49 protein-coding genes and 1 pseudogene (1 of these 50 running past the window's edge) are annotated in these 57,671 nt (G+C 52.8%); 40 read left to right on the top strand and 10 right to left on the bottom strand.

Translation table 11 applies throughout. From position 1 onward, the window contains the following. The 16 genes and pseudogenes from OEZ10_14075 to OEZ10_14000 all read left to right on the top strand — a co-directional run. Positions 1 to 493 carry the 3' end of an ATP-binding cassette domain-containing protein gene (locus tag OEZ10_14075; GenBank protein ID MDH5634096.1) on the top strand. The gene continues 1,388 nt to the left of window position 1, outside the view, so only the last 493 of its 1,881 coding nucleotides appear in the window; its start codon lies beyond the left edge, outside the window; its stop codon occupies positions 491 to 493. Next, the gene (locus OEZ10_14070; GenBank protein MDH5634095.1) at positions 468 to 1,865 is read left to right on the top strand and encodes an ATP-binding protein; all 1,398 of its coding nucleotides are present in this window, start codon (positions 468 to 470) and stop codon (positions 1,863 to 1,865) included. Before OEZ10_14075 ends, OEZ10_14070 begins: the two co-directional genes overlap by 26 nt. Continuing rightward, positions 1,843 to 3,051: a hypothetical protein gene (locus OEZ10_14065; protein ID MDH5634094.1), complete on the top strand. Its 1,209-nt coding sequence runs from the start codon at positions 1,843 to 1,845 to the stop codon at positions 3,049 to 3,051. Before OEZ10_14070 ends, OEZ10_14065 begins: the two co-directional genes overlap by 23 nt. Positions 3,052 to 3,053: 2 nt before the next feature. Continuing rightward, entirely contained in the window at positions 3,054 to 4,007 is a 954-nt protein-coding gene (locus OEZ10_14060; protein ID MDH5634093.1) for a hypothetical protein, read from the top strand. Further along, positions 3,977 to 5,170, top strand: a complete 1,194-nt coding sequence (locus OEZ10_14055) for a hypothetical protein (GenBank protein ID MDH5634092.1) — start codon at positions 3,977 to 3,979, stop codon at positions 5,168 to 5,170. Before OEZ10_14060 ends, OEZ10_14055 begins: the two co-directional genes overlap by 31 nt. Before the next feature lie 100 nt (positions 5,171 to 5,270). Then, positions 5,271 to 6,101 carry a DUF429 domain-containing protein gene (locus tag OEZ10_14050; GenBank protein ID MDH5634091.1) on the top strand — a complete coding sequence of 277 codons (831 nt, stop codon included), beginning with the start codon at positions 5,271 to 5,273 and terminating at the stop codon, positions 6,099 to 6,101. A 71-nt stretch (positions 6,102 to 6,172) separates the two neighbouring features. Beyond that, complete coding sequence (locus OEZ10_14045) at positions 6,173 to 7,228, top strand: hypothetical protein (protein MDH5634090.1); 1,056 nt, start codon at positions 6,173 to 6,175, stop codon at positions 7,226 to 7,228. A gap of 108 nt (positions 7,229 to 7,336) precedes the next feature. Next, complete coding sequence (locus OEZ10_14040) at positions 7,337 to 9,310, top strand: DUF2075 domain-containing protein (protein ID MDH5634089.1); 1,974 nt, start codon at positions 7,337 to 7,339, stop codon at positions 9,308 to 9,310. 72 nt (positions 9,311 to 9,382) lie between these two features. Then, positions 9,383 to 10,405 (top strand): ankyrin repeat domain-containing protein, encoded by a 1,023-nt coding sequence (locus OEZ10_14035; protein MDH5634088.1) that lies wholly within the window; start codon positions 9,383 to 9,385, stop codon positions 10,403 to 10,405. 87 nt (positions 10,406 to 10,492) lie between these two features. Next, positions 10,493 to 10,726, top strand: coding sequence for a CopG family transcriptional regulator (locus tag OEZ10_14030; GenBank protein MDH5634087.1), 234 nt, complete (start codon positions 10,493 to 10,495; stop codon positions 10,724 to 10,726). Next, entirely contained in the window at positions 10,713 to 10,970 is a 258-nt protein-coding gene (locus OEZ10_14025) for a type II toxin-antitoxin system RelE/ParE family toxin (GenBank protein MDH5634086.1), read from the top strand. The genes OEZ10_14030 and OEZ10_14025 overlap by 14 nt, the downstream gene beginning before the upstream one ends. A 132-nt stretch (positions 10,971 to 11,102) precedes the next feature. After that, positions 11,103 to 11,723: a transcriptional regulator gene (locus tag OEZ10_14020; GenBank protein MDH5634085.1), complete on the top strand. Its 621-nt coding sequence runs from the start codon at positions 11,103 to 11,105 to the stop codon at positions 11,721 to 11,723. Continuing rightward, positions 11,680 to 12,072: pseudogene (locus OEZ10_14015) on the top strand (hypothetical protein). The gene OEZ10_14020 and the pseudogene OEZ10_14015 overlap by 44 nt, the downstream one beginning before the upstream one ends. 277 nt (positions 12,073 to 12,349) lie before the next feature. Then, positions 12,350 to 12,991, top strand: a complete 642-nt coding sequence (locus OEZ10_14010) for a hypothetical protein (GenBank protein ID MDH5634084.1) — start codon at positions 12,350 to 12,352, stop codon at positions 12,989 to 12,991. Between the two features lie 238 nt (positions 12,992 to 13,229). Next, the gene (locus OEZ10_14005; GenBank protein ID MDH5634083.1) at positions 13,230 to 13,442 is read left to right on the top strand and encodes a hypothetical protein; all 213 of its coding nucleotides are present in this window, start codon (positions 13,230 to 13,232) and stop codon (positions 13,440 to 13,442) included. Beyond that, positions 13,432 to 13,941, top strand: a complete 510-nt coding sequence (locus tag OEZ10_14000) for a hypothetical protein (protein MDH5634082.1) — start codon at positions 13,432 to 13,434, stop codon at positions 13,939 to 13,941. The genes OEZ10_14005 and OEZ10_14000 overlap by 11 nt, the downstream gene beginning before the upstream one ends. Positions 13,942 to 14,191: 250 nt before the next feature. Here OEZ10_14000 and OEZ10_13995 read toward each other — a convergent pair whose 3' ends face one another. Further along, a complete protein-coding gene (locus OEZ10_13995) occupies positions 14,192 to 15,121 on the bottom strand; it encodes a putative lipase (protein MDH5634081.1) in 930 nt (309 codons plus the stop codon). 332 nt (positions 15,122 to 15,453) lie between these two features. On the opposite strand from OEZ10_13995, the gene OEZ10_13990 reads away from it, so the two are divergent. Continuing rightward, entirely contained in the window at positions 15,454 to 17,052 is a 1,599-nt protein-coding gene (locus OEZ10_13990; GenBank protein MDH5634080.1) for a rhomboid family intramembrane serine protease, read from the top strand. Between the two features lie 2 nt (positions 17,053 to 17,054). Here the strand turns inward: OEZ10_13990 and OEZ10_13985 are convergent, their stop codons facing one another. Then, on the bottom strand, positions 17,055 to 19,571 hold the full coding sequence (locus OEZ10_13985; GenBank protein ID MDH5634079.1) for a PAS domain S-box protein: 2,517 nt from the start codon (positions 19,569 to 19,571) through the stop codon (positions 17,055 to 17,057). Between the two features lie 339 nt (positions 19,572 to 19,910). Here OEZ10_13985 and OEZ10_13980 point away from each other — a divergent pair, with 339 nt between their 5' ends. The 5 genes from OEZ10_13980 to OEZ10_13960 all read left to right on the top strand — a co-directional run bounded on the left by OEZ10_13980 (position 19,911) and on the right by OEZ10_13960 (position 25,732). Continuing rightward, positions 19,911 to 20,828: an amidohydrolase family protein gene (locus tag OEZ10_13980; protein ID MDH5634078.1), complete on the top strand. Its 918-nt coding sequence runs from the start codon at positions 19,911 to 19,913 to the stop codon at positions 20,826 to 20,828. 148 nt (positions 20,829 to 20,976) lie between these two features. After that, positions 20,977 to 21,762 carry a DNA/RNA non-specific endonuclease gene (locus OEZ10_13975; protein ID MDH5634077.1) on the top strand — a complete coding sequence of 262 codons (786 nt, stop codon included), beginning with the start codon at positions 20,977 to 20,979 and terminating at the stop codon, positions 21,760 to 21,762. Between the two features lie 161 nt (positions 21,763 to 21,923). Beyond that, positions 21,924 to 23,417: a phospholipase D family protein gene (locus OEZ10_13970; GenBank protein MDH5634076.1), complete on the top strand. Its 1,494-nt coding sequence runs from the start codon at positions 21,924 to 21,926 to the stop codon at positions 23,415 to 23,417. Positions 23,418 to 23,534: 117 nt separating this feature from the next. Next, positions 23,535 to 25,028 (top strand): YdiU family protein, encoded by a 1,494-nt coding sequence (locus OEZ10_13965; protein MDH5634075.1) that lies wholly within the window; start codon positions 23,535 to 23,537, stop codon positions 25,026 to 25,028. Between the two features lie 191 nt (positions 25,029 to 25,219). Continuing rightward, positions 25,220 to 25,732, top strand: coding sequence for a heme-binding protein (locus OEZ10_13960; protein ID MDH5634074.1), 513 nt, complete (start codon positions 25,220 to 25,222; stop codon positions 25,730 to 25,732). A 59-nt stretch (positions 25,733 to 25,791) separates the two neighbouring features. Here the strand turns inward: OEZ10_13960 and OEZ10_13955 are convergent, their stop codons facing one another. After that, positions 25,792 to 26,199, bottom strand: coding sequence for a hypothetical protein (locus tag OEZ10_13955; protein MDH5634073.1), 408 nt, complete (start codon positions 26,197 to 26,199; stop codon positions 25,792 to 25,794). A gap of 210 nt (positions 26,200 to 26,409) precedes the next feature. Between OEZ10_13955 and OEZ10_13950 the strand changes: the two genes are divergently transcribed. From OEZ10_13950 to OEZ10_13935, 4 genes are all read left to right on the top strand, one after another. Next, positions 26,410 to 27,276 carry a tetratricopeptide repeat protein gene (locus tag OEZ10_13950; GenBank protein ID MDH5634072.1) on the top strand — a complete coding sequence of 289 codons (867 nt, stop codon included), beginning with the start codon at positions 26,410 to 26,412 and terminating at the stop codon, positions 27,274 to 27,276. A gap of 409 nt (positions 27,277 to 27,685) precedes the next feature. Further along, on the top strand, positions 27,686 to 29,251 hold the full coding sequence (locus tag OEZ10_13945) for an ATP-binding protein (GenBank protein MDH5634071.1): 1,566 nt from the start codon (positions 27,686 to 27,688) through the stop codon (positions 29,249 to 29,251). Between the two features lie 118 nt (positions 29,252 to 29,369). Continuing rightward, positions 29,370 to 31,604: an NADP-dependent isocitrate dehydrogenase gene (locus OEZ10_13940; protein ID MDH5634070.1), complete on the top strand. Its 2,235-nt coding sequence runs from the start codon at positions 29,370 to 29,372 to the stop codon at positions 31,602 to 31,604. Between the two features lie 80 nt (positions 31,605 to 31,684). Then, a complete protein-coding gene (locus OEZ10_13935; protein ID MDH5634069.1) occupies positions 31,685 to 32,758 on the top strand; it encodes a putative zinc-binding peptidase in 1,074 nt (357 codons plus the stop codon). Here the strand turns inward: OEZ10_13935 and OEZ10_13930 are convergent. After that, positions 32,755 to 33,504: a peptidase gene (locus OEZ10_13930; GenBank protein ID MDH5634068.1), complete on the bottom strand. Its 750-nt coding sequence runs from the start codon at positions 33,502 to 33,504 to the stop codon at positions 32,755 to 32,757. The two genes, OEZ10_13935 and OEZ10_13930, sit on opposite strands and share 4 nt — an antisense overlap. A 145-nt stretch (positions 33,505 to 33,649) precedes the next feature. On the opposite strand from OEZ10_13930, the gene OEZ10_13925 reads away from it, so the two are divergent. The 7 genes from OEZ10_13925 (at position 33,650) to OEZ10_13895 (ending at position 42,204) form a co-directional block, all read left to right on the top strand. Next, positions 33,650 to 35,095, top strand: a complete 1,446-nt coding sequence (locus OEZ10_13925; GenBank protein ID MDH5634067.1) for a circularly permuted type 2 ATP-grasp protein — start codon at positions 33,650 to 33,652, stop codon at positions 35,093 to 35,095. A gap of 1 nt (position 35,096) precedes the next feature. Beyond that, positions 35,097 to 36,026, top strand: a complete 930-nt coding sequence (locus OEZ10_13920; GenBank protein ID MDH5634066.1) for an alpha-E domain-containing protein — start codon at positions 35,097 to 35,099, stop codon at positions 36,024 to 36,026. A gap of 212 nt (positions 36,027 to 36,238) precedes the next feature. Beyond that, a complete protein-coding gene (locus OEZ10_13915; GenBank protein ID MDH5634065.1) occupies positions 36,239 to 37,201 on the top strand; it encodes an ABC transporter substrate-binding protein in 963 nt (320 codons plus the stop codon). A gap of 77 nt (positions 37,202 to 37,278) precedes the next feature. After that, complete coding sequence (locus tag OEZ10_13910) at positions 37,279 to 38,946, top strand: diguanylate cyclase (protein MDH5634064.1); 1,668 nt, start codon at positions 37,279 to 37,281, stop codon at positions 38,944 to 38,946. A gap of 217 nt (positions 38,947 to 39,163) precedes the next feature. Next, a complete protein-coding gene (locus OEZ10_13905) occupies positions 39,164 to 40,546 on the top strand; it encodes a DUF418 domain-containing protein (protein MDH5634063.1) in 1,383 nt (460 codons plus the stop codon). 60 nt (positions 40,547 to 40,606) lie between these two features. After that, positions 40,607 to 41,596, top strand: a complete 990-nt coding sequence (locus tag OEZ10_13900; GenBank protein MDH5634062.1) for an MBL fold metallo-hydrolase — start codon at positions 40,607 to 40,609, stop codon at positions 41,594 to 41,596. Further along, the gene (locus OEZ10_13895; protein MDH5634061.1) at positions 41,593 to 42,204 is read left to right on the top strand and encodes a flavin reductase family protein; all 612 of its coding nucleotides are present in this window, start codon (positions 41,593 to 41,595) and stop codon (positions 42,202 to 42,204) included. Before OEZ10_13900 ends, OEZ10_13895 begins: the two co-directional genes overlap by 4 nt. Here OEZ10_13895 and OEZ10_13890 read toward each other — a convergent pair. The 4 genes from OEZ10_13890 to OEZ10_13875 all read right to left on the bottom strand — a co-directional run bounded on the left by OEZ10_13890 (position 42,201) and on the right by OEZ10_13875 (position 48,634). Beyond that, positions 42,201 to 43,175, bottom strand: coding sequence for a quinone oxidoreductase (locus OEZ10_13890; protein ID MDH5634060.1), 975 nt, complete (start codon positions 43,173 to 43,175; stop codon positions 42,201 to 42,203). The two genes, OEZ10_13895 and OEZ10_13890, sit on opposite strands and share 4 nt — an antisense overlap. Before the next feature lie 102 nt (positions 43,176 to 43,277). Continuing rightward, complete coding sequence (locus tag OEZ10_13885) at positions 43,278 to 44,684, bottom strand: TolC family protein (protein MDH5634059.1); 1,407 nt, start codon at positions 44,682 to 44,684, stop codon at positions 43,278 to 43,280. 4 nt (positions 44,685 to 44,688) lie between these two features. Next, a complete protein-coding gene (locus tag OEZ10_13880; GenBank protein ID MDH5634058.1) occupies positions 44,689 to 47,814 on the bottom strand; it encodes an efflux RND transporter permease subunit in 3,126 nt (1,041 codons plus the stop codon). Positions 47,815 to 47,983: 169 nt separating this feature from the next. Further along, positions 47,984 to 48,634 (bottom strand): porin family protein, encoded by a 651-nt coding sequence (locus tag OEZ10_13875; protein ID MDH5634057.1) that lies wholly within the window; start codon positions 48,632 to 48,634, stop codon positions 47,984 to 47,986. 157 nt (positions 48,635 to 48,791) lie between these two features. Between OEZ10_13875 and OEZ10_13870 the strand changes: the two genes are divergently transcribed. After that, positions 48,792 to 49,541, top strand: coding sequence for a hypothetical protein (locus tag OEZ10_13870; protein MDH5634056.1), 750 nt, complete (start codon positions 48,792 to 48,794; stop codon positions 49,539 to 49,541). Positions 49,542 to 49,684: 143 nt separating this feature from the next. Here the strand turns inward: OEZ10_13870 and OEZ10_13865 are convergent, their stop codons facing one another. Beyond that, on the bottom strand, positions 49,685 to 50,665 hold the full coding sequence (locus OEZ10_13865; GenBank protein MDH5634055.1) for a hypothetical protein: 981 nt from the start codon (positions 50,663 to 50,665) through the stop codon (positions 49,685 to 49,687). Positions 50,666 to 50,845: 180 nt separating this feature from the next. On the opposite strand from OEZ10_13865, the gene OEZ10_13860 reads away from it, so the two are divergent. The 4 genes from OEZ10_13860 to OEZ10_13845 all read left to right on the top strand — a co-directional run bounded on the left by OEZ10_13860 (position 50,846) and on the right by OEZ10_13845 (position 55,049). After that, the gene (locus OEZ10_13860) at positions 50,846 to 51,166 is read left to right on the top strand and encodes a cupin domain-containing protein (GenBank protein MDH5634054.1); all 321 of its coding nucleotides are present in this window, start codon (positions 50,846 to 50,848) and stop codon (positions 51,164 to 51,166) included. 277 nt (positions 51,167 to 51,443) lie between these two features. After that, the gene (locus OEZ10_13855) at positions 51,444 to 51,626 is read left to right on the top strand and encodes a hypothetical protein (protein MDH5634053.1); all 183 of its coding nucleotides are present in this window, start codon (positions 51,444 to 51,446) and stop codon (positions 51,624 to 51,626) included. Positions 51,627 to 51,892: 266 nt separating this feature from the next. Further along, complete coding sequence (locus OEZ10_13850) at positions 51,893 to 54,025, top strand: hypothetical protein (protein MDH5634052.1); 2,133 nt, start codon at positions 51,893 to 51,895, stop codon at positions 54,023 to 54,025. 325 nt (positions 54,026 to 54,350) lie between these two features. Continuing rightward, positions 54,351 to 55,049 (top strand): DUF4292 domain-containing protein, encoded by a 699-nt coding sequence (locus OEZ10_13845; GenBank protein MDH5634051.1) that lies wholly within the window; start codon positions 54,351 to 54,353, stop codon positions 55,047 to 55,049. A gap of 74 nt (positions 55,050 to 55,123) precedes the next feature. Here the strand turns inward: OEZ10_13845 and OEZ10_13840 are convergent, their stop codons facing one another. After that, the gene (locus OEZ10_13840) at positions 55,124 to 56,653 is read right to left on the bottom strand and encodes a SulP family inorganic anion transporter (GenBank protein ID MDH5634050.1); all 1,530 of its coding nucleotides are present in this window, start codon (positions 56,651 to 56,653) and stop codon (positions 55,124 to 55,126) included. Positions 56,654 to 57,058: 405 nt separating this feature from the next. Here OEZ10_13840 and OEZ10_13835 point away from each other — a divergent pair, with 405 nt between their 5' ends. Further along, a complete protein-coding gene (locus tag OEZ10_13835) occupies positions 57,059 to 57,316 on the top strand; it encodes a hypothetical protein (protein ID MDH5634049.1) in 258 nt (85 codons plus the stop codon). A gap of 18 nt (positions 57,317 to 57,334) precedes the next feature. After that, the coding region (locus OEZ10_13830; GenBank protein MDH5634048.1) for a hypothetical protein at positions 57,335 to 57,671 on the top strand (337 nt) is incomplete at its 3' end.

Here is a 57,671-nt window from a genome sequence, read left to right as displayed (position 1 = left end):
GACGTTAGACGGCAATCTCATGGTTAAGCGAACAGGTAATCTGAAATACTCGGCAGGTTGGCTTCGCTCGTTGCGGTCCGAGGCCCCAATATTTGAGGTCTTGGCAGAGAAATTTTCACCTGAGCGCGCGTTTATTGCGCTTAGTCGTGTAGGTCTTTCAGAAGCCTTGGTCTTCATAAAGCCTTTTTGGATGCTTAGTCGCGGGCAACAGTATAGAGCGATGATAGCCGATTTGCTGCTACGGGATGAGGAGGTCTGGCTGCTCGATGAGTTTTGTAGCGACCTTGATCCGATTACAGCAAAGATTGTGGCCCATAACCTGCGTAAGCAGGTTATCGCAAGTGGTCGAATAGCTTTCATCGCTGCGGCTAACCATGGCCACTTTCTTGATGCATTGCGACCTACAAAAGTCCTGATGCTGCGCCCAAGTGATCAACCGGTATGGTTGTCTTATAAGGAATATCAGAATGAGTTTCTCGATCAAGTCGGCTGAGCGCTTTAGCACTGTTATTGAGAAAAGTCCTTATGTGGTCGAAGACCCGCTAGTAAAGACTCAATATGTCTCGAAAGGTCAGAATATTGTTTTTGGACGTACACTGAAAGGGGAAGACTACAGCAATCTTCTCTATATTGGTAAAATTTTAGAGAGCACAAAGGGCAAGAGCTATCTAGGGGCAGATGCTTGGCTGGACACGACGTTTCCCCATGTAATCTACATTACAGGTACGCGCGGGAGCGGCAAAAGCTTCGATCTCGGAGTGCTTGTAGAGGGCATTTCCAAGCTTGGGAAATCGTCACCGATTCAAAATGATGTAAAGCCTATCACGTCTATTATTATTGATACACAAAGCCAGTTCTGGACACTCGGTTATGAGCCGCGCGAAGGAATTCCTGCCAACAAGGCGCAACTTGACGAGCTGAAACGATGGAATTTGGAGCCGAACAATCTAGCATCGGCTAAGATTTACACGCCTCCTAGGTCGACCAAATTTTTGGGTACCGAACAAACCTTGCAGATCAGACCAAAGGATGTGCGGGCAGAGGAGTGGTGTGCCCTGCTAGGCCAAGAAGTGTATAGTTCGCAAGGGCACATAATCACGGCGACTCTCGAAAATCTTGGAGATTCGAATTTTGAGATCGCAGATATGATTACCTATATCGCCAATGATAGAAATTGGCCAGCGGTTGCGGAAAGTTCGCGCAATGCTATCTGTTACAAGCTAGATGATTATCGAAGAACCAACCTGTTTTCGGCCAATGGCCTTCGAATCAAAGATTTCCTAGAGGAGGGAACCTGCAATATTCTAGCTCTGCGAGAGTTGCGAAATGAAGATAAGTCACTTATCACCGCTGTTATTGCGCGTAACTTGTTTGACATTCTTGGCAATCATCACAATAAGAAGAAGACAGCCAACTTTTTCCAAAAACCATTCGACGGGGATGGAACTCCTGATAGGATTTGGCTGGTGATTGATGAGGCGCATGTGGTAGCGCCAAGCGATCGGATTTCACCTGCGCGCAGTGCTCTTGTGGAGTATGTCAAGCGTGGAAGGGATGCAGGCCTTTCACTGGTTTTAGCAACTCAACAGCCCTCGGCTCTAGATGATCAGATTCTAAGCCAAGTTAATATCACCTTCAGTCATCGTTTGAGTTTTCAGAGTGACATTAATGCAGTTGTTAATCGGATTCCGACCAAGGCTGTTCGCAATATGAAATATTCCGGGACTAGTCTGTCAGACTTTGGGGATATGGTACGGGTTCTCGATGTTGGGCAGTGTTTTTTGGGTGACCAGGCTAGTAGCCGAACGGTTCTACTACAAATACGACCTAGAGTGAGCGCACATGGCGGCTACAGCCCATTCTGATCCCTATGCGATCTTCATGCGCAAGATCGGTTACTCGGTCGGCCTAGATTTAACCGCTGCACGCGTGGAAGACTTAGTTACACGTTACCTGCAAGACCGCGATCTAACTATGACTAGTTGGCGTGAACTGGTCACCGGCAGCAAAAATGAAGGGAGCTGGGGTCTAAACGAAAGTGCAGTAAAGAATATTGGTGACTTCTTTTGTTCACTACGACTGATTCTAAGAGCTTCCGGTGATATTCTTATACTTGAAAACCTCGATGCAATGGCTATTTGCATAGAACTTCTAGATGAGGAAGAACGAAAAGAGGCACAGGATTTTCTCTTGCTATGGGCCATTCTCGTGAACGATGGCGAAATATTTGTCAATCTACTTCTTGCAAACTTCGAAGATAAGCAAGCTAAAGAAACGCTGAGGGCGATGATGCTTCAGAAGCGCGCTGACCTTTCTGGGTATTTACTAGGCAAAGCATCTGCTAGACAAATTAATAGGGTTATTATGATCGAGCGCCAAGAGAAGAACAAAGGTAGCGCTGGAGTTGGTCGGTCCGTCGCCTCACTGAAGCGTGCCCAGCCCCTGCAGTATGAAAAAGTATCCGTGCGAGCCTCGGAAAAAGGAGATGAGATTGAATTCTCAGATGATTATTTTAGTAAAGTACCGAAGGTTCGCAAGAGATGGGCAGTATCGCTTGGTCTATGGGATAACAAGATGGGTCTAACTCAACGGGGTAGGGATTTTCTCTTTGGACTCCGGAGAGCCGGGTACGTAGATGACGACGACCGTTTTACTTTCTGGCCGATGGATTATGAGTTGGTGCGTTCTGGTTTTAAGTCCGATCTATTTGGCAAAGATACAAAGAGTCTTTGGACATGTTTAGTTGAATATGGTACTGCATATTCCAGCCTTTCTGTGAAGCCGCATGTCAAAGGTGATGAAGATCTTGCAGTTGAATTCATCGGAGAGATGATGAAGGTATTTCGTAGTTTGCACGTGCGGAAGGTCATGTTAAGGCGGGAACTTCCAATTACTATTGTCTATCCCGCTGCCGTGGCAATTGCATGTGCCCGTGGTAAATCAGTCATCAATTTGCCCGCAGCAATTTCAACCGAACAAATGAGCGAACAGCGCCGTATAGCGCTTAGACGATCTAGAAAAACTGGCGGTGCACTTAGTATCAAGAGGTAATTATGCCTGTCTTTTTGCTTCCCGATTTCATCGCTGACCTGCAAGATCACGACGATGCACACTTTGCCCGGCGGGTCTTACAAAAAACGATTCGCCCAGACGGGAGTTTTCGTCCTGATTCTGATGATCATCCCTATCACGGCATTGAGGGTGCATGGATACGCTATGTGAGCCGTCGGCGAACGGCATATAGGGTCATCTTTATACGGAATGGCGAGAGTATATATTTGTTCCGGGCTGGGAAGCACAGCGTCGAAGATCGGCTGACTGGGCCAGCCTCTGGTGATATCAAAGCAGCGATCCCGGTATCCAATGGCGGGTCATGCGTAATTGATACGATGGCAGCTCTGCCTGCACGTGAGCGCCCGAGAGCTCCTGCCCTCCCAATCAACCGTTTTAAACGTAATATCAAAGAGCCGCAGATCAATCATGAAATATTTTCTAGACGAAACCTGCCTCATAAGGATATCTGGTTGGTCGCGCCATTCGTGAGCGAAAAATTGTTCTCGCCAACCGCGCAGTTTGGAAAGCTATTGCTTGACCAGGTCGAGGACGGTGCTAGTGTGGCCTTGATTACGGCTCCGCCAAAAGAAAGGAATATAGAATGGATGGAGAGACTGGACGAGCGAAATGTCAGTGTTTTTGTATATCCCAGATTGCATACGAAGTTATATTGCTTTGTGTTCGATGAGAACAGGCGCTATGAGCCGGGTCTGCGCGGCGGGGATCGTTACTCGTCATTGATCCTAGTAGGCTCGTCCAACTTGACATCTGCAGGTATGGCGCTTGGGGAGGGGCGATGCAATGAGGAATTGTGCTATGCAGTTCCTGAGGAAGAGATAGCCTATGTAGAAAAGTATGTTACGGAGTTAATGATGAATAGTTATGAAATGACCGATGTTCGCCGGTTATTGGCGCGAGGTCAATGGCAAAAACTGGAGAATGGAAAATGGTGATGCAACCTAGAGAGTATTACAACAAAGCGAATTTGGTGGATAATCCGTTCCGCTCAAACGCGAACTTTGCTGCTGATCCGCGTGCGAGTATTTGGGTTGGTTATAAAAAGCAGATGAAACAGCTCGATAAGTACTTGAAGCGATCACTGGCTGACCAAGTTGGTAATGCCAATTTTCTTATGCTCTATGGGGACTACGGAACAGGTAAGTCCCATGCATTACTCTGGGCGCAAAACAAAATCCTGCATGATAAAAAAAATGAGTTTGATTCAGTCTGTTACTTTATTCCGACTCTACGCAAGGATAAAGGTAAGTTGACCTTTGCCGGTGCTTTTGTAGACGATATTGTCAAGAAATCTGATCTAATTGTGAATGTTCAGGCATATCACAACTTCTTGACAGAGTGTATTTCACTCTGCCGGACTGCAAATGGCTTCGGTCATGAAATCTCGGCGGAGAAGATTATCGAAAAACTAATTCCACCTGTTGAATTGCACAATTTCGCAAAAGAAATATATCACTGTCAGAAAGAGGAAGACTTTTTTGGGCTCATTGCGCCTAAGACATTGACGGATTATCAAGCGATGATAATTTTCACTCGACTCGTGAACTTATTTGTACATGAGATGAATCTATCGGATTCTAACAAGAGGAGATTTAAGAAAGGAGCATATCTATTAATCGATGAGCTTGACGATTTGGATCGGTCTAGCCTTAAAGAGGCAAGGGAGGTCAATGATATCCTTAGACACATTTATGATAATTGTCCAACTTGTTTCTGTATGATTATCGCTCTCACAGCTGAACTATCTCAATTAACGGCACTATTCTTTGATTATATACTCACCCGAATCCACCGGATGATTGAGTTATCGGTATTAGATAAAAGTGACGCCGTGAACTTTGTGAACGAGATACTTAACAGTAACCGTGTCGACCCCGAAGGAGAGGGTGATTATTTTCCGTTTGAAGAAACTGCAGTTGAAACAATCGCTTCACAGCTCACCGAGATTACACCGAGAAAGATTGTATCGACAATGCAGCAGGTAATTGAGGAGGTCCGCCTTGCTGGGCATGATCCTGAAAATGGCCCTGTGAGCGTGAGCTTTTTGGATGAGCATGAGATCGTGGATGAGGTATTGGGCGGCGGAGAAATTATATAAAGGAAAACCGGGGTTGAATTAAAGAGGTCGGGGTGGTTAAAAGTTGATCACTTTGACTTCAATATATCGCAAATGGATATAACTATAGCGCATATATAATGTGAAGATATTTGGAATCGATTTTACAAGCACGCCGACAAGCAAAAAGCCAATTACGTGCGCTGTCGCCGAGATTGGGGGCACTGGGTTATCAATCGAAACTCTCGAGAACCTGGAAGGGTTTGGAGAGATTGAGGCACGTTTAGCGACCGACGGCTCATGGGTGGCTGGCCTGGATTTCCCTTTTGGCCAATCTAGGTTATTTATTGAGAATATCGGCTGGCCGGAATCATGGGAAGACTACGCATCGTTGGTAGCGCGAATGTCGCGTGAGGAATTTGTAAAAGTTTTGGAGAATTACAAGGCCGGACGAGCCGCAGGGGATAAAGAACATCGGCGGGAAATAGACGTCCTGGCATCTTCTATCAGCCCGCAAAAGCTCTATGGCGTACCAGTAGGAAAGATGTTCTATGAGGGAGCCAAACGGATATTGGCGAGCGACGCAGATATTGTTCCTGTCCGCCGACGCGCGAGTGAGCGTGTGATAGTGGAGGCCTACCCGGCGATTGTGGCGAGACGATTTATAGGTAATCGTAGCTACAAGAATGATGTTAAAAAGAAACAAACACCGGAGCTGGAACAGGCAAGACGGGATATTGTCAGTGGAATCCATTCTTCGGTGTTCCAAAGCGTTTATGGCATATCGTTAAATATAGATGATGATTTGAAAGAAATAATGGTGTCCGATGCCTCCGGGGATACTTTGGATTCCGTGCTATGTGCCATCCAGGCAAGTTGGGCCTACTTAAATAGAGAAAAGGATTACGGTATTCCGAGCCATGCGGATAGAAGTGAGGGATGGATAGCAGATCCATTATTTTTCACCGAGTAATGGACAACACAACAATGTCTTGCGTGATCGACACGTCGTGGTTGGGGGCATAATACTTTGGAGTAAATGGAGTGGCTATTTACGAAATTGACTCAGACAAGTTGATCAAAATGCCTGAGACTTCCTTCGCAACCGAAGGAATCAGGGAGCGTGATGATTTGCAGCGACTATTGAGAGAGCAAATTGAGGTAATTGCACCCGATACACTGGTGATTTCGGAAGAGTTTGGACATTGGGAAGATAGTCGCAGGCGGATCGATCTTCTCGGGCTGGATAAAGACGCGAATCTCGTCGTAATTGAATTGAAACGTACCGAGGATGGTGGCCATATGGAGTTGCAGGCTATTCGGTATGCTGCAATGGTGTCTTCGCTAACGTTCCGAAAAGTGGTTGAGGTATTTGGCAGCTTTTTGACTAAACTTGGCAAAGAAGATGATCCAGAGAGCCTGATACTCGAGTTTCTTGATTGGAACGAAGTAAATGAGGAGGAATTTGCTCAGGATGTGAAAATAGTTCTCGCCTCTGCGGAATTTTCAAAAGAGCTTACTACAGCAGTAATATGGTTGAACAACTCTGGCCTCGACGTTAAGTGTATTCGACTCAAGCCCTACAAAGATGGTAAAAAAACGCTACTTGATATCCAGCAGGTGATCCCTTTACCTGAGGCAGAGGATTACCAGGTCAAAATTCGAGACAAAACACGTCTAGAAAAAGTCTCTCGAAGTCAGGGCAGGGATTTATCCAAGTATGATGTTACGGTGGGTGAAGCAGTATTTGAAAATATGCCAAAACGTGGGGCGATATTTACAATCGTCAAGTATCTGTGCGACCAGGGCATTGATCCGGAAGAACTCCTCGGCAAGATTACCTGGAGAAATGACGTATTTTGTGTTTTTGATGGCCAGCTCGACAATCCATCGTTCGTTGATGCATTGACTAAACATATGCACTCCAAAGGAAAGCAGGTGCGACTCAAGCGGTATTTTATTGAAGATGATGAGTTGATATATGCTAATGGAAAGACATATGCGTTTAATAAGTTGTGGAGCACAAGAACAAATGAGGCGATGGATATATTGATCAGCACTTACTCTGATAAGAAGATATTGTATGACGAAAAGAAGTAGAGCCGAAAATTGCGACTAAATTTTTTCATTATTGGAATACAAAACCATTTTCAATAGGAATTGAAGGACCGAAACTCTGATTAGGTTAGCCTATAAGCAGAAATTTGAATGAAAAGAGCGTACTACTCGACGTCAATAATTGGGTTTTGCGAGTCTGGCCCCGAACATATCCTCGGGCAGATGGCGGTTGAACATGCTTTCGATTTAACCCCATTTCAGCGAGACGCCTGGGTCGAGCAGGCGATATTTCTCAAGAGCATTCTGTCTGGCTACGAAGGTAAAATCTATTTCGAATACTCCATACCGAGAATGGGTTGTCGGATCGACGCTGTTGTTATTATCGGTCCGGTAGTATTTGTGCTCGAATTTAAGGTGGGGGCGGAGTCCTATGAATCGGCTGATATCGATCAAGTCGTGGATTATGCGCTTGATTTGAAGCATTTCCATGAAGGTAGCCATAATGTTGTTGTTGCGCCAATTTTAGTCGCTACAAAGGCACCAGGCATATTATCTAGGATAGATAACCTTGCCCATGACAAGTTGCTGTCGCCAATAACGTGTAATCGAGAGACACTGGGTGGCGTTATTGCCGATATTTTGCGTCTGTATAATGGCAACCCCATTGATTCGACTGCATGGGAGGAGAGTGGCTATAAGCCAACGCCGACTATAATAGAGGCAACGCTAGCTTTATATAATGGTCATTCCGTAACAGAAATTTCACGTAGTGATGCCACTGCAGAAAATTTATCAGTCACATCAGGCACGATTGCCAAGATTATTAAGCAATCTCGTGATTGCTCGGAAAAGTCGATTATCTTTGTAACTGGTGTGCCGGGCGCCGGAAAAACCTTAGTTGGGCTGGATGTGGCGACTACTCATATAAGCCCTGATGACGAACTTTATAGCGTATTTCTTTCCGGTAACGGCCCGCTTGTGAAAATACTTCAAGAGGCATTGGCGAGAGATAAGGTTATAAGAGTAAAGACCAATGGCGGCACGATTCGGAAAGGTGACGCGCTCAGCGAAGTCAAAGCATTCATCCAGAATGTTCATCATTTTCGGGATGAGGGGTTGATTGACCTAGAAAAGCCGCCCATCGAGCATGTCGCGCTGTTTGATGAGGCGCAGCGTGCTTGGGACAAAGACCAAACAGTTAAGTTTATGCGGGAGAAGAAAAATCAACCGGATTTTGATATCTCTGAGCCAGTATTTTTAATTTCCTGTATGAATCGGCATCAAGACTGGGCAACGATTGTGTGCCTAGTGGGTGGTGGCCAAGAGATCAACACGGGGGAGGCTGGTATAAAAGAGTGGTTTGAGGCCATAGAGAGTGAGTTCCCGCATTGGAAAATATATGTCTCCGACCGTCTTATAGATAGTGAATATGGTGCTGGCGAACTCGTGCGTCGTGCTAAACAAAACTCCATGACGAAATTGATACCAGAACTGCACTTGAGTACATCAGTGCGATCGTTCCGGAGCGAAAAGGTATCCTTGTTTGTGAAACAATTACTCGATTTGGAAGAGAAAAGCGCACGGGCGAGTCTGGAGTCCATCCAAACAAACTATCCAATTGTCATGACGCGCGACCTTCGGAAAGCCAAAGATTGGGTTAGGAATAAGGCAAGAGGAACAGAACGTTATGGCATGGTCGTTTCCAGTCAGGCGGAACGATTAAAGCCACATGCAATCGATGTTCGTGTGAAAGCAGATCCTGTGCATTGGTTTTTGGATGGGAAAGATGATGTTCGATCCTCTTATTATTTAGAAGATGTAGCTACTGAATTTGATGTGCAAGGTTTGGAGTTGGATTGGGTATTGATGGCTTGGGATGCCGATTTTCGTTTTTCTGGTGATAAATGGGAAAACTGGTCATTTCGTGGAAATAGATGGCAGCGAATCAACAAGGTCGAAAGGCAGATGTATCAGAAAAACGCTTACCGAGTCCTGCTGACTCGTGCCAGACAGGGCATGGTGTTGTTTGTGCCCGAGGGTGACGACGATGATCATACGAGGCCGAGGAAATACTACGACTCAACCTATAATTATTTGAAACATGTTGGTGTAGCAGAGTTATAACTGTTCCATTGGCTCACCCCCTGAGCCACTCCCTTTGTTAGGCTGTCTGTATCTTCTATCCAGGAGTTGCCGATGCCGGATTCTGACCATACCCAACCGGGTTCTGCCGCGGCGGGTGATCCGTCGCTGGTGTATTTCTCCCTGGAGCAGGCGGTGCTGCAGGCCGATTGGCCGGCGGTGGAGGCGATGCTGCGCCACGGCAGGATTCGGGTGAATGATACCGGCCGGGTGCTGCTGGCGAAGTGGCTGCCGGAGTCGGCGCCGCTGAGCGTGTTGGTGTGTTACCTGGAGCAGGGTTATGCGCCGAACATCGCGTTTTTCGATAACGTGACCTTGTTGGCGCGGGCGGCGCGCAACAACCGCGCGGACATGGTGCAGCCGCTCATCGACTACGGCGCGGAGCTGGATTTTCGTGACGTGGTGACGCATCGCACGGCGGTGGATTGGGCGCTGGATGCCGGTCACGAGGCCTTGGCCATGGCGATGCTGGATCGCGCCCGGATGCTGTGCCGGGCGTCGTTCGGTTCCATGTTGCGGTCCGCGTTCTCGGAGGCGGTGCGCGCCGGCCGCCTGGTATTCCTCGAGGGCTTGGTGGCGCGCAATGTCCACGGTTTGATTCCGCTTGATCAACGCGAGCAGAAGCTGGCCGAGGCGCTGCGCCGGGGTGCCAATGGCTTGTCCCTGTGCCTGATCGACCTTTGTGAGTCGATGAATCACTACCGTGACCGGGTGGGTGACAGCCTGCTGGGCGCGGCCTGCGAGGGCGCCAATGTGCCGGTGATTGAGAAACTGATCGCCCGCGGTGGCGATATCCACCACCGCAATAATCTCGGTGAGTCCTTGTTCAAGAAGCTGGCCTGGTGGAGCGGCCACGGCGGTATTCCGGATGAGAGCGCCAATCACGTGAAGATCATGCGCCGGGCGATTCATGATTGCCTGCTGAAACACGGCGCCGACCCGTCAGACCCGGACCCGTTTTTGCGCCTGTGGAATGAAGCCGCAACGCGAACCGACCTAAGCGATGCGGACAAGGCCGACTGGGTGGACCGGGAACTCAAGAAATTGAGGGACAGTATACCTGGTCAACGGAGTTGAGCGGCGACGATGACCGGCTGTACCAGAGTGTGGCGTCTTGACGCTATAACGTCATAGCGTTATGTTGTGACTCGGAGGTACACCGCTATGGGCGAATTATCCAAACGAGCAACCGTTTACTTTGAGCCGGAAATTCATCACGCCTTGCGCGTGAAAGCGGCAACGACAAACCAATCCGTGTCTGAGGTGGTTAACGATGCAGTGCGCCTGGCCTTGCGGGAGGATCAGGAGGACCTCGGCGCATTCGAGGAACGAATTGCGGAGCCGACCCTCAGCTACGAAGCCCTGCTGAAAGATCTCAAGTCGCATGGCAAGTTATGAGCTCGTCTTCAAGAAATCCGTTGCCAAAGATTTACGCAGTATCCCGAAACGAGACGTTGGCCGTATTCTGAAGAGAATCGAGGCGCTGCGCCATGATCCGCGCGGGGATGGCTGTGTAAAACTTTCCGCGCAAGAACGGTATCGGGTGCGGTTGGGTGTGTACCGGGTCGTGTATGAAATCCGTGATAACGAACTCGTCGTCCTCGTGGTCAAAGTGGCCCACCGTTCCACTATCTATGAATAAGGGTGCGGGGACAGTATCCCTATCAAAGAAAATTGAGCCGGGTGGGGCAGAGCGATGATGCTCCTGTGCAGACTTGAAAAGCCCCAATTTGGGGCCTATAGTACCCAATTTGGGGCCTATCGAGGGGTTGAGATGCTGCCCACGTCCATTGGCGACGCGCTGTTTACCAAAACCCAGCAACGGGTGTTAAGCCTGCTGTATGGCAAGCCGGACAAGAGTTTTTATACCAACGAGATCGTGCGCTGGGCCGATATGGGTCGTGGCACGATAAAGCGCGAACTGGATCGTTTAGTGTCGGCGCATTTGCTGGTCATGTCCCGCGAAGGCAACCAGCTGCATTACCAGGCAAACAGTGACAGCCCGATTTACGCAGAGTTGCAGTCCATCGTCAGAAAAACCTTCGGCGTGGCGGACGTCATCCGCGATGCGCTGATACCGTTTTTGGGCCAAATTGAATTGGCGTTTGTGTATGGCTCTATTGCCAAACAAACTGATCAAAAGAGCAGTGACATTGATTTGATGCTGGTAGGAGAAGATCTGGCTTACGGTGATGTGATGGAAAGCCTTGCACCGGCGGAACACTCTCTGCAACGGCCTGTTAACCCGACGATTTATTCCAGGACGGAATTTGAGTCGAAGCTAAATGAAGGGCGCAGTTTTTTGGTGCGCGTATTGGAGCAACCCAAGTTGATGATTAAGGGAGTAATCAATGACTTTACAAAACCTGGTACGAATTCGGGAACTTCAGATTGAGCCGGCGGACCGTCGCGAATTTGGGGGATTGCTGACAGCGGCGATTGACCGGCTGAGAGATGCCGAAAATCCGGACCTTGCCTACTCAAGTCGATTTGACCTGGCCTATAACGCGGCACATGGTTTGGCACTCGCCGCGTTGAGGGCGGCGGGCTACCGGTTGGACAAACGTTACGTGGTATTTCAATGCCTGGCGCACACCGTAAGCCTGAAAAAAGGTGCGCTGCGACTATTCGCGGTCTGCCATGAGCGACGTAACCTTGCTGTGTATGAAGGATCCCTGGAAACAGACGAGCAGTTCCTGGAAGAATTGATAGCGAACACCAAGGAGTTGGCGAGCCGTGTTGAGACGATGCGGGCGCCTTGGCGTGCGCAAGAGAATCGACAGAATCGTTGCGTGACTATCGGTAGTGCTCGAGTGAACCGGTCGGCCGCGTCGAGATTTGCCTGGGTTGGATCCGTCATGACGTTGAGAGCCTCCGCTGCGAGAACGTCAACACATGGCATGGGCTGTCGAAAGCTGACATAATGCTCCCGCGTTTCGGGATGAAGCGCATACTACAAAGAGTGGGATGGCCATGAAGTCCGGTGCAAAAACCGTTGGCCTATGTAGTGGGGGATTTATCATGCGTAATCGTTTTGCCTTGATCGCCGTTGTGGCGAGTGTTGTGTTTGGATTGGCCATCGCCCAGGATGTGGAGGCGAAGGGCAAGCTCTCGTTTAACGGCAATTTCAGTGGTGATAACGCCGGTGTCGGTTTTCATCGCATCGTTGTTGCCGCGCCCAATGTCGTGCCGGCATTCCGCGCCCAGATTGAAAAGCGTTTTCAGAACTACGTCAAAAAGTACTCTCGCGGTCGCACCGAGGTAGTGCGGTTTGAAGACGTGATGCCGCAAAAAGATTCCTACAGCGCCAAGGAAGTGTTGAAGCAGTTGAAGGCCAACAACTTCGACGGTGCCGTGATTATTGATATCCAGCAAAACCTGAGGCGTGTCGTCGACAAAGACAGCCCAGATGTTATGCCGTCAGACATGCCCAAGGCGCTGCAGTTTGCCGCCAGCCATCGGCACCAGCCCGCTTATGGCGCCAAGTACCAGCCAACGACGGTGAGAGTGTTTGATCTGAACAGCGGCAAGGTCGTGTTCGAAGGCAGCGGGTTTGTGAATGCCACGCCGAGCTCCAAAAAGTGGCACAAGCTCAGCGGTGACTTCCTGGCCTTGAAGCTGGCGAAGTATCTGCGCAAGGGCAGTTTGCTCGCCCCAAGGTAAGGCGCTGACCGGCCCGTATCCCAAAAAACTCCCTGCCTGCCCGGACGCATGATGCTGTGCCCGGGCCGGGCCGCCAGTAGGCAGCACCCAGCTCGCCCGATCTCGCTACGCCCGCATTAGCAAACGCGTTTCAATCCCATTTATTTGCCCTGTATTGGCAGGCTCATGTGCTGAGCCAGTGCCGCGGTAGAGTGTTGCCCCGTGCAGTACCTGTGACTAAAGAACCCGGGGGATGCCTATGACAACAGCAAAAAAAGAAAATGCAGAGAGTAAGCCGACACAGGGACGTGAACCGGACTCCTTATCGGAGCCATCACTGCCCTCAAGCTCGGGAAAGAAACTGAAGCTCAAGCCAACCATTACCGGCAGCCGTATATCGACCAAGGGCGGTGGCGTCGGCATCAGATTGTCCCTGGGTTATGAGATGGCGGTGAGTGACGATGCCGAATAGTTGGGTCCGTTGGGAGAGCTGGGGCGAGCTGCTTCACCCTGATCGTTTGAAAGGCTGTCACCGGGTGAAATTTTACCGACGTATCGCCGCTGAAATTTTTGCCGCCAAAACCATTGCCCGTGAGCTATACGCCGAAGAGCTGTTGATCAACCACAAGTATGGTTTACCCAACCAGCGCGCCTTTGAAGAGCGCAAGAACAACTACCGCTACCGTATGCGCGTGCATTTGTTTGATCTGTCGTATATCAATGATGAATTCGGCGAGCCTGAAGGTGATCACATCGTAATAAGCCTGATAAAGCAGCTCCGGGAAAAATCCGAGGAGGTGTTTCACTTCAGTGGCTGCTTTTTTGTCTGTGTCTTTAATGACTTCACCAGCATGGCCAAGACCATCGAGGCGCTGAGCGGTTGGTTGCTGACCTACAAGGTGGCCATTGCCGGTGCCGCGCGCGGCAAGGGGCTGGAGGCGCATTTCGAATTGCGTTACGAAGCCATGTAATGGCAGGGGAGCAGAATGTTGACTACAAGCATCAACATGCAAAAATCCTCGCGCCGCTTGCCTGTTGTGTAAACCGGATAAGGCCAACGGTGTGAATAACAAACCAACGCCGAGGCTCGACTCCACGGTGCCGGTTGATAATGTCAATCAAGCGGAATTTAATCTTGCCGGGCAGGCCGGGTTCGTGCATCGCACCGGGCACCCTGCCAGGTATTTTTCGAGGCACCCGGGTACGTATGACTCAAGCCTGTTACTGGTAAAGTTGTTTCAAAAGCATGGCCAGTCTTGCCTGTTGTTCGGGCGGCGTACTGTCCATAATGCGCTTGTCCTGCAGGATCGCGATCAGCTTGTCCGGCGCGACCTTGTAGTCCCCGACAATTTCAGCATGGCCGGCGTCGACTTCCAGGTTTTCGACAACCTGGATGTTATCCACTTTATCAAAATACTGTTCTTCGATATTGAAGACATGATCGTCCTCGACACAGGCCCCGGTGTCATCAAACTTCCGGCACGTGCCGCGCTCGTCGGTAACGATTTTCACATGACGCGTGACCTGGTCGAGAAGCGTACCCGGTTGCTGAATGAAATATGACGGCTGGGTGATTTCATACCACTTGTCACCGCTGACCAGTTTGCAGATCGGTACGGCGAGGCCAAGGGTTAACCAGCGAAAGGTTGTTGAGCCACAGTGATCGGCCGCGGAAATGCCGGCATAGGGTGTCGAGATGGTGACAAGCGTCAGGTTATTTTGTTCAGCCTGCAGGCGGTTATCACGTTCCTTGATCAAGGCGCGCCGGGATATCAAGCCGCCCTGGCTGTGGCCGATGACGGTCATCGCCTTGTTGTCCATTTTTGTGGAAAGCGCGTCCAGCGCCGTAATCAGTTCCGCCGAGCTTTGCGTCAGGCTGTCACGATCGTTGTAGTTGAAACACACCGCCTGCTGGCCATGAAACGCAAACACTTCGGCGAGCGAACGAAACAGCGCCGCGGAACCGGTGCAGCCATGAACAATGACGGTTACCGGCTCATGTGAGTTCAGGTGCAGGGTAGTGTCTTTGCTGTTTGTGCACGGGCTCAGGCCGGGAATCTTGGCCGAGAAATCCGGTTTTGGCAGGTTGCGATCATCGATATAGCCGTATTGAGGATCCGAAGGCACGGGTGTCGCGCATGCGCCTAACATGGCCAATGTGCATACCGCTATAAAATGCGAAATCCTGGTCATCATGCTCTCCGATTCGGCTACTGTATCGATTATGTCTTGGCTTGGTGGTCACAACAGTATCAGCCCGGGCATCGACTAGTGAATAGTAATTGGGAGTTAGCTTGGGAATTTCACCAAAATTTACGTTACAACCCGTTTCGATGGCTGCTGCGCCTGATCACCGGCGATCCCGTGTTGCCTGCAACCTGACTGGCAACGGGTTTTTGGCCTGACAGGAACGGGGAGGATAGACTATAGTGTAGTAATTACCCGGTTTTTCTGGCGAGCCATCTAACCCGGAAGGAAACTCAATGTTTATTCCCATTGGCCCGAAAATTCATCTCACCATTATTCCGTGGACAACGGTATTGATCGCGCTGTTATGCACGTTTACCACCTGGCAGCAGCAGCGTAGCAACCGTGCCATTGAAAGCCATGCGGAGAAATTTTGCACTGTCGAGATAGTCGCGCAGTTGCAGGATACGCACCCGTCGCTGTCGGCATATGACCAGGAGAGGTGCGTCTGGCTATTGGGACACATCTTGATGCGTAGTTATTACGATGGCCAAGATCACCTGCAGTGGCACCTGGACCTGGTCGAGAAAAAACTGGGCAGGGAAGCGTCGGCGCAGTTCCAGCAACTGTTTGATGGTTATGCCAAGTCTGCGCCGCCGTATCTTACTGCCAGCCTGTGGGAGGATGTGAATCGCTGGAACCCGTTGCGTTCGCTTACCGGTTCGTTGGCCCACGGTAGCTGGGATCACCTGGTGGGTAACCTGTTTTTCTTTTTTGCCTTTGCCCTGATCGTGGAAACCGCCATCGGTTCCGGGCGGTTCCTGTTGATATGCATCGCCATGGCGCTGGGAATCGGCGTATTGCAAAACGTGTTGGCCTTTGGTGAGCGTACGGTCACCGTCGGCCTGTCCGGCGTGGTCATGGCCACCATGACGCTGGCGGCGTACCTGGCGCCAACGGTGAAGATCCGATTCTTCTACTGGTTTTTTGTGCACCTGGGCGTGTTAATGGTGCCGTTGTGGGCTATTGCTATCTGGTATGTCTTCTGGGATTTATACGACCAGTTGATCTTCCGTGGCTTGTTCAATATCAATTATATCGCTCACCTGTGTGGCGCCGTAATGGGCCTGGTGCTGGGAATGACCCTGTATCGTGATCGACGCGAGAAACTGGCGGATAACATATTTGTCGATGAGCGTGACCCATTGCAGGACGAAACCTGGCTGCAAAAATTCAATGCTATTTTCGCTACACCGGTAGTCTTGGGATTTGCGTTTGTCTTCCTGTTTGTATTGCTCGGACTGGTGTTCAAGCTGATTGTTGATTTTGCCCTGCAGCTGGTTATCGTTTCACCCGTTCTGTTTGCCATCTGGGGCATGAAGCGTATCGAGAAGCAGGCGCGACCGGACTGGGAACGTTTCCAGGAAGCAATGCAGTACGTCAGGGACGAGGATGACGTGGAAGCGGTGAAGCATTTGCAGCCGTTGGCGCAATCGGGGTATTCCAGAGCGCAATATGAACTGGCGTGCTTGCTGCAGCGTACCCGGCGCATGCATCGTGAATACAAAGAGGCGGCAGACTGGCTGACGCGCGCCGCCAAGGCCGGTCATGCGCAAGCACAGTACCGCCTCGGCAACTGTTACGTGGAGGGCATGGGCCTGGACAAGAATATTGACCAGGCCATGCATTGGTATGAAAAGGCCATGAAAAACGGTCTCGCCGATGCTGCCATGACGCTGGCGCACCTGTGGCTTAATCATCCGGAAAAACCGCGGCGTGATCGTGAGCGCGCGGTCAGTGCCTATCAACAAGCGGCGGTTTTGTTCGCCCGTAATGGCGATAAAGAGGGCGAGCAAGTGGCGTTGGCCAGCGCCGCCCAATGCCAGCCGGCGTGACCCTAGTGAGCCGTGGGTAATACTATATAAAAGGTTGTGCCTTGACCGGTCGCCGAGTCAAAGCCAATGCTGCCATTCATGCGCTCGGTCAGTTCCTTGCTGATGGCGAGGCCCAGCCCGGTACCGCTGATGCGGCGTGAACTGGAGGCATCGGCCTGGGTGAATTTCTGAAACACCATGGGTTTGAACTTGTCCGGTATGCCAGGTCCTTGATCAGAGACGCTGATCTTCATCGCGCCGTCGCCAAACCAGGAAGAGATAACCACCTGGCCATTCTCCGGCGAGAATTTGATGGCGTTTGATAACAGGTTGGTGAGCACCTGGTTGAAACGATGATCGTCAACCAGCAGGCGGGTGTTGGCATCGTTAAGCCGGGTAACAATCTCGATGTTCTTGTCGCTGCTGTAAATCTTCGCGGACTTGATGCCATGATCGACAAGTTTTGACAGCTTGTGTGGCTTGATGTCGAAATGCATTTTGCCGACAACCGCTTTTTCCAGGTCCAGCAGGTCGTTGATAATGTGGGTGAGCCGCTGGGAATTGTTATTGGCAATGGTAAGCAGAGATCGTACGTCATCATTGATCTCGCCCAGCGTGCCATGCAGGGTCAGCGCCAACGCGCCGGAAATGGAAGTGAGCGGGGTGCGCAGTTCGTGACTGACAGTGGATATAAATTCACTCTTGAGTTTCTCAACGCGGTCACGCTCGGTAACGTCACGGACGATGGCGACAAACATGTTGTTGTCGCCATCTTTAAGCAGGTTGACCGTGACATCTACGGGAAGTATATCGCCGTTTTTCTTCCGGTGACTGGCGGGAACAGTCTGTGGAAACATCCCCGGGTTATCACCGGCTGACGCCCAGAACGCATTAAGCTCGTCACGGTTTATGACATCACCACCATTGAGATCATGGATGCTGATAGCGAGAAGTTCTTCATGGCTGTAGCCGGTTTGCAGGCTGGCAGCGTGATTTACGTCGATGATGCGGCCATCCTGGTCGTGAATGTAAATGGCATCACCGGCATGTTCAAATACCGAGCGAAAACTGTCTTCGCTTTGACGAAGTTTTTCCTGCGCCAGTTTTTGTGGCGTAACATCCAGTTCGATGGCAAGAAAGCCCTGGAAACTGCCGTTCGAATCAAAAATCGGGTTGCAGTCTATACGTATCCAGTAGGGCGTGCCGGCCTTGGTGTAATTGATTACATCGGCATTGAACGCCAGGCGTTGCTCCAGCGCCTGGCGCATAGTCGTGACTGTTTTTGTATCGGTATCGGGACCTTGCAAAAAGTCGCCTGGCTTCCGGCCGCGGACTTCCTCGGCGGAGTAGCCGGTTATTCGGGTGAAGCCATCGTTGACCCAGTCAATGCAGCCCGACTTGTCAGTGATGATAACCGCGTTGGTGGTCTGGCTGGCTACCCGCGAGAGCCGGGTAAGCGGCCGCGCCACCCATTGGCTGGCCACCGAGGACAGCAGCAATCCGGCCAGCGTGATCGCAGCAAGAAATACAAACAGGTTGCGGCTGTGTTGCTGCAGGTCTGAAACAACCGGTTCGGCGAGGTATTCGATAGCTATCTGAATGGGCTGATTATGCACGGTAATGATGGAAGAGGCCCGGTAATGCCCGTTGCTCCAGCGCACCATGGCCGGCAAGTCATTCACCGGTAGCCACAGGTCTACGCCATATTCCGTGCTCTGAAACTCCCCTGCCGTCGAAGTGTTGGAAAGCTTGCCGATATCGGCCAGTACGCCAGCACTATCATGAAGCAGCCTGATGCCGGTGAAATCGTCGACTGGTATTGTCTTCAGCAGTTCCCGGGCTGACGCCGGGTCAACATATGGAATCTTCGACAGTGATAACTCGATGTGCCGAAGCCGGTCATGCAGGCGAACGGCCAGTTCATTTTCCTTTGTTTGTCTGTGAGCATGACTCTCGTGAAGTATCGGGATACTGCTTGATAATATGATAATCAGCAGCAAGACATAAAACAGAAAATTCGACAGCTGGTTCTGGTCAAGAAAGTGGATCGACGTCTGATCGTGTTTGTGCCTGATGCTGAAGTTGATCAAGCTGGCGATAAGCGCGTTAAATACTCCGTTCACCGCCTGCTTGAACGCGATCAGCGTAGTTGCTTCCCAGGTCATGTCGATAATGCCACGGTAGAAAATCAGTACCAGCGGCGTGCCGATAAACAGCCAGTAGAACAGGTCGGTCAGGACCAGGTTCTTCCAGCCCCGTTTGTACAGTACGCCGACAACAGTGGCCTCAACGCAGAAAATCAGCAACGCGTAGGGATGTCCCCAAAGTACCAGCGTGTAGAGTCCGCCGATCAGGCTGACCATGATTGCCGGGCCAGTGCCCAGCAACGGGACGGCGATCATGACGGCAATGGAGCCGAAAATTATGCTGACGCCGAAAAACAACGGCAGGCTGGCCATGGTGCCGAGAAAGGCAAGCGCGCCGAGAGCGGCAGTCAGAAAAATGAGGCGGGCCGGATGAAGGAAATATATTGATGCCATGTTGCCTATGTTTTCGGAACCAGGTGAAATGGTATGAAGCCAGGCGCCCCGGGGTTTTGTTGTCGCAACAACCTGGTTTTGCTTGTTAGGTGTTGTCGCGTTAAGTACCTGTAACTGAAAACAAACCTAGCACAGTTTTTTCCTAATCACTACTTATATAAGACTTTCAAATCACAAGGTAAAATTTGTATTCTTTACGACAGGTTTGCCTTGCCGGATTTGACTGGAATAATGCCTGGGCCTGGCGGTGGTATGGTTTAATACCATACTTAATTAAAGTATAAGATTGAACCGGTCGGACGACTCTATGGAGTGCAAGCCGGGAAAGGTGGTTCCAGAGTGAGAATCGTCTTTGCCATCCGAATGATGGTACAACTGGTAAAGTATTTCCTTGTTCGTACACGCTGGGGACGCGTACTGGGGTTTTTGAGCCTGCCCCTTTTACTGCTGCTGTTGGTGCTCTGGCAACCCGTTCACGAGCCGCCGATATTTGACGCCCAGGTGCATTACAACGAAGAAGCCTGGTCGCGCGTATCACCTGAAGCCATCATGAACGGTGTTGAGGATATAAACATACCGTGGATGCTGGTGGGCAGCACGCCCAACGAGGGTACCTGGAAGTTATACGCGCGCAACCCGGCGCGGGTGATCCCGATGCTGGTGCCGGGTGATAGCCGCGAACACCGTGAAACCTGGCCCGGTGACCCGGCCATGCCGGCCTACATTGAGGCCGAACTGGCGCGCCGGCCCTACCGCGGCCTGGGTGAATTATTTCTTTTTGACGTCGATGCCAAGACGCCGGTGGCCAGGCAGGTGTTGGCGTTGGCGGCAAACCGGCGACTGGTATTCCACACCCGTTCTGACCCGCCGGCGATTCGCCATATCTTCACGGCGCAACCATCGTTGCGGGTGCTGTGGGCCCATGCCGGTGTCGACGTCTCGCCAGAACGGGTCAGCCAGTTGCTGGATTATTATCCCAACCTGTGGGTGGAGCTTTCCCACCGTCGCAGTGTTGCGCCGCAGGGTGAGCTGAACCCGGAGTGGAAAGCGTTAATGCTGCGTCACCCGGACCGGGTGCTGCTCGGCAGCGGCACCTATACCAGCCACTACTGGTACAAGGTGCGCACGTACATGAGCGACTACCGCGACTGGCTCAAGGAGTTACCCGAGGACGTGGCCGAGAATATCGCCTGGCGAAACGGTGCCATGCTGTTTGATTTGCCGGTTCCCAATACATCCAGTCCGCGTCGCCATTAAGCAACGCAAGACGGCCTGTATCCCCCCCCCGAATGTAATGTGCTGTAGGCAGCATTAGACAAAATACTTAAACTCATTAAAGTATTGAGGTATTCACCGAATTCAATAACTCATGGTCCAGGGACGGACGCAGGGTGCGAGACTGCGTATGCGAACGTTTTCCCGGGTGCTGGTGTTATGGCTTTGTTGCTGGCTTTCGCCCGCCGTGGCCGAAACGCCGCTTCCCCCGCCGTTGCCCGAACCGGCGCAGGCTTGTCATGAGCACATACGGTATGGCTTGCCCGGGCCGGCACCGGTGTTGTTATGCCGCCAGGGCTACCTGCTCGCATACGATCCGCAGCACAAGATTGCGCGCTGGACCGCGTATCACTTGACCCGTGAAAAAGTGGAGGCGCGCGTCGTCCGTCGCCAGGACAGTTTTCGGGAAGATGCCGATGTTCCGGCGCAGCAGCGATCCACGTTGCGGGACTATCGTCGATCGGGATTTGATCGTGGCCACATGGTACCGGCAGCGGCCATGCGCTGGAGCGAGCGGGCCATGAGTGAAAGCTTCCTGCTCACCAATATGGCACCGCAGGTGGGCATTGGTTTTAACCGCCACATCTGGAAAGAACTGGAAGCACTGGTGCGGACCTGGGCCGCTGCACGCCAGGAAGTGTATGTTGTTACCGGCGCTATTGTTGAACCGGGGGCGGCGACAATCGGGGAAGGCAAAGTGACCATACCTTCGCATTTTTACAAGGTTATCTTTGATCCCGTGCGTGTGGACGTAATCGCGTTCCTGCTCCCAAACCGGAAACTGGATACCCGGGACCTGCCCAACTACCGGCTCAGCGTCGATGAACTGGAACAGCGCACACAACTGGATTTTCTGAGCGAATTGCCGGATGAGATTGAAGACCGGATAGAAAGTATCGCTGCTGTTATGTGGTAACGAGTGTGACTGCAGGGGAACACTAATAATTATTGTACCTATCACGAAACCGGTGCTGCCGGCATTTCTGTATTCAAAAGTCGTCGGCATGGGTCTATAGTAGGGTGGCTGTATGCCTGGGTAAACGCTGGACCAACCGCTGTTCGCCAGGAGAATATCGCATGCCTTTATTGTTGATCAGGATGGTTCTGGCCTGGCTGTTGTTGCTGACAACGGCCGTTGCCGTTGCTGCACCACGGGACATGGAGCAGGTGTACCAGGAAATCGCCCGGCATCCCGATCAATCCGGCGTATACGTACTTGATCGAGGCGAGCAAGCACTGCTGGCGCGAGCCTGGCTGGCGGATCATGCGCGCCAGTCCATCGAGGTACAGTATTTCATCTGGAGTACGGATAACATCGGCGTACTCGCCAGCGAGGCGCTGCTGCGTGCCGCCGGGCGCGGCGTGAAGGTTCGCGTTATTGTCGACGACCTGATGATCGATGCGCCCGACAAAAGTTTGCTGGCACTGGCTTTGCACCCCAACATAGATATTCATATTTACAACCCGCGCCATTCTGTCGGTACGCCCTGGTACAAACGTTTGATCAATGTGACCACTGACTTTCGTGGCGTCAACCAGCGCATGCACGACAAGACATTTATTGTTGATGGCCGTATCGCCATTGTCGGCGGTCGTAACATGGCCGACGAATATTATGACTATGACCAGGAATACAACTTCCGTGATCGCGATGCGCTGGTACTGGGCAAAGTGGTCCAGGATATTGTCGCCAGCTTCGAGCGGTTCTGGAGTCACCCGTTAAGCGTACCGGTGCAGCAACGGTTTAACGGTTTGGGGTTGTTCAAAAAGCATGTCAGCGTCAACGACGATGAAGTAAAAACCATTTACCGCGAGCTCCATGACTATGCGCACGCTCCTGATAATTTCAAACCGGAAGTGCGTGATGCCATCAGCAGTATACCGGAAGCATTTGACCGGCTGGCGCGGGAAATAGTCTGGACCGATGTGTATTTCATCTGCGACCTGCCGGGAAAAAACAGCAAGAGGATAGCGCTCAGTGGCGGTGGTGCGGCAACCACGGCGTTGGTATCCATGTTTGCCGAAGCCAGGAAACGTATCACCATACAGTCGCCTTACCTGGTGCTGTCCGATGAAGCATTTGCGTTGTTCCGCCAGGCCCGGAAGCGTGGTGTGCAAATACGTATCAGCACCAACTCCCTGGCCTCAACCGACAACATGATGGCATTCAGCGGCTATCGTAATCAGCGCAGGAAATTGATCAAGCTGGGTGTCGAGGTGTTCGAATACAGGCCGGATCCGGAGATCCGGCAGCAGTTGCTGGAGCGCTACCCGGTGTACGCAAGGAAACCACCGGTGTTTGCCATTCATGCCAAGACCATGGTGGTGGACGGTGATACCGTGTTTATTGGTACCTACAATCTTGATCCACGATCTGAAAATCTCAATACCGAGGTCGGCCTGGTGGTAAGTCACGCGCCGCTGGCTGCGGCTGTCGAAAAGCTTATCGAAGTCGATATGTTGCCCGAGAACAGCTGGCCTGCGCGAGACAGGCCCGACAGCGAAGCCGGGCTGGCAAAACGAATGAAGGTCAAGCTGTTGCAGCTAATGCCGATCAAGCCTTTGTTATAACGATTACCGGGTTGCCACTGCTCAGCAAAAGACCCCTCGATCTGTGTCGCATCGTCATCATGGCGCGCGTTATGGCATAGAATGGATCTGAATAATTCTCGTGCGACCAGGTTCATCATGAAGCCCATTACTTTTTCCAACCATTACGCCGCCCTGGGCGACGCGTTTTTTCAGCGAGTTGATCCGACAACCGTTCAGCAACCGGGCCTGATCAGGCTGAATCGCGAGCTGGCCGCGCAACTGGGCATGGATGTGGACAGCGTGCCGGATGCGGACTGGGCAGAGATGTTCGCCGGTAACCGTATTCCCGAGGGTGCCGAGCCGCTGGCCATGGCTTACGCTGGCCACCAGTTTGGTCATTTCGTACCGCAACTGGGCGATGGCCGGGCAATATTGCTCGGCGATGTGGAGATGCCGGGTGGCGCAGTTCAGTCAATCCAGCTAAAGGGATCGGGGCAGACCGCCTTTTCCCGCAATGGCGATGGCCGCGCCGCGCTGGGCCCGGTGCTGCGTGAATACCTGCTCAGTGAAGCCATGCATGCCCTGGGTGTGCCGACGACGCGGGCGCTGGCGGCTGTTACTACCGGCGAAGAGGTGGCGCGTGAACGGCTGTTGCCGGGCGGCGTCATTACCCGCGTAGCAAGGAGCTTCGTGCGGGTCGGCACGTTCCAGTATTTTGCCGCCCGGGGCGAGACCGCGCAGGTCAGAAACCTGGCTGACCATATTATCGAGACAATATATCCTGGTGCTGCCGACGCGGAGAATGAATACCTGGCCTTGTTGCAACAGGTAGTGACCGCACAGGCCGAACTTATCGCCCGCTGGATGCAACTGGGCTTTATTCATGGCGTCATGAATACCGACAACATGTCGGTGGCCGGCGAGACTATTGATTACGGCCCGTGTGCGTTCATCGATGGCTATACGCATCACCGGGTATTCAGTTCCATCGACCGCAACGGGCGCTATGCCTACAGCCAGCAACCGTCCATTGGCTTGTGGAACCTGGCGCGCCTGGCCGAGGCGTTGTTGCCGCTACTGGCGGATGATGCCGACACTGCCGTCGCCCGTGCTGAATCGGTGCTGGATACGTATGCTGATACTTATAATAAGGCCTGGCTTGCCGGCATGCGTGCCAAGCTTGGCATCATCACTGATGTTGAAGAATCGATCCAGGCCAGTGACAAGGCGCTGGTCGATGCGTTACTGGATGTAATGGACGGGCAAGCGGCGGACTTTACGCTGGTGTTCAGTCGCTTGTCGCGGCTCGATGCCACGCCTTCGGTACAGGATGACGCCTTGCGCGAACTGTTCGCCAATACCCGTCAACTGGACCGCTGGCTGGAACAATGGCGTGAACGCCTGGGTCGGCAGGCCGTTACCGACGAAGTTCGTCAACAGTCCATGCAGGCGGTTAACCCGCTGGTAATACCGCGGAATCACCAGGTCGAAGCTGCCATTCGCGCAGCGGAGGATGATGGTGATTTTTCCGTGTTTAATGAGTTGCATGACGTATTGGCTATGCCGTTTACGGTGCCGGCCGGCAAGGAGTATTATCAAAATCCCCCCGCTCCTGAACAAGAGGTTCGCCACACCTTTTGCGGTACCTGATGACTGTTGAGCTTGTATCAAAACGTGTCAATTCCCTGATCCGCGTCAAGGCAATGATTTTCATCATGGTCAACATTGCCGGGTGATGCGGTGCCCGGCTGCAGCCTGGTTGGCGGGACAGGAAATACCGGGCTGGTTGTTGCAACGTGGTAATTGCAACTTCGTTACTGGCAAACAAATAGTGATGAGGTATGACAATGATTCAAAGACTGCTGTTTGGATCAACAAGTGTACTCTTGCTCGGCACGTTACTGCAGGTGGGGCATGCCGCTGACGTTGTAACCGACAAGAGCATCGGTATGGAACTGGCGCGCGATATCGCCAATGAAACCATCGTGGCATGTCGCCAGGATGGTTATCACGTTTCCGTAGTCGTGGTGGATCGTCATGGCCTGGTCAGGGCATCACTGCGTGATGATGCCGCGTCACGATTCACCCTGGAAATAGCCGAACGCAAGGCCAACCTCAGTGTCATGGCCTGGACTGACAGTGGCACGTTTGCCAAGGCCCGCCAGGACATTCGCCCGGAGCTCAATCACATCGACGGCATTATCGTCATGACTGGCGGCATCAGGATTGTTGCCGGTGGTTATAATATTGGCGCCGTGGGTGTCAGTGGTGCGCCGGGTGGCGAAAAGGATGAAGCCTGCGCGAAAAAGGCCCTGAAAAAACTTACCGAGCGCATTGAGTTTGCAGTGGAATAAAAAACAGTTCCGGCGAGCGAAATAATGCTCGCCGGAATCAGCCTGGTGCCGGAAAACAATCAGGCAATATCAGCGTTGGTAATCATGCGCGATACCGTCACCGTCGGGTTGCAGGTGAGATATTCATTGACCTTGTTCAGTCTCGGATAGGTTTTGAATAATGACTTCATGGTGTTGGTGAAATCACTGGAGTTCGTCCATTCCTCCACCCACAACACCTGGAAACTGTCTGTATTTTTGGGAATGGTTTGCGTAACCCGGATGCATGACGGATGCGCTGCCTTGATGGGAAACGCGATCTCGCGGGTCAGCGCCAGGTATTGTTTGCGTGCCTCTTCATCTTTCAGGGTGCACAGCAGTGTAATCATGCTGTGATTGCCGTTGCCGGTATCCGGTGACTGGTTAAACACTTCGGCTGCCGCCGGAATGGTATCGCAGGATGGATCTGATTTTTGGGTGGTACTCATTCTTCCCCCTTTTCATTCACAAATGTTGAACGGAAATCCACCTGAAATGGCAGAGGTGGAGGAAACGAGAACTGCGCCGCGAACAGGCTGCGGTACTGCGGGTTGAGCGGTAAACTATAGCATAGATCCGGTACAAGGCACGGCCAGGTTGCAGGTTTTGGCCACACGATGCGTACCTGTAATTAGATGTTAAAAATCAGGAGTATTGGCATGACGCAGGCATTGGTCTTCGAGGTGGGTGAATCCGGGTTCGACAAGTACGTTATTGAAAATTCCCGCAAGGCGCCGGTGCTGGTTGAGTTCATGGGCATGTGGTCCGAGCCGTGCATTGTTATGGCCGATGCTATTCACAGCCTGGCGCAGGAATTTGCCGGCCAGTTTGTTTTTGCCAAGGTGGATATTGACGAGCAGGCGGGCCTGCGCGACCGGTTTGGCATCACCAATATGCCAACCTTGCTGGTATTCCAGGAAGGAGCGGAGTCATTCAGGCAGGAAGGCGAGATGCAGGCAGCGGAATTGCGCCTGCTGCTGAAAGGTGTGGGCGTATTCAGTGAGGCCGATGAATTGCGCCAACAGGCGCGCACCAGGCACCTGTCCGGCGATACTGCCGGCGCGATTGTGCTGTTGGCCGAGGCCATCAAGAAGCACCCGGGCAATACGCAGGTGGCCATGGATATGGTGCAGATATTTATTGATATCGGCGAAACTGAACAGGCCGCCGGGTTGTTCAATCGATTGCCGGACCCGGACAAGAACAGCGATATGGGCAAGTCGCTCATTGGTCAATTGACCTTTGCCGCGTTGGCTGCAAAAACTGAAGGCATTGATGCGCTGACGGCGCGATTGGCTCAGAACGTCGATGACCATGACGCCCGGTTTGACCTCGCCGTGTGCCAGGTGGCGGGCCATGACTACAACGGCGCGATGGACTCCCTGTTCGGGCTGCTGGAGCTGGAACCGGGGTATAAAAATGGCGCCGCCAGGGAAATGATCATCACTGTCTCCAGCATGCTGGCGCCTAATGACCCGGAACGCGCAGCGGCCTATCGTCAGCGACTGGCCAGTCTCCTGAACTAATCCTCGAATTGAGCCGGCTCTCTTCGCCCGTGTACAGCGGGCTTCGCTGTGCTGCGTGACCAATCCAGAGGTCAAGCCAGGCTGTGGCTGACTGTTTTAGCCTGCCGAAAAAACCGATGCAAAAAAGCATTGATTTGGATGTGTTCTTTGGTCCGCGCTCGGGCAGGATAATAATAGGTAAACGAATATCTACGCATAGTCGGAATGTTTTGAATAGACAGCAAAAGTATGGAAAAATTAATCCGTAACAAATGCATGTGTTTCAAAACTTTGCAGGATTATTGCTGAGGAGCGAATTACACAATACTAACAAAAATTATATATCATATATGGATCCGGAATCCGGCGTGACCGAAAGTGATCCATATGAGAGCGACGCGGTACATTTGTGTCTAGATTAATACCGAACATGTTTTGGCCCGGTAGCAAGCTCCGACCGGCTTATGCCTGGGTGGGCTTCAGCCTTGCCGCCATCTTGCTCTTCGCTGTTGGCGCCATGTTGCAAACCAGCCTGTCCGGATGGCACGGACTTAGTTACCCCTTGCATTCCTTTATGGAAACGATCGGAGCGGTCAGCGCGGTCACAACGGCAATGCTGATGTTCCAGATGCAGTGTTTTGATCGTTTGCCGCGTTATTTTATCTGGATAGTGATCGCCTTGACCATGAAAGGCATACTGGATGGCGCCCATGCCGCTGTTCTGCCGGGCGATGCATTTATCTGGCTGCATAGCTTGTCGATGTTGTTGGGCGGCCTTTTATTCGGGGCGGTGTGGCTGCCGACCGGTTTCCTGGATCAGAAAATACGCCGTGTCTTGCTTGCTATTGCCACAACCGTGGTGCTGCTGATCGGTCTGGGCTCTTTAATGTATCCAGAGTCTGTACCGGTCATGTCCGAAGCTCACTCTTTTACACTGGCGGCCGATCTCATGAATATTGTCGGTGGCCTGGGATTTTTCGTTGGCATGATCTTTTTCATCCTGGCGCACAGCCGCAATGAATCGGACCAGTATGGTGAAAATTATCCGAACAGGCACCTGGTTTTCGCGATCCTCAGCCTGTTATTCGGCTTCGCCGGCATCATGTTTGAGCATTCCCGTATCTGGGGTGCAACCTGGTGGTGGTGGCACTTTCTGAGTCTGGCCGCATACCTGCTGGTGCTGGGTTACTTTATGCTGTTATTCCGCCAGCAACAGGAAGTATTGCAAAACAACCAGGTTAGCCTGACCAACAATAATCTGGAGCTGGAGCGCAAGGTGGCCGCCCGTACCCGGGACTTGCAGAAAGCCAATGAAGCCAAGTCCGGGTTTCTTGCCCACATGAGTCACGAATTGCGAACGCCGCTGAACGCAATGATGGGTTTTACCCAGTTGCTGGAACTCGACGAGGACCAGTTTTCACCAAGTCAGCGTGAGGCGGTCAAGGAAATACTCCTTGCCGGAAACCATCTGTTGTTACTGGTCAATGAAATACTGGATCTGGCAAAAATCGAGGCCGGCAAAACCGATATCAGGATGGACCAGGTACAGCTCAGCGAGGTGTTGAAGGAATCCATTACCCTGACGCGACCGGCGGCGCAGTTGCGTCATATCGAGGTCATCGACAATGTTTCCATGTTTGACTACGTGGTTTTCGCAGACCCGTTGCGGTTGAAGCAGGTCCTGGTAAACCTGATATCCAATGCTATCAAGTATAATCGCCTGTATGGCGCAGTAAGCCTGGACGCAAAGGTGACTGGCAGCGGTCGTATCGTAATCCGGGTGAGTGATACCGGTGAGGGTATAACCGCTGACGAGATTCGCAGGTTATTTGTTCCGTTCGAGCGTTTGAATGCCAGCGAAGCGATTGAGGGTTCCGGTATTGGCCTGGTCATCACGCGCCACCTGGTAGAACTGATGGCGGGCGATATTGGTGTGGAAAGTGCCAGGGGCAGGGGCAGTACGTTCTGGATTGAATTGAATCTCCTCCAGGCCTGACGAACGCCGGGTTGTCCTGCCCCGCGCCTGCCCGGGTGCGTGAACCGATTCCCGGAATCTCCTATAATCGCCTGCTTCCGGGCGCACGCCCTTTATCTTGCAGACGAGAGAACAAGTCATGTCAGCTTCGACCATTTATTACACCAGGACCGATGAAGCACCGGCGCTGGCGACCTATTCATTCTTGCCCATCATCCAGGCCTTTACCGGTGCCACCGGTATTGTTGTCGAAACCCGCGATATTTCCCTGGCTGGCCGTATTCTTGCCAATTTCCCGGAAAACCTGGCCGATGATCAGCGTGTCGCCGATGCCTTGTCGGAACTGGGCGACCTGGCCAAGACCCCGGACGCCAACATTATCAAGCTGCCCAATATCAGTGCATCGGTGCCACAGCTGACAGCCGCGATCAAGGAACTGCAATCCCAGGGCATCAACATTCCGGACTACCCGGCGGCGCCCGCCAATGACGAAGAAGCCGCCATCAAGGCGCGTTACGCAAAGGTGCTGGGCAGCGCTGTGAACCCGGTGCTGCGTGAAGGCAATTCCGATCGCCGGGTTGCCGCGGCAGTAAAGAGCTATGCCAAAAAGCATCCTCACAGCATGGGCGCGTGGTCAGCCGATTCGCGCTCGCATGTGGCGTCCATGACTGACGGTGATTTTCATGGCAGTGAGCAGTCCGTGGTTATGGAGGCAGCCGGCAAGCTTCGCATTGAACTGGTTGCCGGTGGCGCTACCACGGTATTGAAAGATAGCCTGGCTGTGCAGGCCGGTGAAGTGGTGGACGCATCGGTCATGAGCGTGACCAGGCTGCGCGCGTTCTTTGAACGGGCCATCAATGATGCTGCCAGTGATGATGTGCTGCTGTCACTACATATGAAGGCCACCATGATGAAGGTGTCCGATCCCATTATCTTTGGTCACGCAGTAAGCGTGTTCTACCGTGAGCTGTTCGAAAAGCACGCCGACACGTTTGCGCGCCTGGGCGTCAACCCGCGTAACGGTTTTGGTGATGTTGTTGCGAAAATCAGCGAGCTGCCCGATGTCGAACGGCAACAGGTCGAGCAGGACATTAACGCGATTTATGCTTCTAGACCCGCGCTGGCGATGGTGGATTCCGACAAGGGTATTACCAACCTGCACGTACCCAGTGACGTGATTATTGATGCGTCAATGCCGGCAGCGATTCGTTCATCGGGAAAAATGTGGGGACCCGATGGCAAGTTAAAAGATACCAAGGCGATGATTCCTGATCGCAACTATGCCGGTGTTTACCAGGCCACGATCGAATACTGCAAGCAACACGGCGCGTTTGACCCGGCGACCATGGGTGATGTCAGCAATGTTGGCCTGATGGCGCAAAAGGCCGAGGAGTACGGATCGCACGACAAGACATTTGAAATTGCCGCTGCCGGTGTTGTGCGTGTTGTTGATGACAGCGGCAACATGCTCATGGAGCACGCGGTGGAAGCCGGTGATATCTGGCGCATGTGCCAGACCCGGGATCTGCCCATTCGCGACTGGGTCAAGCTGGCGGTAACGCGTGCGCGCCTGACCGGTCAGCCGGCTATTTTCTGGCTTGATGAAAACCGTGCCCATGATGCCCGCCTCATTACCAAGGTGAACACATACCTCAAGGATCACGATACAACCGGCCTTGATATCCGCATCATGTCACCGGTTGATGCCACCCGCTTTACCTGTGAGCGATTGACGCGCGGCGAGGATACGATTTCAGTAACCGGCAACGTCTTGCGTGATTATCTTACCGACCTGTTCCCCATACTTGAGCTGGGCACCAGCGCCAAGATGTTGTCTATCGTGCCACTGTTGGCCGGTGGCGGCTTGTTTGAAACCGGTGCCGGTGGCTCCGCTCCCAAGCATGTGCAGCAGCTGTTGGAAGAAAACCATTTGCGCTGGGATTCGCTGGGCGAGTTCCTGGCGCTGGCCGTGTCCATTGAGGACCTGGCCATCAAGACCGGCAACGCCAGGGCGCGGGTGTTGGCAGCGGCACTGGATCAGGCCAACGAACAAATCCTGGATCATGACCGCTCGCCATCGCGCAAGGCCGGCGAGCTGGATACCCGCGGCAGCCATTTTTACCTGGCGCTGTACTGGGCGCAGGCCCTGGCTGCACAGGATGACGATGCCGGGCTGAAGGCGCGGTTTGCGCCGGTAGCAGCACAGCTCGCTACCAATGAACAAAAAATCATAGACGAGCTTGCTGCTGTACAGGGCAAAGCCGTAGACCTGGGTGGTTATTACCGTCCGGACCCGGAAAAGACGGCGGTCGTGATGCGAGCAAGCCAGGAATTCAACAGTATCATGAACCGATTATTGGAGGGTAATGCCTGAGCCCGGGCAGTATTGCTTGCTGACTTCAAATATAGGCGTATTGTGGGCGTGATATATTTTCCGGCATTGCGGGTATTTTTATGATTAATTTTCCCTGTGTCTGTGGTAACACGTTGTATTTTGAAAACAGCCAATGCATGTCATGTGGCCGAAAGCTTGGGTACCTGTCTGATGTTGGCGTATTGTCCGCGCTTGAGCCTGTTGAAGGTACGACCTACCGTGCGTTGAGCAATAACCGGGTATACCGTAGCTGCAGGAATTATCACCAATACGAAGTATGCAACTGGATGATTCCCGGGCAGGATCCAGGGCAGTTATGCCAGTCGTGTCGGTTAAATGAAATAATCCCCAATCTTGCAGAAGGCAACAACATCAAGTTGTGGTACCGGGTCGAAAAAGCCAAGCGGAGATTGCTGTATACCTTGACCAGGCTGGGTTTGCCGGTGCATGACCGTTTGCAAGATCCGGAATCCGGGCTGGCTTTTCGGTTCATGGAAGACGATCCGGCAACCATCGAGTTTCTTGATGAATTATCACCCGATGAGCGCGTAATGACCGGGCACAGCGCCGGCACCATTACCATCAATCTTGCCGAAGCCGATCCGAGTGCGCGCGAGGAAATTCGTGAGCAAATGAACGAGCGTTATCGGACGTTACTGGGTCATTTTCGTCATGAATCAGGTCATTACTATTGGTATCGGTTGATCAGCGGCGGTCGTTGGCTTGACGAATTTCGTGACCTGTTTGGCGATGAGCGCGCCGACTACCAGTCAGCGTTGCAGGATTACTACGCAAACGGACCGTCCAGGGACTGGGCGGAAAGCTGGATCAGCGCTTATGCCTCTGTGCACCCATGGGAAGACTTTGCTGAAACCTGGGCGCATTACCTGCACATGACTGACACCCTGGAAACTGCGCGCCACTACGGTGTGAAGGTTCGGGGCCAGCGGATGGCGGTGATCTCCACCGAGGCGCAGCTGGCATCCGGTTACCGGGTCAGCATGAGTGAACTAATGGATGACTGGGGCAGGTTGACCGAGGCACTCAATGCCATGAGCCGGAGTATGGGTCTGCCGGATACCTACCCGTTTTTCCTGACCGATAAAATAAAAGCCAAGCTCGCAATGATTCATCGGTTGGTTTCAGAGACCTAGTTGTCCCCTTGTTCCGCTTCCCAGTCAAACCGGGGCAGTCGCCCGAATGCCCGTTGCAAGCCTTCGTTCCAGCGTTTTTGCAGCGTTTTGTACAGTGGTGATGCCAGCTTGTAGGAAACATGGCGCGGTGCCAGCAGTGTACCGGCATGATACAGCGCCAGCTCAATCGGTGGACCTACGGAAATATTACTGCGCATGGTTGAATCGAGCGAGACCAGCGCACAGCGCGCCGCGTCATTGATGGAGGTATCCAGGGAAATGATGCGGTCGAGTATCGGTTTGCCGTATTTTGACTCGCCAATTTGCAGGAACGGGCTTTCATCGGAAGCGGTTATATAGTTTCCTTCCGGGTAGACCATGTAGATTTCATGCTCCCTTTCCTTGATCTGGCCGCCGATGATGAAGCTGGCCGCGGCCGAGCCGCCGCTTTTTTCGACGGCTTCCTGGTGTTTTTGTTGTTCCTGGTAACTGATATCACCTATGTAGCCGGCAATATCGAAAAAATGGCTTGCTGTTTTCAGGCTGAAGCCCTGGCGCGGCTTGCCCAGGTCGCGCTGGATCGTATTAATGACTGCTTGTGATGTAGCCAGGTTACCTGCAGTCAGAATGGTGATGATGCGATCATTCTCCCAGGTAAAGCGGAACATTTTGCTCGAGCTGCGGACGTAATCGACCCCGGCATTGGTGCGCGAATCTGAAGCGAAAACAATGCCCTCATTGATCTTGATCGCCAGACAATATGTCATCGTCCCGTCCTCGTGGATTATCAAGTGACCAGTCTGCAAAATTTTTGGATAACTTGTCTACCAAAATCATCAACTGCAGCATCAATTTTACTTTTTTTTGAAACTTGTATAAGGTGGAATTCACTCCATTGAAATCGGTTCGTGTATGGCTATCCGTTGGGGCAAGTACACAACAAAAGAAATTCATGACGAGCTGATTCGTGTTGCCGGCAAGCCACGACCGGTGGCAGCGGATCTTTGCCGGTATCTCAGCCAGCTAAGCGACAAGGAAATCCTTGAATACAAGGAAGCAGCCGCACTTGCCATCCAGGTTATGGGTGTTTCCTTTACTGTCTACAGCGAAGAAGAAGGCTCTATTGACCGGGCCTGGCCCTTTGACCTGATTCCGCGGGTTATTGCGCGGTCAGAATGGCGTCGTATTGAGGCCGGGCTCAAGCAACGGGTGCGCGCCCTTAACCTGTTCATTGATGACCTCTACCATGGACAGAAAATTGTCAGGAGCGGGGTTTTCCCCGCGGAACTCCTTGCTGATTCGGTGAATTTCCGAAAGGAATGTATCGGCGTCAGGCCGCCCGGAAGAATTTGGGCGCATATTTGCGGTTCAGATCTTGTGCGCGATCGCGATGGAACCATGTATGTGCTGGAGGACAACCTGCGGGTGCCGTCCGGTGTGTCATATATGCTGGAAAATCGCCTGGTAATGAAGCGGGTGTTTCCGGACCTGTTTGAGCAGTCCAGCATTCTTCCGGTTGATGATTATACGACACAGCTCCACGATATGCTGGCATCCATGTCACCTCGAAGACTGAAAACACCTGAGGTGGTGGTGCTGACTCCCGGGATATACAACTCCGCCTATTTTGAACACTCTTATCTTGCCCAACAAATGGGTGCCGAACTGGTAGAAGGGCGCGACCTGGTTGTTGAAGACAATATTGTCTATATGCGAACCGTGGAAGGCCTGTCGCGGGTTGATGTTATTTATCGTCGAATTGATGACTTGTTTCTTGATCCTGCTGGATTTGGTACTGATTCAATGCTGGGTGTGCCCGGGCTGCTGGCCGCGTGGAAGGCCGGTAACGTGGCCCTGGTCAACGCGCCCGGCGCCGGTGTGGCCGATGACAAGGTGGTGTATTCCTATGTGCCGGATATTATTAAGTATTATCTTGGCGAAGAACCGATTATTCCCAATGTCCCAACCTGGCGTTGTATCAACAAAAAGGAGCGTGATCACGTTATCGCAAACATTGACAAGCTGGTAGTCAAGCCGGCCAATGAATCAGGCGGTTACGGAATGTTGATTGGCCCTCATTCGACAAAGAAAGAGCAAGACCACTTTGTTAACCTGATAAGGCGCGACCCGAGAAATTATATCGCGCAGCCAATGTTGTCCTTGTCGACAGCGCCGACACTGATTGACAGGCACGTTGAGCCAAGGCACCTGGATTTGCGTCCCTTTATCCTGTCTTCGAGGAAGGATGTTTATGTGACCACCGGTGGTCTTACCCGTGTCGCGTTAAGAAAGGGTTCGACGGTGGTTAACTCATCACAGGGTGGTGGCAGCAAGGACACCTGGATTATCGAGGACTGATATGTTATCGAGAGTGGCGGAAAATCTGTACTGGATGGCGCGCTACAAGGAGCGCGCTGAAAATACTGCACGGCTTATCAACGTAAATACAAACCTTGTGCTGGATCTTCCCGGAAACGCCCACCTCGGCTGGAAGCCGATAATCGATATTCTTGGTGCGGCAGAACAATATTACAGTGACCATGATGATGCGGAAGAACGCAAGGTGTTGCGATACCTGATATCCGATCAGCATAACAGTTTTTCGATTATTCATTCGCTGTCCCTGGCGCGGGAAAACTGTCGCACTATCAGGGATATTGTTCCGAGGGAAGTTTGGGAGTCCATAAATGATGCATACATGTATGCGCGCCAGGATGCACAAAGAGGCGTGACGCGTCGCGGGCGCCATGAGTTCATGCAGGCAATTATCGCGCGGGTTCAGACCATCACCGGCATGATGGCCGGCACCATGCTGCATGATGATGGCTACCAGTTCCTGAAGATGGGTCGAAATCTTGAGCGTGCCGATATGACTACCCGGATAATTGATGTGCGATCGGCCAACCTGCTTGACTACAGTCACGAGGAGTTGACGCCGTTTGAAAATATCCAGTGGATGAGTGTTCTGAAATCATTGACCGCTTACCAGATGTACCGGCGCACCGTCCAGGTTCGGGTCAGTCGTCGCGAAGTGCTCAGGTTCCTGCTGCTTGAGCAACGCTTTCCACGCTCTTTTTACCACACGGTGTCCGAGGTGGAGGGCTGCTTGCAGCAGTTGCCGCGAAATGACATGCCACTGATGCAGTTGGCCAAGGTCAGGAAAAAAGTGCTGAGTGTCAGGGCGAGCAGGTTAAAGCAGGAAAAGCTGCATCAATTTATTGATCAGCTGCAAATGGGCCTGGCCAGGGTGCATGGCGCCATAGATAAATCCTATTTTCTTCACACATAACGCCCATTGGCAGCTTGCATCGGTGGCCGCAATGCCGTCATCTGTTCAACCCGGCGCAGCGAGCCGAATATTGCCGACAGAAAAAAGTAGCATTTGGTCTGGCGCAGTCCGGGTTTCTGGTCAAATTGCCATGTCATTTTTTGTCAAATACCGGGAAAGGGTATAAAAAACCGCTATTGTGCCGATAAGGGTGGATACCTTGAGGCATATTCATGAGCACTTCCCCTAAAAATTTATTCATATTACTGATCGGGTTAATGGTGCTGGGTTGTACGAACCCTGCAGAGCCACCGCTGAGGCTGGGAACCAATGTCTGGCCCGGCTATGAGCCGCTATACCTGGCAAGGGAAATCGGCGCATTGGCGAATAACCGCGTGAAACTTATCGAGTATCCATCGGCAACTGAAGTGATCCGTGCATTTCGAAATGGTTCGCTGGAGCTGGCGTCACTGACGCTCGATGAAGTCTTGCTTTTGCTTCAGGACGGAATCCCGGTCAAGGTGATCCTGGTTCATGATATATCAAATGGTGCAGACGTCATCCTGGCTCGGCAAGGCATCAACTCGATGAAACAGATACGGGGAAAGCGCGTTGCCGTCGAAAGTGGCGCGCTGGGCGCCTATATCCTGGCCAGGGCGCTGGAGCTCAATCATATGAGTTTTGGTGATGTGCAGATCAGGCACCTCGATGTGAATATGCACGAAGCAGCCTTTGACCGAAGCGAGGTGGACGTGGTGGTCAACTTTGAACCGGTGCGAACCCGATTGATTAAAACAGGGGCCAGGGAAGTTTTCAGCAGCCGCGAGATTTACGGAGAAGTCGTAGATGTCCTGGTTGTACACGACAATGTCATGGCACGGCGCGGGCAGGACCTGGAGTATTTGGTGAAAGGCTGGTTTACGGCGCTGAATTATTTCTCCCGGAATCCCAGGGATGCCGCGGCAGTGATGTCGAAAAGGCTCGGTATTGGCGTGGAGGAGATTATCGGCAGTTACCACGGGCTGACTTTGCCATCCACGGAAGAGAACAAGAGCATGCTGGGCGGCGACAAACCGGCATTGGCTGCAACCATAAAACACCTGGAGCGTATATTGCGAACCAACAGGCTTTTACACGCCGGTATCGATACGCAAGATCTGTTTTCAGGTGCATTGTTGCCAGACCCGGTTAAATGAAAGACCGGATATACAGCGCAAGGTTCCTGATTTCTGTTGTAATCATCACTATGTTGGTTGCAGTGACCGGGATTACTTTGACGATCAACAGGGTTAAGGAATTCAGGGTCACCGACAGGAATGTGGAACTGAAAATCCGCGACAGGCTTAATTTCATTCAAGGCGTAGCCGAACAACTCCTGTCATTGTCCATGCACAATCGCCTGGACAACATCCTGTCCGGGATGTCCTCGGAACCCGATCTTGATCTCGTTGCCATTTTTGATTCAGAAAACCGTGTGCTGGCGTCATCGCGTTATGTCGACAAGAACAGGAATATCGCCAGCCTGTCCGGTGTGCTGGACCTGGCCTTGGTGTCGAAGGCCAAGAACAACAGATACCTGGTAATGAAAACCGATAATGATCTCGGTGTTATGGAGGGTTACGCCAGTATCTGTGCCATGACACGAGACCAGATCAGGCAAAAGCAATGTGGGTTCGCCGTCTACAGAATAGACCTGTTCCACCATTACCGGGATACAGAGAACCTGTTGTTGAATGAAGTCATATTGTTTGGTGGCGGAACGCTGGTCGTGATAACGGTTATCCTTTTGTTAATGTACACGATGCTGTCAAAACCTGCTGTTGAAATTGTGGAGACATTGCACAGGTTTAATGAGGGTGATCGTACGACGCGTATCCCTGTAAGCGGGTACAGTGATTTGCGTAATATCTCATCCTCTATAAACAGCGCACTGGAAGAAATTGTCAGAAATGAGGCCGATTTGAAGAACCAGAAGGAGCGGTTCAGGGCGGTATTTTCCACTATTGTGGATGCGGTTATAACCATTGACAAAAACGGAATTATCGACAGTGTTAATCCGGCAGTTGAAAAACACCTTGGTTACGATCCGTCAGAGCTGGTTGGCCGAAACATTAAATACATCATGCACGGTGAAACCCGGGAAAATCATGATGGCTATCTCGCCAACTACCTTGATACTGGCAAGCGCAAGGTTATCGGATTTCACAGGGAGGTCGAGGCCGTCACCAAAAGTGGCGAGAAAGTACCCGTCGAGCTCGCCGTTGCCGAAATGCGAATAGACGGAGAAATCTATTTCACAGGTGTGTTGCGAGACATAAGCGAACGCGTGCGTTTGCGCGATGCCTTGCAAAAAATGAACCAGGAATTGTTTGATTCCAACCGGGCCTTGAAAACCCGGAATGAACTGGACGCCCTGACCGGGCTGTATAATCGGGGCTATTTTGACCAAATTATCCAGTCGGAAGTACGCCGGGCTGACCGGCAAGGTCAATTTCTCTCGTTGATCATGCTGGACGTGGATCATTTCAAGAAGTACAACGACCACTATGGCCATCCCGAGGGTGACAAATGTCTCAAGGCGTTAGCCGCGTGCCTGGCGCAGTGTTTCAAACGCGATGGCGATGTGTCAGCGCGCTATGGCGGCGAAGAGTTTGTAGTCATCCTGCCCGGAACCAAAAGGGAAGTCGCTGAAAAACTGTCAGAAAAGCTTCGCCGGGCGGTTTATGAATGCCATATTCCCCACGCAGAATCACCCACGGATTCACGAGTTACCGTCAGTATTGGCGTGTCGACGTTTGACCCGGAAACCGGTCACGATTTGAATGAACTGGCGCTGGTTGCCAGTGCCGATGCCGCACTCTACCGGGCCAAGGGTTCAGGTCGAAATACGGTCTTTTCGGTCACGTATGTCAACAATCCCGGTGTCAGTCGCTACGGCTGATTGCCATGTCGCGTGTATCAGCATGTTGGCAGCCAAAAGTCAGCAACAATATTTTTTTTGGCCTATTGATTGATTCGTTCGGCTGAATTCTAATAGCGTTTTATAACAGCAGCTCGCTGCATTGTTTCTGACCAGGTGCCATGAATTCCGCCAAGCGCGTTCCCTGCCCGTTATTGCCAGCCCGTCATGGCGGGGTGGCCGGTTTTTGTCAGCTGTCATGAGCACACCATCCGTAACCGAATCATCGTCGGCATTGGAGCCGGCTCCCTACCTGCGTATCGAACAGATTGATGTGCTGCGTGGCGTCGCCGTGTTGGGCATCTACCTGGTAAACATGTTTATATTTGCCCTGCCATACTCCGAATCCTCGTTGCCGGGCATACTGAACGACGAAAATACGACCAATACGCTGGTGCGATTGTTTTCCGAGGTTTACTGGGAAGGCGCCATGCGTGGCTTGTTTTCCATCCTGTTTGGCGCCAGTGCACTGATTTTTCTCACCGAGGCGAAACTGGCGGCCAGGGGTACCGACCTGGTGGACCGGTACTACAGGCGGTCGATGCTGTTAATCGTGTTCGGTGCGATTCACGCCTACCTGCTGTTATGGCCATACGATGTCTTGTATGCCTACGGTGTGCTGGGCCTGTTCCTGTTTCCATTGCGCAAGCTCGCCGCCCGCACCTTGTTGATAATTGGCGTCATTATGCTGTTTATAGGTGACTTCAATCTCAGCGAGCTGTCATTTCTGCCGAGCCTTGAATCCACGTTGAACGCCGCTGACGTGGCCGACCAGTTCAGTGATCATGAACCCGAAGCGCAGACCGATAACCAGCCGCTGCCACCGGGCGTCGGCCCGAAAAAACCTTCCTTGCAGACTGCCGAGTCCCAAACCAAGGCTGACGCCAGCAATGATGAGTACCAGAAACAACTTATCCTGCAGCAGGAACTGGACATATACCGCTCCGGGTATAAAACGATTTTTGTCTACCAGCGTGAGATGGTAATCGTTCAGCAAAGCACAAAAATGTACCGGGACTTCTTTTATGATATTGGCGGCATGATGTTGATTGGTATGGCGCTGTTCCGGCTGGGCGTCCTGTCAGGCGCGGTCAGTCGACGGGTATATTGGTGGATGCTGATTGTGGGCGGTATTAGCGGAACCATCGTTCGTGGCGCCATCAGCCTGAGAGATGTTGCCAGCGTTCAGGCCTGGGTTGAGCCGGTCCTGGATACGGGGTTTGGTTATAACCTGGCGCGCTTGTTGATTGTCATCGCCTGGGTGGGACTGGTGGGATTGATATGCCAGGGCGGCTGGTTAAGACGATTGCAAACCTGGGTGGCCAATGTCGGGCGCATGGCATTGACCGGCTACATTTCGCAAACCGTGATTTCCGTGATCCTGTTCTACGGTATCGGTTTTGCGTTGTTTGCGAAATTCGAACGTCATGAATTGTTATGGTTTTGCCTGGCTATGTGGGTTGCGCAAATCAGCTTCAGTACCGTGTGGCTGAAATACTACCGGCACGGACCGCTGGAATGGGTCTGGCGTTCGCTGATCTACGGATACTGGCAGGACAACAGGCGTCGACCCGCTTTATAAGTGCAGACTACGGTGTGGGCCGCTACAATCAGCAAACAACCCCGTAACAAGGAGAAAATCATGGTCAGGATGAGCATGTCATTGGCCGGATGGATGTTTTTGCTGGCCCTGGCTGGTCCGGTCGCCGCCGATGCGACGCAGGTGAGTATCACGCCACTGGGCAGTCATGATGGCGAGTTCTGCAGTCGCGACCGGGCGTTATTGCTGGAAGACCCTGACGGCACGCGACTGCTCTATGATCCGGGCCGAACAGTCGCCGGCGCCGACGATGAACGGCTTGGTCGTATTGATGCGTTGCTGATAAGTCATATGCACGGCGATCATGTAGGTAACGCCCATATTGCCGAACGCAATGCCGGCAGTTGCGCCCAACCGGATACACCCGTAAATGTCTTGCCTGATACCAATACAGTAAAAATCGCGCTGGCTAAAAATGCCGCCATTATCGCCGGCAGTGAAATGCCGAAATTCTTTGCTGCCAAGCTGAAAGCCTCGGGCGGTGATCCAAAAAAAGCACGGCTGGTACGTTTTGGCGGGTCAACAAAGCTGGGTGGTGTGACCATTACCACGGTACCGGCCAGTCATTCCAATGGCATTGCCGGTGACATGATTGGCGGTGAGTTGGGCTCAATGCTGAATACTGCCGGCCTCACTGCCCATGCCGGGCCGCCAACCGGGTTTGTCCTGACCTTTAGCAATGGCCTGGTTGTGTATCTTTCCGGTGATACCGGCATTACTGCCGAGCAGGAAAATACTGTGCGCAAGCATTACCGCGCCAGGCTGGCGGTGATGAATATCGGCGATACCTACACAACCGGCCCGCGGGAAGCTGCCTGGGTTGTCAATGAATTGATTCGGCCGGCTTCGGTTATTGCCTCGCACGCCAACGAAGCGGCAACCGAAAAAGGCAAAATCATTGGCGGTACGCGTACCGAGAGTTTTATCAAGGCGACGCGTGTGCCGGTACATTTGCCGCTCAGTGGCCGCACCATGAAATTTGACAACGGCGGTCGATGCATCGACGGTTGCAAACGGGTTCACGCAAAATGATTATTGATCCCGACCAGCTGGATACGACATCGGTATACAAGCTGTTGACCGGTGCCGTTGTGCCCAGGCCAATTGCCTGGGTGTCCAGTCGCAGCGGCGACGGCATACTGAATCTCGCGCCCTACAGTTTTTTTAACGTTGCGTCACGCAAACCGCCCATGCTCAGTATATCCATCGGTCCACGCACCGGTGGTGAGGATTATGCCAAGGATACCTTGACCAATATTCGTGAGACCGGTGAGTTTGTCATTAACATGGTGTCACTGAAGCTCGCCAACGCCATGCATGAAACCTCGATCAACCATGCACCGGACGTGGACGAGTTTGAGCGCTCCGGCGTCACGCCGGCAGACTGCGAAGTGGTATCGGCACCGAGGGTGGCGGAATCGCTGATCAGCATGGAGTGTACGCTGGAGCATGAACTGCAGCTGGGCACGGATGTGCTGATTATCGGCCGCATGCATCGTTATCACGTGCGTGATGAGCTGATCAACAATGGTCGTATCGACCAGGCTGCGCTGGATCCGCTGGCGCGTATGGCCGGTAATTTCACGCGAATCGGCAAGCTGTTTGATTTGCCGATAAATGACAGTGAGTTACCGGGCTAGATACGCAACACCGTAGAACCGGTGGTCTTGCGCGCTTCCATGTCACGGTGCGCATCCGCTGCATCTTTCAGGGCATAGTGCTGGTTGATGTTGTTCTTGACGATGCCCTTGTCGATCACTTCAATAAGCCGTTGTGCACCTTCGACGAGCAACGCACGCGTGGAGACATGCGTGGCCAGTGTTGGCCGGGTGACATAGAGTGAACCCTTGGGCGCCAGCATTTTCGGGCTGAACGGTTCGACCTGGCCGGTGATGTTGCCAAAGGTAACCATAACGCCAAACGGCCGCAGGCAATCCAGCGAATCTTCAAAAGTCTCCTGGCCGATACCGTCATATACCACCGGGACGCCCTGGCCGCCGGTGAGTTCGCGCACGCGTTGTGGCAGGTTTTCTTCGCGGTAATACACCACGTGATCACAGCCATGGGCCATGGCCAGTTCAGCCTTTTGCTTCGAACCCACCGTACCGATAACCGTTGCGCCAAGATGTTTTGCCCATTGGCAAACCATCAGGCCAACGCCACCGGCAGCGGCGTGAATCAGGATGGTGTCGCCCGCCTTGACCGGGTAGGTGCGAAACAACAGGTAGTGCGCGGTCAGGCCTTTGAGCATCATGGTTGCGGCGGTGTCATCGTTGATGCTGTCGGGAATTCGCACCAGTTTTTGTGCGTCGATCAGGCGTTCCTCGGCGTAGGCGCCGGGCACCATGGCGTAAGCGACACGATCACCGGTGGCGAGATCCGTTACGCCTTCACCAATTTCAGCAACTACGCCCGCCGCTTCCATACCGAGTACGGCCGGCAATTCGGCAACCGGGTAAACGCCGCTGCGCATGTAGATATCAATAAAATTCAGTCCGCAGGCGGTTTGCCTGAGTCGCACCTGCCCCGGGCCTGGTGAGCCAACGTCAACAGTTTCCCACTGCATGGCGTCGGGTCCGCCTGGCTGATGTATGCGAATGGCGTGGGTCATGACGTTCTCCTGTTGCGGTGTTGTTGATCCAGGCAAGTGTAGCAGGCTGCCTGAAGAATCCTATAAGCAGAATCCTGTGGCCAGAATCCTGTGAGCGAAATCCTATGGTTTGGCGGGTTGCTGCAGTACGCGGTCTTCCTGTACCAGTTGATCGGTAAGGCGCAACCATTCGATCTGCAGCTTGGCCAGCGCGACGGTGTGCGCAGTAAAGCCGAACCGTGCCTCGTCAACGCGATTGACGGCGACGATGTAGTCGTTGAGCGTAACCTTGCCGAAAGAATAGTTTTCCGCCTCGTCGCGCAAAACCGCTTCGGCCAACCGGATCTTGTCGGTGGCAATGGTGATAAGCGCCTGTTCCCGTTCAATTTGCTGGTACAGGTTTTTCAGGTTGGTGTGCAGTTCCTCGTACTTGTCCTGGTTGGACAACACGGTCTTGCGGTGTTCAAGTTTTGCAATGCTTTCGCGGGCACGGGCCACCGAGCCACCCAGTTCCCAGCGCAGGCCGATGCCGCCGAACCAGCTGCGCTGTTCATTCTCGATACCCCATTGCTCACCGTCGGCGCGATAGCCCAGTAACAGGTTGGTGGAGGGCAGGATATCGTCGGCAGCGCTTTTCACTTCTAGTGTGCCTTGTTGTTCGAGCAGCGCCAGCGTCTTGTAGGTGCGACTGTTACCGGTAAAGTTGCCATAGTCCCGTTCAAACTGCACCTGGGCTGCCGGCTTGTCCGGTTTTACCGGCACCAGCATTTCCGGTTGCCGGTGGCGAACCGCCCGGGCGATCAGGTTACGATAGTTGTCGCGGGTTTCCTGCAGCACGATAACGTTTTCCTGCTTGCCGATGAGCAGCAGTTTCATCTTGTTCACATCAACAGGCAGGGCAATTTTCTGGCGCTGCCGGTCGCGTATATCCTGCATCAGCTTCTGGTTGGAGCGCAGTGATGCTTCGCCGGTGCGCAGGTTTTCGTAGGCGGTGTACCAGTTGTAATAGGTAGCGGTCAGCCCGGCCAGGTAATCCTCGTAGGCCTCCACCACCTGGTAGCGAACGATATCGTTTTCAATACCAATGAGCTTGCCTTGCAATGACAGCGCCTTGCCAAATGCGTTGCGGGCAATAGGCTGGGTGATCAACAATTCAATACTGGACTGGTCAACCGCGCCGGCAGCAATAACCGGTTTGTTGTAGTTCAGCGCCAGCGCGGTGCCGCTGAACGGAAACAGCTTGCTCAGTGATACCGATGCGTCAGGGCTTTCATGATCCTGGTCGAGAAAGACATGATGGCGATACTTGATATCGGCAATGATGTCGCTGTCGGGCATCAGTGCATCATGACGATACTGTAGCTTGTATTGATCAATAAGGATGCGTTCAAAGCTGGTATCGTTTCGCGTCGCCTGCTCGATAAACGCAGACAGAGTCAGTGGCGAGACCTTGTTCGCCGCGGTGTCCGCCAGCGCGCTGTTGCCGGTCAGCAACAGCGCAACGAGTGTATGTAGTGGCAGGCGCGTCATGGTGTCACCGTATCCGCATGGCAAAACGGGATTGCATGTCCTGGAGCATGGCATACAGGCATGGAATCAGTAACAGCGTGATGGCCGAGCCAAACAACAGGCCCCAGGCCAGTGCCAGCATCATTTCGGCCAGCATGGCATCATAGCCGGCAAGCCCATAGGCAGTTGGCAGTACACCGGCCACCGTGGTCAGTGTTGTCAGGGTGACAGCTTTCAGTCGGGTCTGGGCGATGCGCGCAATTTTTTCATAATGGCTGGCGCCCTGTTGTTCAATTATTTCGCCATCCAGCTTGGTGAGCATGATAATGGCATCGTTAACCACAACACCGGCCATGCCCAGTGCGCCGACAGCGGCAAAGAATCCAAACAGCGTCTGGCCGTGTGCCCAGAATGCCAGGATAACGCCGGCAGCGCCGAACGGAATCGACAGGATAATCATCAGGGATCTTGAGAACGAATTAAACAGGATCAGCAAGATGGCGAAAATCAGCAGGATCACCAGCACGATGGCATTCAGCAGGCTGCTGCGCGACTCGCGGGTCTCGGCAACTTCACCATCAAACCCGAGTGTCGTCGTTGGTTGCTGGCTAGCCACTTCCTTGAACACACCGTTTTCCAGGTCAAGCGCGACCTGCAGTGGTGTCTTCTCGGACCCTTTTTTCAGGTCAGCCATGACGGTTGTTGCCCGACGGGTATCGCGACGATTAATGGAAACCGGCGACTGGATCCGGGTAACCGTAACCAGGTCAGCCAACGGTGCCAGGTAGTTGCCACGGTTCTCAACAGGTATCTGCAGAATGCTGTTGATGTCACGCTTGGCATCGTTGATCACGGACAGGCGTACATCAATACGCTCACTGCCTTTTGGCAATTCGTAGAGTATGTTGCCTTCAAGCGATGCGCGGAAGGTGGTGGAAATATCCAGCGGGCTGATCGCCAGTCGTTTTACCTTGTCTCTTTGAATATCGATCCTGTACTCAGGAAGTGTCAGTGGCTTGTCTATTTCCCCGTTGGCAAGATCCGGATGTTTCTGCATGGCGGCAAGCACGGCCTCGGCGGCCTTGTCACGCAACGCATCATCGTTTTCCTGTATCAGTACTTCTATGGCCGTGCCCGATGACTGGCCCCAGCGACTCTTCTGGATAACCAGCTTGTTGATGCCCTTGACCTTGTCCGCTTCCGGTTTCCACAGCGCCACCAGTTCATCAGCGGAACGTGACCGGTCTTCCTTGGGCACGATTTCAATAATCATGCGGAAGCTGTTTTCCCTGGCGACGCCGCCGTGACGACTGCGTGCAATTTCTGTGCGGAAACCCACCACTTCCTTGCCTATGTAGGGCTCGATAATGGCTTCAATCTTTTTGCTGATCTCGGCGGTTTCGTAGCGATCGGACGTTTTGTCGGCGGTGCCGAGCAGCACAATTTCCCGTGTTTCCGAATTGGGAAACAAGACAAAGTTCATGGTGTGTTTGGCGATCAGCAATGATACTGCCAGCACCACAACAAAGCCGGCGACGATCAGGTACTTGTAATTCAGCAGTCGTATCAGCAGGTCACCGTAACGGGTTTCATAGTGATCGAACCAGTGTGGCCGGGTGCGCGGCTTGCTGCTGCCGGAAAGAAACTGCAGGAACGCCGGCGTTTGCAGGTGCAGGTGACCGGGCAGGATCACCAGCGATTCGAGCAGGCTGGCGACCAGCATCAGGAACACAATGACAGGAATGAAACTTACATACTTGCCGAGCCAGCCTGAGAAGAAATACAGCGGCACGAACGCAGCACAGGTGGTGGCAATGGCGGCAACGATGGGCATGAATACCTGGCTCGTGCCCTTGATTGCCGCATCGCGGGAGCTGAACCCGCGAGCGCGAAAGCGGCCGACGTTTTCGGCAACAACAATGGCATCATCGACAACAATGCCCATGACAATGATGACCGCGGCCAGGGTGACGTTATTAATGGTATAACCAATCAGCCAGGCGCCCACCAGGGTCATGCAGATGGTGAACGGAATGCCCATGGCCACCCAGATGCCGGCGCGACGGCTGAGAAACAGGAACAGCGTGATCAGTATCAGTGTGAAACCGATACCACCGTTGGTGGCAATGATACTGAGACGGTTGCGTACGTCATAGGATTCATCATCGAGGATCACCAGGTCTATATCGGAATGACGCAGGTTGGTATTGCGGAATTCATCGACAACGGTTTGCACGGCATCAAGTGATTCAATAATGCCGAATGAGCCGGTCTTGACCACGTTGAACATGATTGATTCGTGGCCATTAACCTTGATCAGCTGTTTTTCACGGCGGAAGCCGTTTTCAACCGTGGCAATATCCTTTAGCCCGATTGCCTTGCCCTTGAAGCCGGCCTGGACATAAAGCTGTTCCAGCTTGCTGACGCTGTCCAGCTGCGCGTTAATGGTAACACTGGGTTCGTCCTTGATCTCGATATTGCCAGCCGGTTGCCTGATGTGGTTGCGGTAAACCTCGTTGATTACCTGGCTCAGCGGAATCTGGTAGCGCACCAGTTTTTTCGGATCAACATTGATCTGCAATTCTTCCTGCAGGTAGCCGGAACGATTGACGCCGGTGATTTGTGGCAGGGCGGTCAGCTGCAGTTCCAGCGCGGCGGCGTAGGATTGCAGTTCGCGACGCTGTTCGTCGGTCAGCAGGTGAACCTTGCGATTGATCAGGGCGATATCAATAATGGCTTTCTTGGAGCTCTTGAACACGCGCACGCGGGGCTTGTCACGTACTTCCGGCGGCAGGCGCGTGCCCAGGGCAGCGTTGCGAATTTCAGTAATGGCCTCGTCCTTGTTGGCAAAATCCGCTTCAAGTTCCACGTTAATCGTGGTCGCACCGCGACTGACGCTGCTGATAATGCGGTAGACGCCATCCACCGCGCGCAGCTCTTCTTCCAGCTCACGGGTAACAAAATGCTCTACTTCCTCGGCAGTGGCGCCGGGATAAATGGCCGACACGCGAACCACGTCCGATGTCACGTCCGGACGCTCTTCTTTCTTGATCGACTGCCAGCTGGCGATGCCGCCGATGATGATGGCAATAAACAGCAGGTTGGTCAGCAGGTGACGATCAACAAAAAATTCAACAAACCGGTTTATCATAATATAGGTAGCAGCATGCGCAGCGTCAGATTAGCCTGTTGATTGTTCGGATAATGTTATATGACCGGAGTGAAATGGTAGGCGTAATTATTGCACAGGTACAGCGGATTTTTACCGGTTTTACAGCGCACCGTGGCGAGACGATCAGCCCGATCCTGTTGGCAAAACGTCAGAAGCGCGTGAACACGGCGAACCCGAGCGAGTTGTAGTCAAAGTTATAGTCTTGATTGAATGTCTTGCTTTCAGGGCGCACCCGGTAATGCTCCAGCTGCAGGCGAATACCGAGCCGGCTCAACAAGCTGTATTCCACGCCAATGCCTGTATAAGGCGCGATTCCCTGGTCGGTTTCGTTGGCAACAATGCCGAAGTTGTCGGAAAGCTCGACTTTGCTGGTCCAGCGGCTGAGCCCGACCTTGGCCAGCAGGTTCAGTCGCTGCCTGCGATCCAGCGGCAGCGTTCCCAGTGCGCCGACACGGGTATTATTGACCTTGTAATCGATACTGATATCACCGGTGCGCCAGGCGCTGCCGCCGCTGGATTGGGCTTCATGGCCCCACCAACCGTTACTGATGTGGCCCAGCTCCAGTCCCAGGTAAGGAGAAAAGCGGAATTCCCCAAAAAGCGAAAACGCCAGGACAGTGGAGTAGTCAGCATCGACGGCAAATATGGAGCCATCATCGAACTGGCCAATATCCGGGCGCGTATGCGATGAGCCGGTAGTAAAACCGACATGCCAGCCCTCGGCTGCGCGGCTGCTGCCGGCAAAGGAAACGCTGGCTAACATTAGCACGGGCAATGTTAATGGCAGGTAGTGACGCATTCCTGTCTCCCTTTCGCAGATAACAGCAATCATACATTATCAAGGCGAGAAAATTATTGACCAGCGTCATGTTACCAGACCGGGTTGACCATAAGCGAATTATCATAAACACTGGCCACGGTTATGGTTGTTTCACGAGAGGCAGGGCAAGACATAAATGAGTGATACCCTGGTTATTCAGTCTCACCGATCACCATTGCCTTACAGCTGGCTTGAGCAGTGCATTGTATCGGTGCGTCGCTGGGCGGAGTCCGGTCATCATGAGTATCGCTTTGTTGGCGATGAACTGTTTGAGGTTCTCCCCGACGATATTCGCCAGCTGGCATCATCCCGACCGGTTATGGCTTCGGACCTGGCGCGGTTGCTGTTATTACGCGACGGGCTGGCATCCGGCTACCAAACAGTGATCTGGCTGGATGCGGATTTTCTCATCTTTGATCCATCACGATTTGTATTGCCCGATGACAGCTTTGCTGTAGGGCGGGAAGTGTGGGTGGATCATGATCACAGCGGCAAGCTGAAAGCATGGACAAAAGTGCACAATGCCTTGCTGATGTTTTGCCGGGACAACAGTTTTCTTGATTTCTATATTGACACGGCGAAGCGATTCCTCGGGCACGGTACAAGCAAGGTGCCGCCACAATTTATCGGCCCCAAGTTACTGACCGCGCTGCACAATGTTGCCGGTTTCCCGGTGATGGAAATCGCCGGCATGTTGAGCCCGATGGTAGCCAGGGACATACTGGCAGGTGGTGGCGTCGCGCTGGATTTGTTCAGGAAGAAGTCGCCCGTTCCCATTGCCGGTGCCAACCTGTGTTGTTCGAGCTGTGACAGCGGCGAGCTGACCGATACCGAGTCGAGCGAACTGGTTGATTGCCTGGTGAGCAACCCGGGCAAGTGGTTCTGAAAAATGCGGAATCCTGTTACCGGGGTTTCGCTTGCTTGGTTACCAGCACGGCTCCGGATTGGCTGTCAGCATGCGAACGCCGCGAGTGCGGCCATGGTCATATCGAGTGAATCGCTCGCCGATGAGCAGTCGTGAAACCCGTCTTAGTGCTGGCCAGCATCCTGGTTCAATAATGTCAGTTGTTGATCATCGATCGATTTGTTACAGGCATTGTCAGTCTGTATCGGCAGCTGTAACTGCAGACGCTGTTGATCCTGTTCCTCACGCGTCTTGATAGACAGGTAGTCGTGCCTGTCCATTTCGAACAGCTGTCGGTATTGCGCAGTCATGTCGAACCAGCTGTTCAGTCGTGAAAGAAAGCGCTGATCCTGCTGCACGTCCCTGGTGTCGAGGAATGCCTGTATCGCCAGGTAGTAGCGCAAGGCATTGCGCTCAGCGACCGCTGCCATGCCATTAATGTAGATCGGTTGACCCTGTTCACCCGTGGAAACTACTGTCAAACCGGTTTTATTTCCAGCCAGTGTCGCCAGGTAAGTGTTCATGGCCAGTCGGGACCAGGCACCGTATTTCCACGAATAACTGAAACGTATGAACGTGGACTCATCGTTCAGTGGTATGGCCTCGGCAACAATTCGGTAGTCGCGTGTATCCAGCGGGCCCTGGCCGGCGCTGAGTACAAGATGAAAATAATCTGCCTGGTAGGAAGCAGGCTGCCACGTGTAACTCAGGCGGAATACGTGCTCAGGGTTTTCATAAAATTTTCTGCCGGCATAAAAGTTCAGCTGGCAGGTATTGTCGATTGGCTGGTAAGTGCAGGCCTTGATGTTGAAATGCTGCGGCACAATCCGGCACCAGTTGGCCGGCGTGGTCAATGCCGTGCGCACGGATTCAAACGGGTGGCGAATGATGCCGTAAACATTTCCGATGAGACCGCCTTTGGCTGTATCGGACTCGAGTAGCATTGGCACGCCGTATGCGTTGGCCGCCAGTTTCGGTTTCAGCTCCTGGTAACGATTCTGTAATTGTCGAATATCGGCCGAAGCATCCGGGTGCCAGGGGAGCGACAACACGGCGGCAATGAATGCAGTCGGAAATTTTGGTGAACATGTTAGCAGGTTGCGCATGGCGTATGGCCGGCCGTCCCGGCGTGCTGAGGTGGGGACACGATCGCCTGACCGGGTTGCCCATATACTGGTTATAGTACAGAGTTCATCGCCGGAGTTGGTTTGTCTCCCGGCAAGACTAACGTGCGTCCCTTGTGCCGGTAATTCAAGCAGAATCCGCACCAGGAAAAAAGGAGTGGTATGGAATTGCAGTGCTGGAATACTGATCGGGATGGAGAGCTGTCCGAGGCCGCCATGCGCAGGTGGCTGGAAGCGCAAGGCTACCGGGTTTGTACCTATGTTTATCCGCCGGGCACGGTATTTCCCGATCACAGCCACACTGGCGACAAGATGGATGGCGTGATATCCGGCCGGTTTCGCATGACCATGGACGGCAACAGTATTGTGCTTGGCCCGGGTGATATGCTGGTTGTGCCCCGTGGCGTGGTGCATCGGGCCGAAGTGGTGGGCGAAGCGCCGGTCGTCAGCCTGGATGCCATTCGCATCGATATACTCGAATAAACCCCGTTTTTATTGGTGCGTCAGTACCGGTTCAGACGCGGCCTGCTTAAAACATCAGAATAACTACCGCATTTACAGGTTCATAATGGCCTGCGATATGTAAAGCATGGACGCGGCAATGTTTTTGAGGCTCTGGCCTGTAAAGAATCGTCACAAGCCCCGCAGGTGTCCAGCCGACAGCGCCTGGAGCATGTAGAGTATAAAGAGATGGACCGGGTCTTGATCATGCCGTCTGACCGGGGCCATCAGTGTCATCAACAATAGCCTAAGTGCGAGGATGCGCGGCTCAGCAATCATGGGGGTGCTTGCGATGCTGATTCACGAAGACAAACGTAGCATTTTGCGCGACGGCCTGTTCGCGTTGATCATATGCCTGGTTCTCGGGTTTGCCGGGTGTGAAACTAGCCTGATGCCCAGGGCGGAAGCCGGCAGTGTCCCGGCATCATTACCGATTCAATAAGCTCAACGATAAGCTGTTCAGAATTGGGCCGTGCTTTTGGCGCCTGGTAGTAGGTATAATAACCGGATAAACAGGTCAGTCCTGACCGCGTATTGGACGGTCACTACCATATTCTGCGCGGGATCCAATAAGTTAATAGTCTTTCACATGATAAGCTTTAATCATGTTGAAAACGATAGGCGTCACGTTTATCAAGACAGAAGCATTGGTTACAAAAACCCGCGTACGCTACGTTTGTAAAAGCAAACGAGAGAAGAGGTTTCGCCATGCGAAGCATACTAACCGGCCTCATGGTATTTCTGCTGACAGCCTTGTCGGTAACCCACGCTAATGTTGTTGTGCTGAAACCTTCCGGCAGCGGAAACCAGTATGGCGGCCTCAATGGCGCCGTGGGATTGGCCGCGGAATCCCTGCAAGGCGGCACTGTACTGTTCACCGCCGGAGCGGCATCGTCGAGTGCGCAGTTGGGCGCTGATGGTCAATTTAATGTGGTCACCGGGGCCGGAAGCAATATCAATGTTATTGCCAGCCTGGTCCCGGAGGGTATGCCACCGGTAAGCATGAGTTTCAGCAATATCCCGGCCCTCGCAGACAAGGAGGTGCGCACGCTTGATCTTGTGCGTGCTTCCGGCCGCATCGTTGGCAGGGTAACGGTTATCGGCGGCACGCTTGAAAGTATTTCGTTTTCAGCGACGGCGAATACCGTGATGGGTGGCGTGACCGAACGCTATCGCTCGTCAGTAAACGTGAATCGAAGCGGTACTGCAAACCCCGAAGCATGGTTGGCCATGCCATCAGGTATCGCGACACAGGTGTCGGCCCAGGTACAAGCGCTGAGCACCAGGGGTTGTACTGTCAGCCAGGGTGCCGCGCCACAGACAGTTACGGTCACCGACGGTCTTGTTGCCCCCACAGTTGTACATTGGATCATTAATATTTCGTCGCAACCTTGCGTCATGACCAATGTTTCCGGGCAGTTCCGGTTGAACGGCCTCGACCCCTCGGCGCAACTGCAACAGCACACGGCCCTGTTTAGTGGGCCTGAATTCTACAGCCTGGATTTCACCCGGCCTGGAAGTTACAGCATCAGCCCGGTTACGACCGGCGTTTACTCGTTGGCGCAAACCAGTGTATTTCAGCCACCCTATGGTGAGCTGGGTTATGCCAACAAGTCCGTGGTTGTTTCCGGCGCGACGGTCGTTGATTTGGTGGAAGCGGTTGCCACGGCACACGGTAGCGTGGTGCTTAATGGCGAATGGGGGTTTGCAGACGTGCAAAGCGCGACCATTGATCCTGCTGGCCTGGGCGCAACGCCTGCTGATACCTTGTTTGCGTCCGATAATCTTGATCCTGGCAACGGCCAGTTTGACCTGGTGCTGGCGACCGGCACCTGGGATATCAACCAGTATGGTTTCCGCTTTGTCGAGGTGCTGGCTGGTCGAGACAACACGTTCTCGTTGAATCTTGATTTGCCGGTAGTGACCGGCGTGAATCAGCACACCTTGACGACCGGGCAGTGGCTGAATATGGCGCCACTCGTGCTGGATACCGCCAAGGCCGATGTGGATGTCCAGGTAGAACAGTTGCCGGGACAACCAGCCGTTACCGTCAATACTGTATCCATCAATGGTGGCGCCATGTTGTTGGACCCCAATACAGGGCTGCCTGCCGGAACGGTTTCCGTCAGCGCCACCAGTTCCGGCAACGCTGCCGCTTCAGTGCGGATGTCGATTTATGGCTTGCCGGGCACCTATTCATTGGTTGCCACGGGCCTTGGATCAGATGGCCTGTTGTACCGGGCACCGTTTGTGTTAACCCTTGGCCCGGCAGCACCGCCACCCGGGCCCGGGCCAATGCAGTGTTTTGGCATCAACACCATGAAAGTACAGTTTCATGATGACAAGATATATATCAATGATGCCGTGTTCAGTGTGACTGGTGAAACTCCCGATCTTTCCGCAGAGGATGTGGTGGTGATGATCGATGGCCTGGAATACCGTATCCCGGCGGGCAGTTTCCGCCAGTCAGGCGAAGGTCAGCGCTATCGCTTTCGAACTGCTGAAGCTGAAAAGCCATCAATCAGGATGAGCCTCGATTTCGACAAGATGCGCTGGAGCATCAAGATTCGTGATGACGATGTTGGCCGGGTAGATAACAACGATGGTGTGGATATAGGTCTCGCCATAGGAAGTTACCGCGGAGCAGAATCCATCGTCATGAAAACAAAACATGGCCATGAGGCCGGATTGTGGTACAAGCGGAAACCAAGACTGCGCTGTGGCGATACCAATGACGACGATCATAAAGACGATGATCACGAGCACGATCGTGACAGGGATGATCACAAGGATGATAAGAAAGGGCACAAAGGCAAATACAGTCCGAAGAAGATGAAGTAATATCAATATAGAACGATGTGACAAAAAGGGCCGGAAACGGCCCTATATTTTTTTCCGAAACTGCGCAGATATTTTCAGGTGACCGCAACCGGTTTGCGCGTTATGGTAGAGAGCGGTATGTGATACATGCGCAGGATTACACGGCTGAGCAGTCAGGCAAGATGCCGGAGCGAGTGCGCGCAGCCATGCCAGACCGGTTCAGTGCCGGTATTACGATGGGTTGGAGCGATGTTGCAGATACTTGTGAACCTGGGGTTCGCCACGGGGCATCATCGCGGAACCCGGCCGCAACAATTTTTCAGGACCAGGCAAATCTGGAGGCAGTATGCGTATAAATTATAACCGGTTGTTGATATCAATTTTTCTGTCTGTCGCCGGGGCACTGCCCGCGGCAGCATCCATGGCCGGTGAAGCTGAAACCATTGTGGGTAATATTGTCAAAGCCTATGGCGGTGTTGATGCATTGAAGCGGGTCAAGTCCGTTCACCACATCGGTACAATACAATCCGTTCGTTTGCAAAAGACCGGCACCCTGAGCCGGTTGCTGGTGTTGCCGGGCAAGCTGCGCGTCGAAATAGATTATCCCGGCGGGCCAAAAGAGCAGCGCATTACGACTGAAGCCGGCGCCTGGCGCGACGGTCGCCCGGCCACGGCACCCATGCACAAGGCGATGACCTTGCAGGCTGCCCGGTTTCAGTTACCACTTATCCTCACACGTCACCCGGTCACTATCGTCAGCAAGGACAAGGGCCAGGTGCGATTGAAAGTTGAGTTACCGGATTCCACATCGCTGGAGGTGACGGTTAACCCGGACAACTGGCGCATCGTGCGCTCGGTTGGCCGCATGGCCATGGGGCAGATGAACATGGAATTCGGCGCCGACTACTCGGACTTCCGAATTGTTGATGGCGTGTTGTTCGCCCATCGCGAACAGCTCATGGCAATGGGCCAGCCCACCGGAATCGCTGAAATCAAGAAAATTGAAATCAACCGCAACGAAGCCAAAGACCAGTTCAGCATCTGATCACGCTGTTTTTCGGCATAATAACCGCGCCCCGGCGTCGCGTGGCTTGCCGGGATCGCCAAGGCTGTAACCGGTCAGGCCAGCTTGTCATCAGCAACGTGGTATTTCGGATCTTCCATGACGTTGACTTCCACCAGGTCACCGGCCTTGGTCAGCAGTTGACGGCATTCGGCACTTAAGTGACGAAGATGCAGTTTCTTGCCGAGCTTGATGTAACGTTCAGCCAGCGTGTCGATGGCTTCGATGGCCGAGTGGTCCGCAACTCGCGAGTTCTGAAATTCAATGATCACGTCATCCGGATCGTTTTCCGGTGTAAACAGTTCCAGGAAGCGTTTCACTGAACCAAAGAACAATGGCCCGGACAGTTCGTATACCCGGGAGCCATTCTCGTCATCATAGCCGTAAATGTTGATGTGCTTGGCATGCTCCCAGGCAAAGGCCAGCGCCGCGACGATTACGCCAACGATAACGGCGACCGCCAGGTCGGTGGCAACAGTCACCCCGGACACCAGTATGAGCACGAAGGCATCGGTGCGCGGGATCTTTTTGATAATGCGAAGACTCGACCATTCAAACGTGCCCAGTACCACCATGAACATGACGCCCACCAGTGCTGCCATGGGGATTTGCTTGATGAGGTCGGAGGCAAACAGGATAAAACTTAACAGGAACAGCGCCGCGGCAATGGCAGACAATCTTTTGCGGCCACCGGAATTAACGTTAATCATGCTCTGACCGATCATGGCGCATCCGCCCATGCCGCCGAACATGCCGGTTACCGTGTTGGCGATACCCTGGCCAACACATTCACGATTACCGCGTCCACGAGTATTGGTGACTTCGTCAATCAGGCTTAACGTCAGCAGGGATTCGATCAGGCCGATAGCGGCCAGTATGATGGAATAGGGAAGAATGATCATCAGGGTTTCGCGGTTAAAGGGCACGGCCGGAACGTGAAAAGCAGGCAAGCCACCCTTGATGTCAGCGAGATCACCGACAACGTTGGTATTAATATCAAAACCGATCACCAGGCCTGATACCACCAGTATGGCTGCCAGCGGTGACGGAAATGTCTGGGTGAGCCTGGGCAGAAAGTGAATAATGAGCATGGTCAGCATTACCAGGCCGGCCAATGTCCATAGCGCAGTACCCGTGAGCCACTGGCTGCTGCCATCCGCCAGCTTGACCTGGAAGTGCTGAAGCTGTGCCAGGAAAATCACGATCGCCAGGCCGTTGACAAAGCCCAGCATCACCGGGTACGGCACAATACGAATGAATTTCCCCAGTCGGGCAACGCCGGCCAGGATCTGGATGATGCCGGTCAGCACCACGGCGGCGAACAGGTATTCCACACCATGGTTTGCCACCAGCGTGACCATGACCACCGCCATCGCGCCGGTAGCACCGGAAATCATGCCCGGGCGACCCCCGAAAATAGCGGCCAGCAAGCCCACCATGAACGCAGCGTACAGTCCCACCAGCGGCTTCACGCCGGCAACAAAGGCAAAGGCAACGGCTTCCGGCACCAGCGCCAGGGCTACGGTCAAGCCGGAAAGAATTTCGTTTTGAAAACAGGCGCGATTGGTGCAACCAAGCTGAAACATGGGTTTTCTCGTGACGGGCTGTGAGCGGGCGCGCAGTATATCAGAGAACATCCCTGGAAGGGGCGGCACCGTTCCCGCCTGAACAGCCCCGGCAGCAGACGGTTGACCGCGGATTGAAGAAGAGTCGGGTGTGTACTATATAGGTTAGAATATTAGAGAGAATTGCCCTGTGATACGGGTTTTGATTGTGGCCGAATTGTGACCTGGCAGGAATCGACTCAAAGCGGACATAGAAATAGTATTGGGTATGTCGTATCAAATATTTGGGGTCAGAGTAGAAACTTCAGCCACTTCTCTAGCTAGCTCCTGGCTATTTTTACTCTGATCCCAAAATATTAATACAAAGACGCGCTCTTCTTGGTATACAGGACCTCCTTGTCCGGTAATACAGATAGTCAGTGAAATATGGCAGGCAGAGTAACGTCGTCGAAAGGTGGGATCAAGAAAAACCGTGGTCTGTCCCCGATTACTTCATTTTTTGCTTATCAATTTGCTGCTACAGTTGTATTTGAGGCGACGCTCGCAGCTGCACCTTTGGCGGCGTTGGGGCCTCTATCTGCGGTTGTGCTTGTGACATTTTTATTTGTAGTTCTGGCGACGATAATGTCACTTATCTTAGACTGGATCAAAGAAAAATCGGTAGAACTATTGTGCAAACAATAATGTTTAGGTGGTTTTGATATGGAATACCATTTTAGGATGACAAATAAGTTAACTGTGCTGGTGATTTTTGGTTTGCTGTTGTGTATTTATATTGCTACCAGAGAATATGGTGTTGATGTTGGTCATCTTAAATTAATGCAAAAACATTTCTCACAGATTGGTGTAGTGGTAGGGCCAATTGCGATTCTTGTGCTTTTAGCAAGAAAATCCAAAACTGGAGATTTTGTGATAAACCAGAAAGGAGTTATCGACGAGGCATCTGATGTACGAATAGGATTCATTCCATGGGAGCATATAGAAAGAATCTGTGTATCTCATTCCGCGCCTTATTTTATGAAACATTTCAGGTTATTTC

It is taken from the genome of Gammaproteobacteria bacterium, assembly GCA_029880545.1.
GTDB lineage: Bacteria > Pseudomonadota > Gammaproteobacteria > Acidiferrobacterales > SZUA-150 > JAOUOD01.
This window is presented reverse-complemented; position numbering and strand designations above follow the sequence as displayed.

Bases quoted from the DNA above. Each gene is read 5' to 3' on its own strand.
- OEZ10_13875 (MDH5634057.1), bottom strand. From the start codon at position 48,634: ATGCGTCACTACCTGCCATTAACATTGCCCGTGCTAATGTTAGCCAGC.
- OEZ10_13940 (MDH5634070.1), top strand. From the start codon at position 29,370: ATGTCAGCTTCGACCATTTATTACACCAGGACCGATGAAGCACCGGCG.
- OEZ10_13995 (MDH5634081.1), bottom strand. From the start codon at position 15,121: ATGTTAGGCGCATGCGCGACACCCGTGCCTTCGGATCCTCAATACGGC.
- OEZ10_13850 (MDH5634052.1), top strand. From the start codon at position 51,893: ATGCGAAGCATACTAACCGGCCTCATGGTATTTCTGCTGACAGCCTTG.
- OEZ10_14020 (MDH5634085.1), top strand. From the start codon at position 11,103: ATGCTGCCCACGTCCATTGGCGACGCGCTGTTTACCAAAACCCAGCAA.
- OEZ10_13890 (MDH5634060.1), bottom strand. From the start codon at position 43,175: ATGACCCACGCCATTCGCATACATCAGCCAGGCGGACCCGACGCCATG.
- OEZ10_13925 (MDH5634067.1), top strand. From the start codon at position 33,650: ATGGCTATCCGTTGGGGCAAGTACACAACAAAAGAAATTCATGACGAG.
- OEZ10_13835 (MDH5634049.1), top strand. From the start codon at position 57,059: ATGGCAGGCAGAGTAACGTCGTCGAAAGGTGGGATCAAGAAAAACCGT.
- OEZ10_14070 (MDH5634095.1), top strand. From the start codon at position 468: ATGAGTTTCTCGATCAAGTCGGCTGAGCGCTTTAGCACTGTTATTGAG.
- OEZ10_14035 (MDH5634088.1), top strand. From the start codon at position 9,383: ATGCCGGATTCTGACCATACCCAACCGGGTTCTGCCGCGGCGGGTGAT.
- OEZ10_13865 (MDH5634055.1), bottom strand. From the start codon at position 50,665: ATGCGCAACCTGCTAACATGTTCACCAAAATTTCCGACTGCATTCATT.
- OEZ10_13855 (MDH5634053.1), top strand. From the start codon at position 51,444: ATGCGCGGCTCAGCAATCATGGGGGTGCTTGCGATGCTGATTCACGAA.
- OEZ10_14000 (MDH5634082.1), top strand. From the start codon at position 13,432: ATGCCGAATAGTTGGGTCCGTTGGGAGAGCTGGGGCGAGCTGCTTCAC.
- OEZ10_14055 (MDH5634092.1), top strand. From the start codon at position 3,977: ATGGCAAAAACTGGAGAATGGAAAATGGTGATGCAACCTAGAGAGTAT.
- OEZ10_14040 (MDH5634089.1), top strand. From the start codon at position 7,337: ATGAAAAGAGCGTACTACTCGACGTCAATAATTGGGTTTTGCGAGTCT.
- OEZ10_13975 (MDH5634077.1), top strand. From the start codon at position 20,977: ATGCGAACGTTTTCCCGGGTGCTGGTGTTATGGCTTTGTTGCTGGCTT.
- OEZ10_13955 (MDH5634073.1), bottom strand. From the start codon at position 26,199: ATGAGTACCACCCAAAAATCAGATCCATCCTGCGATACCATTCCGGCG.
- OEZ10_13895 (MDH5634061.1), top strand. From the start codon at position 41,593: ATGATTATTGATCCCGACCAGCTGGATACGACATCGGTATACAAGCTG.
- OEZ10_13935 (MDH5634069.1), top strand. From the start codon at position 31,685: ATGATTAATTTTCCCTGTGTCTGTGGTAACACGTTGTATTTTGAAAAC.
- OEZ10_13840 (MDH5634050.1), bottom strand. From the start codon at position 56,653: ATGTTTCAGCTTGGTTGCACCAATCGCGCCTGTTTTCAAAACGAAATT.
- OEZ10_13990 (MDH5634080.1), top strand. From the start codon at position 15,454: ATGTTTATTCCCATTGGCCCGAAAATTCATCTCACCATTATTCCGTGG.
- OEZ10_13920 (MDH5634066.1), top strand. From the start codon at position 35,097: ATGTTATCGAGAGTGGCGGAAAATCTGTACTGGATGGCGCGCTACAAG.
- OEZ10_14010 (MDH5634084.1), top strand. From the start codon at position 12,350: ATGCGTAATCGTTTTGCCTTGATCGCCGTTGTGGCGAGTGTTGTGTTT.
- OEZ10_13880 (MDH5634058.1), bottom strand. From the start codon at position 47,814: ATGATAAACCGGTTTGTTGAATTTTTTGTTGATCGTCACCTGCTGACC.
- OEZ10_14030 (MDH5634087.1), top strand. From the start codon at position 10,493: ATGGGCGAATTATCCAAACGAGCAACCGTTTACTTTGAGCCGGAAATT.
- OEZ10_13870 (MDH5634056.1), top strand. From the start codon at position 48,792: ATGAGTGATACCCTGGTTATTCAGTCTCACCGATCACCATTGCCTTAC.
- OEZ10_13960 (MDH5634074.1), top strand. From the start codon at position 25,220: ATGACAATGATTCAAAGACTGCTGTTTGGATCAACAAGTGTACTCTTG.
- OEZ10_13900 (MDH5634062.1), top strand. From the start codon at position 40,607: ATGGTCAGGATGAGCATGTCATTGGCCGGATGGATGTTTTTGCTGGCC.
- OEZ10_13985 (MDH5634079.1), bottom strand. From the start codon at position 19,571: ATGGCATCAATATATTTCCTTCATCCGGCCCGCCTCATTTTTCTGACT.
- OEZ10_13945 (MDH5634071.1), top strand. From the start codon at position 27,686: ATGTTTTGGCCCGGTAGCAAGCTCCGACCGGCTTATGCCTGGGTGGGC.
- OEZ10_13885 (MDH5634059.1), bottom strand. From the start codon at position 44,684: ATGACGCGCCTGCCACTACATACACTCGTTGCGCTGTTGCTGACCGGC.
- OEZ10_13860 (MDH5634054.1), top strand. From the start codon at position 50,846: ATGGAATTGCAGTGCTGGAATACTGATCGGGATGGAGAGCTGTCCGAG.
- OEZ10_14060 (MDH5634093.1), top strand. From the start codon at position 3,054: ATGCCTGTCTTTTTGCTTCCCGATTTCATCGCTGACCTGCAAGATCAC.
- OEZ10_13970 (MDH5634076.1), top strand. From the start codon at position 21,924: ATGCCTTTATTGTTGATCAGGATGGTTCTGGCCTGGCTGTTGTTGCTG.
- OEZ10_13905 (MDH5634063.1), top strand. From the start codon at position 39,164: ATGAGCACACCATCCGTAACCGAATCATCGTCGGCATTGGAGCCGGCT.
- OEZ10_13915 (MDH5634065.1), top strand. From the start codon at position 36,239: ATGAGCACTTCCCCTAAAAATTTATTCATATTACTGATCGGGTTAATG.
- OEZ10_13930 (MDH5634068.1), bottom strand. From the start codon at position 33,504: ATGACATATTGTCTGGCGATCAAGATCAATGAGGGCATTGTTTTCGCT.
- OEZ10_13845 (MDH5634051.1), top strand. From the start codon at position 54,351: ATGCGTATAAATTATAACCGGTTGTTGATATCAATTTTTCTGTCTGTC.
- OEZ10_13950 (MDH5634072.1), top strand. From the start codon at position 26,410: ATGACGCAGGCATTGGTCTTCGAGGTGGGTGAATCCGGGTTCGACAAG.
- OEZ10_14005 (MDH5634083.1), top strand. From the start codon at position 13,230: ATGACAACAGCAAAAAAAGAAAATGCAGAGAGTAAGCCGACACAGGGA.
- OEZ10_14025 (MDH5634086.1), top strand. From the start codon at position 10,713: ATGGCAAGTTATGAGCTCGTCTTCAAGAAATCCGTTGCCAAAGATTTA.
- OEZ10_13965 (MDH5634075.1), top strand. From the start codon at position 23,535: ATGAAGCCCATTACTTTTTCCAACCATTACGCCGCCCTGGGCGACGCG.
- OEZ10_14065 (MDH5634094.1), top strand. From the start codon at position 1,843: ATGGCGGCTACAGCCCATTCTGATCCCTATGCGATCTTCATGCGCAAG.